This window comes from Streptomyces puniciscabiei (assembly GCF_006715785.1).
Lineage (GTDB): Bacteria > Actinomycetota > Actinomycetes > Streptomycetales > Streptomycetaceae > Streptomyces > Streptomyces puniciscabiei.
The window spans coordinates 286986-343357 of sequence record NZ_VFNX01000001.1; the positions used below are offsets into that span (position 1 = coordinate 286986).

The following is a 56372-nucleotide window of genomic DNA, read 5'->3' on the forward strand; positions in this document are numbered from 1 at the left end:
CGCTCCAGTCCCGCCTTCTCCCACGCCGCCCGCACCCTGGTGAGCGGTTCCAGGACCGGCTCCGCCGAGAGGATGAAGGTGCCCCAGTGCATGGGGGCCATGCGGCGCGCGCCCAGGTCCAGGGTGGCCTGTACGGCCTCCTCCGGGTCGCAGTGGACGTCGCTGAGCCACCAGCGGGGGTCGTAGGCGCCGATGGGCATGAGGGCGAGATCGATGCCGGGGTAGCGGCGGCCGATGCGGGAGAACCAGTGGCCGTAGCCGGTGTCGCCGGCGAAGTAGAGGCGCTGTCCGTCTGTGTCGGTGAGGATCCAGCCGCCCCACAGGCTGTGACAGGTGTCGGTGAGGGTGCGCTTGGACCAGTGGTGGGCGGGGACGAAGTCGAAGCGGACGTCGGACAGTTCGGCACCCTCCCACCAGTCCAGCTCGGTGACGCAGGTGAAGCGGCGCCGACGGAACCAGCGGCCGAGGCCGGCCGGTACGAACACCGGGGTGTCCCGCGGGAGTTGGCGCAGGGTGGGGGCGTCGAGGTGGTCGTAGTGGTTGTGGCTGATGACGACGGCGTCGACGCGGGGCAGGGTGTCCCAGGGAACGCCGACCGGGGTGACGCGGGCCGGGGTGCCGAGGATGCGGCGGGACCAGACGGGGTCGGTGAGCACGGTCAGGCCGCCGATCCGCACGACCCAGCTCGCGTGTCCGGCCCAGGTGACGGCGAGGGTGCGGGTGTCGACGCGGGGCAGCGGGGCGGGAGCGCAGGGGAGCCGGGGGACGTCCGCGAGGCCTTCGGAACCGGGGCGCACGGCCCCTTCGCGGGCGAAGCGGGCGAGGGCCTTGAGGCCGGGCAGGGGGGCGGTGAGCCGGTCGTGGAAGGTCCGTGGCCACACACGGTGTTCGCCGAGGGGACGGGGTTCGGCCAGCGGCGGGAACGGGGGTGCCAGGGGGGGTGGCGTGGCGGTGGCGCGAGTCGGTGGGGTCGGTGCGGTCGCCGTTGCCGTTGCGGTCGTGGTCGTGGTCGTGGTGGTGGTCGGCGCGGACGTAGTCGTGGTCGCCATGGTCGTCGCGGTCGTCGTGGTCGATCCGGGCTCATGCGTCTCGGGCTCGTGCGTCTCGGTCTCGTGCGTCTGCTGCGTCATCGAGGAGGCTCCCATCGCTGAGCGTCGTCGCGGAGATCGTCGAGGACCGACGTCAAGGAGATCAACGCGCGTTGCACATGTGGCAGTTCCAACGGCACGGGTGAGGTGAGGCATTCCGCGCGTTCCTCGTCGGTGCCGCCCAGCAGGGGGCCCGTGGCGAGGCGTACGCGCAGCGCTGCGAGGTCGTCGCCGAAACGGTGGCCGCCGGGCGCGGGCATGCCGAGCCGGGCGGTGAGGAGGTCCTCCAACTCCTGTGCGTCGCCGACGCCTTGTTCGGCGAGCGGTTCGCGCAGTGGGCCGAGGTCGGCGTACAGGTGGCGGCCGGCCTGCGGGGGTCGGGCGAGCGCGCCGGCGGCGACGACGGCGGCGTGCGCGGCGGCGGCCACGCGCGCGTGCAGCCGTACGGCGGCCTCGCGGCGCTCGGTGACGGGCGGGGGTTCGTCGAGGGCGTATCCGGCCGCGGCGGCGACGGGTGCGGCGATGCGCGCGCCGAGCCCGGTGAGGATGTCGAGCACGCGCGCGTGGAGGTGCTGTCCGGGTTCGGTCGCGGGAAACCGGGCGACGGCGGCGGGCCAGCCGGGCGGCAGCAGCGATCCGGCGAGGTCGGTGACGACGGTGACCCGTTCGGGCAGCATCTCGGCGGGGCTGAGCAGCACGGTGTCGTGGGGATGGTGCAGGGTGTCGCGCCAGGTCTCGTCGCTGACCAGGTGCAGTCCCTCGGCGGTGGCGGCCTCGACGGTCTCGTGCAGCAGTTCCGGCGGGGCGACGGTGGCGGTCGGGTCGTCGGCGACGGACAGCACGAGCAGCCGTGGGTCACCGCCCTCGGCCCTGACCCGGCGGACGGTCTCCAGAAAGGCGTAGGGGTCGGGCACACCGCCGCTCTCGGCGGGGGTGGGCACATGGTAGGCGGGCCGGCCGAGGACCCGGGCGTACGGCGCCCACCAGGCGGCGCAGGGGCGCGGTACGAGGACGTCGCCGCCGTCCGAGGCGAGCGCGGCGGTGAGGGCGAGGAGCAGCGCGGGGGCGCCGGGGCCGGCCGCCACCTGGTCGGGGACGGTGGGCAGTCCGCGCCGGGTCCAGTAGCCGCAGGCCGCTTCGAGGAGGGCGGGGGCGCCTCCGACGGGCTGGGCGTCGCCGCGGCTCGCCGCCGCAGCGAGTACGGCGGTGAGCTCCGGGAGTACGGGCAGTCCGTCGCCCGGCAGCGGCGGGCCGTAGCGGACGGGGCCGTGGCCCTCGGGGTCCGTCCGCCGCATGTCCGCCTCCGCGCGGTCCTGGTGCCGGGTGCCGCCGGTCCGGGCCGGGTGACCGGGACGGGCGGACTGTGTCGTCGTGGGCTGCTGTGGGGAGCGTGGGTGGGGGCTGTGGTGTCGGTCGGTGTCGTCCGTGGCCTGTGCCGTCCGTTGGTGTTGCGGTCTGCTGCCGGTGTCCTCGGGAGAGTGTGTACCCGCCGGGCGGCACTCCATGGGGGGACGGGCGCCGCCCGGGTCACAGGTCCGTGGACCGGCCTCCCGCGGGGCGGCAGCGGCCGTACAGGCGGTAGCCGGCTCCGCCGCAGGCCGCGGCGATGAAGGCGGCGCCGGCGGCGAGGGCCGGGACCGAGTCGCTGAAGCTGCCGCCCGCGCCGGCCTCGACTCCGTGCTGCACGGTGGGCGGGTCGCAGCCGCCGGTGCCGGGACCCTGCCGGCCGTCGGGGGCGCCGCAGTCGTGGCCGGCGCGGCAGGGCTCGTCGCGGGCCCGCGTGCACCGGTGGCCTTCGTCCGGGCAGGCCCCGGCGCCGGGGCAGTCCCGGCCGTCACCGCGGCACCGGCCGGCCTCCGGGCACGGCGTCCGCCCCGGGCACGCCTCCCACCGCTTGCAGTCCGTACCGCTCGAGCACGACTCCCCGGGCCTGCAACTCGCGCCGCCGGAGCACACCTCCCCCGGCTTGCAGCCCGTGCCGCCCGAGCACACCTCCCCCGGCTTACAGTCCACGCCGCCCGTGCACACCTCCCCCGGCCTGCAGCTCGCACCGCCCGTACAGGCCTCCCCCGGCTTACAACTGGCACCGGCCGAGCACGCCTGCCCCGGCCTGCAGCTCGCGCCGACGTCCTGGCAGGGCTCGCCGGCCCGGCAGGGGGCGGGGCTGTCGCGGGACTCGCCGCACTGCTGCGATGCGAGACAGGGGCCGGGGACGCGCCCGGGCGCGACGGTGCCGGCCGGAGACGGGGCGTCGACGGCGGAGGCGGCGGGGCCGGCCAGGGCGAGCACGGTACCGGCGACGAAGGCGACGGACAGGGCACGAGCGGTGCGGCGCATGGGACGGGCTCCTCGGCGGGCACGGCGGATCGGTCGGCGGTGGTACGCCGGACGCCGGTACGGCCGTACGGCGCCACCGGGGGCACCGGCAGGCCGGGGCGGGCCGCTGCCCCTACGGCGTCACGGGTACGGGGCACGGGGCGTGCCCTCGCTGCCATGACAGCCCGCACGGCGGCGCGGCGCGCGCGGCCGGACCCCATTCGCGGGACGGGCACGCCCGGCCGGGTGACAAACACCGGCGCGCGGTTTCCGGCCCCCCGCCCGGCCGCACGCACGCCACCGTGCCGCCCGTACCCGCGCCCGCCACCCACCCGTCCGTTTTCGCGCCCGCCGTCCGCCGCCCGCCCCGGACCATGACCGCGCCACGCCCAGTCCCAGGTCCCCGGTCCGGGCACGCCGAGGGCATCGCCTCCTCCCCCAGGGAGGTTTTCCGTCCCCCGTGCAGGTGACTCGGTATGCGCTGACCGGATCGTCCGCTTCGTCATCACCCCACCGGGGAGGTCCTTCATGAGTACCAAGGTCGCCGACCACATCCTCGAGCGCCTGCGCGCTTGGGGCGTGGAACAGGTCTTCGGCTATCCGGGCGACGGCATCAACGGGCTGCTCGCCGCATGGGGCCGGGCCGAGGACAGGCCGCGGTTCATCCAGTCCCGGCACGAGGAGATGTCCGCGTTCGAGGCGGTCGGGTACGCCAAGTTCAGCGGCCGTATCGGGGTGTGCGCGGCGACGTCGGGGCCGGGCGCCATCCATCTGCTCAACGGCCTGTACGACGCCAAGCTCGACCACGTGCCGGTGCTGGCGATCGTCGGCCAGACCAACCGGACCGCGATGGGCGGCTCCTACCAGCAGGAAGTCGATCTGCACACGCTCTACAAGGACGTCGCCTCGGACTTCGTGGAGACGGTGACGGTGCCCGAGCAGCTGCCGAACGTGCTGGACCGTGCGATCCGCACCGCCTACGCCCGGCGCTGCCCGACCGCCCTGATCATCCCCGGTGACGTGCAGGAGCTCGACTACTCGGCGCCGACGCACGAGTTCAAGATGGTGCCCTCCAGCATGGGCATGAGCGAGTACACCATGACCCCGACGGACGAGGCGCTGCGCCGCGCGGCGGACGTGCTGAACGCGGGCGACAAGGTCGCGATCCTCGTGGGCCAGGGCGCGGCCGGCGCGGTCGCGGAGGTGCAGGAGATCGCCGAGCTGCTCGGCGCGGGCGTCGCGAAGGCGCTGCTCGGCAAGGACGTGCTGAGCGACGAACTGCCCTACGTCACCGGGCCGATCGGGCTGCTGGGCAGCCGGCCGTCGTACGAGCTGATGCGGGACTGCGACACCCTGCTGACGATCGGGTCGTCGTTCCCGTACACGCAGTTCATGCCGGACTTCGGCAAGGCGCGCGGGGTGCAGATCGACATCGACGCGCACATGATCGGGATGCGCTACCCGTACGAGGTGAACCTGGTCGGAGACGCCCGGGCGACGCTGCGGCGGCTGGTTCCGCTGCTGAAGAGCGACCGCGGGCGCGAGTGGTACGACACGGTGTGCGCGAACGTGCGGCGCTGGCACGAGACGATGGAGCGGCGGGCCCACCTGTCGGCGGACCCGATCAACCCGGAGTACGTCGCCCGGGCGCTGGATCCACTGCTGCCGGAGAACGCGATCCTGACCTCCGACTCCGGGTCGGTCGCCAACTGGTACGCGCGGCACATCACGATGCGGCCGGGCATGCGCGGTTCGCTGTCCGGGACGCTGGCGACGATGGGGCCGGGTGTGCCGTACGCGATCGGCGCGAAGTTCGCGCATCCGGACCGGCCGGTGTTCGCGCTGGTCGGTGATGGCGCGATGCAGATGAACGGCCTGGCGGAGATGATCACGGCGGCGAAGTACCGGGACCGCTGGTCGGATCCGCGGCTGGTGGTGGGCGTGTGGAACAACCAGGACCTGAACCAGGTGACCTGGGAGATGCGCGCCATGGAAGGTGCGCCGTCCTTCCTGCCCTCGCAGGAGATCCCGGACGTGCAGTACGCGGCGTTCGCCCGCTCGCTGGGGCTGACCGGCGTCCGGGTGGAGAAGCCGGAGGACGTGGAGGCGGGCTGGCGTGCGGCTCTGGAGGCCGACGGGCCGAGCGTGATCGAGTTCCTCACCGATCCCGCCGTACCGCCGATCCCGCCGCACGCGACCTGGGAGCAGATGGAGGCGACGGCGGCGTCGATCCTGAAGGGGGACGCCGACCGGCGATCGATGGTCAAGCAGGGCCTGAAGGCGAAGGTGCAGGAGTTCCTGCCGGGCAGGGACAAGAGCTAACCCCCTGTGGAGGTTGACATGCAGCGAGGCAGTGACCGGCTGAACGTCCATAGGGACGACGAGATGAAACACGAGCTGAAGGGTCTGCTGAGGTCCGGGCATCCGACGCGGGTGGAGGAGTGGCACGATCCCGAGCCGGCCGCGGACGACGACCCGGAGGTGTGGAGCGGACCCGTGGGCGGCCTGGGCTCGCCGGCGTCGCTGGAGCGGGTGCGGTCGGAGCTGGCCCGCACCCTGAGCCGCGGCTCGTTCCCGGCGACCGCCCGTGACCTGGCCAGGACGCTGCGCCGGCACAACGCGCCGACCGCGCTGGCCGACGCCGTGGCCGCGCTGCCCCACTCGGCGCGCTACCAGAACGTGCAGCAGCTGGCCGAAGCACTGGCGGGCGGCGCATGAGGCGGAGCCAGGCGGTCGATATCGCGAGGGGGGCCGGCGTCGACGTCGAGGTGACGACCACCCGGTTCCTGCTGTACGGGCTGCTGCCCGGCTGGTTCGTCCCCGGGCTCGCCGACTGGCTGATGCACCGGCGCACCCGGATCGAGGACACCGCGGGGACGAAGGAGTCCCTGATCCATGCACTGATGATGGCCGAGGTCGGGGCGCCGATCGCGCTGACCCTGCGCTACCGGATCAACCCGCTGCTGCTGAGCGTGCAGCTCGGGGCGGCGGCGGTGCACGAGGCGACGGCGCTGTGGGACGTGCGGACGGCCGTCGACAGCGACCGGGAGGTCAAGCCGCTCGAGCAGCACATCCACAGCTTCCTTGGAGGCGCTGCCGTTCGGCGCGCTGGTCTCGCTGATGTGCCTGCACGCCGACCAGGTGCGGTCGTTGCTGCGGGGCGGCCGCGGGGATCCCCACGCCTGGCGGCTGCTGCCGCGCCGGCGCCCGCTGTCGCCCGGCTATCTGGCCGGGATCGGCCTCGGGATCGGGCTGAGCGTGGCACTGCCGTACGGCGAGGAGCTGCTGCGCTGCCGGCGGGCGGCCCGGGAACGGAAAGGAGACGGAGAATCATGCGGATCGCGTTTTTGGTGGCACCGCAGGGCGCGGAGCAGGTCGAGCTGACCGAGCCGTGGAAGGCGGCCTCCGACGCCGGGCACGAGCCGGTGCTGGTGTCGACGAAGCCCGGGAAGGTGCAGGCGTTCGACCATCTCGACAAGGGCGACACGTTCGAGGTGGACGAGGTGGTGGGCGAGACCTCGGTGAACCGGTTCGGCGCCCTGGTGCTGCCCGGCGGGGTGGCCAATCCCGACTTCCTGCGGATGGACGACAAGGCCGTGGCGTTCGTGAAGGACTTCTTCGAGCAGGGCAAGCCGGTCGCGGCGATCTGCCACGCTCCGTGGACGCTGGTGGAGGCGGACGTCGTACGGGGCCGGGTACTGACCTCCTGGCCGAGCCTGCGGACGGACATCCGCAACGCGGGCGGCACCTGGGTGGACGAGCAGGTGAAGATCTGCGACCACGGCTCCAACCAGCTGGTGACCAGCCGCAAGCCGGACGATCTGAAGGCGTTCTGCGATGCCTTCCTGCACGTGTTCGCGGGAGAGCCGGGCTGACACCGGGAGAGCCGGGCTGACACCGGGAGAGCCGGGCTGACCGGCTCTCCCCACTCGACCGGGGCCGATCCACGCGGGTCGGCCCCCTTTCCCGTCGCCATCAGGGCTCGGGCCGGGGCTCAGACGGACGCCTCCGCTCCGGCGGGGCTCAGGTGCCGGACGCCTCCGGAGTCGCCGCCTCGCCGCACCGCCGTTCGCGGGCACCCTCGCGGGTGCGGGCCGCGCTGACCAGGCGGCGCGGATTGCGGCGCAGATACTCGCCCTCCAGTTGCGCCATGCGCTCGTTGTGGGTCCGCAGCGCGTCGTTCGAGCCGTACAGGAGGGTGTCGTGACGCGTGCGGTGGATCGTTTCCAGCTCCTTCATGAGCTGCTGGTCGTCCAGTCGGCTGGGCTCGACTCCGGTCATGTGGTGCCCCGCTCGTCGTATCCGTGTCCCCGGGTACCGGCCCGGGTACCCGCCCGGCAGCCACTGCCCCGAGGACTTTCCGGGAGGAATCCATGCTGCTCTCGTTCCTGAACCCACTGTACGAACATCCGGGGTCCTGGGCCTCCGCATACGTGGACACCTCGATCCACACGGAGGACCAGCAGCAACGCCGTCATCTGAGCGCGGAGGCGGTCACCCGGGAGCTGGCCCGGCAGGGGGCGGACGAGCCCACCTGCCGTGCGGTGCACGATGCACTGGAGGGCCTGCGGCACGCGCCGGAACCGTACGGCCGGGCGGTGTTCGCCCGGGACGGCGAGGTGGTCCTGGAGGTGCCGCTGACGCGGGGGCCGCAGGACGGCGAGGCGTACTGGGGCGCGCTGCCCCGGGTGACACCGCTGCTGGACCTCGCCGGTGAGGACCCGCTGTCGCTGGTGGCCTACATCGACCGGACCGGAGCCCGCATCGAGCTGCGCAGCGCGCTGCTGCACGAGGAGGCCGGGCAGGTGACGGGCCGGCAGTGGCCGGTGCACAGGTCGAAGGCCTCCGACTGGTCCGAGCGGCACTTCCAGCTGAAGGTGGAGGACACCTGGGAGCACAACGCGCGCGAGGTCGCCGAGGCGCTCGCCGCGTGCCAGGAGGAGACCGGCGCCGACCTGCTGATCCTGTGCGGCGACGACCGGGAGCGCAGGTCGGTGCACGAGCAGCTGCCGAAGGCGCTGCAGGACCGTGTGATGGAGACGTCGCGCGGCAAGGACAGCAACCTGCTGCCGCAGGAAGTGGAGGAGCTGCGCGCCGAGCACGTACGGCAGCGGATCCTGGCGGAGGTGGACCGGTTCCGGGCGGCGCGCACGCCGGACCAGGAGCGTCGGGCCGCGGCCGTCGAAGGGGTGCCGCAGCTGATCGAGGCGGCGCGCGAGCACCGGCTCGCCGAGCTGCTGATCCGCCCCGACGCGCCCGACACGCACCGCGAGGTGTGGATCGGCGAGGACCCGGACCAGCTGGCGGCGCGCCGCGACGAGCTGAAGGACATCGGCGAACACCAGGCCTGGCCCGCCCGCGCCGACGACGCCCTGGTGCGGGCAGCCGTGGTCACCGACGCGCCGGTGGTGTCGCTGACGCCGGTGCTCCGGGAGACGGGCGAGGAGATCGCGCCGGAAGGCATGGGGGCACTGCTGCGCTGGAGGTGACCGATGGCGTCACATGCCTAGCGGGCGCGCTCCACTCGGCGTTCGTCCCACACCGGTTCCGCCGTCTCACGCACGCGGCCGTCGGCGCCGAAGACCAGGTAGCGGTCGAAGGAGCGGGCGAACCAGCGGTCGTGCGTGACGGCGAGGACCGTGCCGTCGAAGGCCTCCAGACCCTCCTGCAGGGCCTCGGCCGACTCCAGGTCGAGGTTGTCGGTCGGCTCGTCCAGCAGCAGCGCGGTCGCGCCCGCCAGCTCCAGCAGCAGGATCTGGAAGCGGGCCTGCTGGCCGCCGGAGAGCCGGTCGAAGGTCTGCTCGGCCTGCAGGGTCAGCTCGTAGCGGCGCAGCCGGGACATGGCGGCGCCGCGATCCTGGGAGTGCTCCTTCCACAGGATGTCGAGGAGGGTACGGCCCGCCAGCTCGGGGTGGGCGTGGGTCTGTGCGAAGTGGCCCGGGACGACGCGTGCGCCGAGTTTCCACTTCCCCGTGTGCGCGACGTCCTCGCCGGCCAGCAGGCGCAGGAAGTGGGACTTGCCGGAGCCGTTGGAGCCGAGGACGGCGACCCGTTCGCCGTAGAAGACCTCCAGGTCGAACGGCCGCATCAGGCCGGACAGTTCGAGTCCCTCGCAGGTGACGGCCCGTACGCCGGTGCGGCCGCCCTTCAGGCGCATGGTGATGTCCTGCTCGCGCGGCGGCTCCGGCGGGGGGCCGGCCTCCTCGAACTTGCGCAGCCGGGTCTGGGCGGCGGCGTACCGGGAGGCCAACTCGTGGCTGACGGAGGCGGCCTGACGGAGGTTCAGCACCAGCTTCTTCAGCTGGGCGTGCTTCTCGTCCCAGCGGCGTCGCAACTCCTCGAAGCGGGCGAAGCGTTCACGGCGGGCCTCGTGGTAAGTGGCGAAGCCGCCGCCGTGCACCCAGGCGTCGGCACCGGCCGGGCCGGGCTCCACGGAGACGATCTTCTCGGCGGCGCGGGCGAGGAGTTCACGGTCGTGGGAGACGAACAGGACCGTCTTGGGGGTCTCCTGGAGCTGCTGCTCGAGCCATCGTTTGCCGGGCACGTCGAGGTAGTTGTCCGGCTCGTCCAGCAGCAGGACCTCGTCGGTGCCGCGCAGCAGCGCCTCCAGCACGAGGCGTTTCTGCTCGCCGCCGGAGAGGGTGCGCACCTGGCGCCACTGGGCGCGCTCGTAGGGCATGCCGAGGGCCGCGGTGGTGCACATGTCCCACAGGGTCTCGGCCTCGTAGCCGCGTGCCTCGGCCCAGTCGGCGAGGGCCTGCGCGTAGGCCAGCTGGGCGGCCTCGTCGTCGACGGTCATGAGGGCGTGCTCGGCCTCGTCGACCGCCTTGGCCGCCTCGCGGATGCGGGGCGGGGCGACGGAGACGAGGAGGTCCCGTACGGTCGTCTCGTCCCGTACGGAGCCCACGAACTGGCGCATCACGCCGAGGCCGCCGCTGACGGTGACGGTGCCGCCGTGCGGCTTCAGCTCCCCGGAGATCAGCCGGAGCAGCGTCGTCTTGCCGGCGCCGTTCGGGCCGACCAGGGCGACGGCGGCGCCTTCCCCGACCCGGAAGGACACGTCTCCGAGCAGCGTCCTCCCGTCGGGGAGGTGGTACTCGAGGTGCGCGGCTTCCAGATGTCCCATGGGGAGGCATTCTCCGGGCCGCCCCCGCCTCCGGGCAACCGCTTATCGCCCGGCCCGCCCCAGGCCACCGGCCTCCTGACCTGCACCACCCCTCCACGAACACCGCTCGCCGGTCCCGGCCCGGCCTGCCCACGAGCCTCCGCGCCGCCTCCCGATCCCGCGGAGGCGGGCAGATGCACTCGGCCACGTTCAGCTCGGCCTGCGCGCCGGAATTCCCCATGTCCCGCGTTCCCGGTATGGAGCCCCTCCCCGCATGCGCCGCCCACCAGCCCTCAGCCCGTCCCCCACAGCGGCCCCGCAGCGTTCAGCCATCGCAAGCGCCGCCCAGGCCTCCCCCGGCGGCCACCCGGTACGCCCGATCCCCCGGCTCCCGCCGCCGCCCGGCCGCGCCGGCCACCGGCTTTTACTACCGACCGCCTGCCCCGCCGTAAGCCCACCGGCCCTCCGTACCCGGCCGCCTGCCCTGCCACAGCCACCGTCCCTCCCCGCCCAAGGCCGGCTACCGCGCCGTATCCACCCGCTCCCCCGTCGGACCGGCCTCTCCCGCCGGTTCCACCGTGGTCCCCTCCCAGGACACGGCCTTCCAGCCGTCGGAGGGGGAGCCCTCCAGGGCGATCACGCCGGTGTTGCCCAGGGGGCGGGCGGCGGCGAAGGGGACGTCGACGTTGTGGGCGCGGGCGGCGGCCCACAGGCGGATCGCGGCGCCGTGGCTGACCATGGCGACCGTGCCGGCGCCGCTCGCGGCGGCCTCGGCGATCACGGCGTCGTACCGGGCCAGGGCCTCCTCGCCGCTCTCTCCGCCGGGGATGCGCGGCGCGGTGTCGCCGGCCGCCCAGGCGAAGATCGTGCGCATGTACTCCCGGCCCTCGGCGGACTCGCCGGGCAGCATCTCCAGGTCGCCGGCGGACACCTCGCGGATTCCGTCCCGGACGATGACCTCGAGGCCCCGGGCGGCGGCCAGCGGGGCGGCGGTGAGCCGGGCGCGCAGCAGGGGCGAGGCGTACACGGCCTCGATGACCTCGCCGGCGAGCGCCTCGGGCAGTGCGGCGGCCTGTGCCTCGCCCAGCTCGGTCAGCGCAGGGCCCGGCACGGCGGTGTCCAGCAGATGGTGCACGTTGGACGGGGTTTCGCCGTGGCGGACGAGGAGCAGGCGCATGCGGGGGCTCCTTACGGCGCCGGCGGGTGTCCGGCGCGGACAGGCACAAGAAACGGGCACTTCAGGGTAACCGGACTCCATGAGCCCGGACCTGGACCTGACCCGCCTGGAGCCGGCCGCCCGTGCGGCCGGCCGGAGCCCGCTGTGTCGGCTGCTGGAACTGGACGGCCGCCTGTTCGAGGCGGCCGCCGCCTGGCACTGGCCCGGCGCCGAGCGGGTGCTGCCCCGCCTGAGTCACAGCGCGAACCACGGGGTGCTGTGGTTCGCGACGGCCGCCGCGATGGCGGCGAGCCGCACCCCGAGGGCCCGCCGGGCGGCCGCCCGGGGCCTGGCCTCCCTCAGCCTGGCCTCGCTGGCCATCAACACGATCGGCAAGCGCTCGGTGCGCCGCGCCCGCCCGGTACTGGACCCGGTGCCGCTGGCGCGGCAGCTCAGGCGGCAGCCGATCACCACGTCGTTCCCGTCGGGGCACTCCGCGTCGGCCGCCGCGTTCGCGACCGGGGTCGCGCTGGAGTCCCCGGCGTGGGGCGCGGCGCTGGCGCCGGTGGCGTTCTCGGTGGCGGCCTCCCGGGTGTACACGGGCGTTCACTTCCCGAGCGACGTGCTGGCCGGGGCGGCGCTCGGCGCGGGCGCGGCCTTCCTGGTACGCCGGCTGGTGCCGACCCGCGCCCAGGTGCGGCGGCGGTCCCGGCCCCGCGCCGAGGCTCCTGCGCTGCCCGAGGGCGACGGTCTGGTGGTGGTCGCCAACCGGGCCTCGGGGACGGCCGACCGGATCGGTGCGCTGCGCGGCGCGCTGCCGCGGGCGGAGATCGTCGAGTGCGCGCCGGAGGAGGTCGGCGACGAACTGGCGAAGGCGGCGGCCCGTGCCCGGGTGCTCGGCGTGTGCGGCGGCGACGGCACCGTGAACGCGGCCGCGAGGGTCGCGCTCGCCCACGGGCTGCCGCTCGCGGTGCTGCCGGGCGGCACCCTCAACCACTTCGCCCTCGACCTGGGCGTGGTGGACGAGCGCGATCTGGCCTGGGCGGTCCGGCACGGCGAGGCGGTGCGGGTGGACGCGGTCCGCTGGGCCACCGACGACGGCGAGGGCCTGTCCCTGAACACGCTGAGCCTGGGCGTCTATCCGGAGCTGGTGCGCGTGCGGGAGCGGTGGTCGCACCGGATCGGCGGCTGGCCGGCCGGCCTGCTGGGCGCCCTGCGGGTGCTGCGCGCGGACCGGCATCCGCTGGAGGTGGAGCTGGGCGGTGAACGGCGGCCGTTGTGGCTGCTGTTCGTCGGCAACGGCGTCTACCACCGCATGGGGCTCGCGCCCGGCCGCCGTACCGATCTCGCGGACGGTCTGCTGGATGTGCGGGTGGTGCACGGCAGCCGGCGGCCCGCGCTGCGGCTGCTGGCGGCGGCCGCCGCGGGTCCGCTGACCCGTTCTCCGGCCCACTCGGCGGTGCAGGTGACCCGGCTGCGGGTGACCGGTCTCGCGCCGGGCACCCCGATGGCGTACGACGGCGAGGTGACCACCGTGTCGGGCGAGGTGACCCTGGAGAAGCTGCCGGAGGCCTTGACGGTCTACCGCCCGCTGCGCACTGCTTCCTGACGCACCATCAGACAAGGATGACGTAGCGTCAGACCAGTATGTGAAATGGCGGTCTCATTATTCGGCATCCGCGCGTACGGTGATGCGTACCGGCCCGGGCGAGGGCGACGAAGGCCCGGACGAGGGTGACGAAGGGGAGCAGCCATGCCGAAAGCGCAGGAGACCGCCGTCTACACGCACGGGCACCACGAGTCGGTGCTGCGGTCGCACACCTGGCGGACCGCCGAGAACTCCGCGGCCTATCTGCTCGGCTCCCTGAAGCCCCACATGCGAATCCTGGACATCGGCTGCGGGCCGGGCACCATCACCGCCGATCTGGCGGCCCTGGTCCCGGACGGCCACGTCACCGGCGTCGACCACGCGCCGGGCATCCTGGAACAGGCCCGGGCCACCGCCGCCGGGCGCGGCCTGACCAACGTGGACTTCGCGGTAGCCGACGTGCACGCCCTGGACCACCCGGACGACACCTTCTGCGTGGTCCACGCCCACCAGGTGCTGCAGCACGTCGGCGACCCGGTACAGGCACTGCGCGAGATGCACCGGGTGACGAAGCCGGGCGGGTTCATCGCCGTACGCGACGCGGACTACGCGGCGATGACCTGGTACCCGGCGGTGGAGGGCCTCACCGACTGGCTGGACCTGTACGAGCGGGTGGCCCGGGCCAACGGCGGCGAGCCCGACGCCGGGCGCCGGCTGAAGGCATGGGCGCTGGCCGCCGGGCTGACCGACATCACCGCCACCTCCAGCACCTGGACCTTCGCCACGGCCGAGGAGCGGGCCTGGTGGAGCGGCCTGTGGGCCGACCGCACCCTGGCCTCCTCCTACGCGGAACGCGCCGCGCAAGGCGGTCACGCGACGGAGGCACAGCTGCGGGCCGTCGCCGGGGCGTGGCGGGAGTGGGGCCGACGGGAGGACGGCTGGTTCGCGGTACTGCACGCGGAAATTCTGTGCCGTAAGGCAGCCTGAATCCCGAGATTCAGGAAACCCGGAATGCAGGAGGTCATTATGGTTCCCATCCTGCTGGTATTGCTTTTGGCGCTCATTCTGTTCGGCGTCGGATTCGCGGTGAAGGTTCTCTGGTGGATTGCCCTGGCAGTGCTGGTGGTCTGGCTGCTGGGTTTCCTGGTCCGCAGCACGACCGCCGCCGGCGGCAGGAGCCGCTGGTACCGGTGGTGAGATGAGCTAGTCCCGGGGAAGCAGCGGTCCGAGCGGCCCGAGGTCCAGATTCAGGTCCTCGGGCCGCAGTCCGTAGCGCTCGCGCAGTTCGGCCATGCGCTCCTCCAGGAGCATCAACGTGAGCCCGATCCGCTCCTCCTGCTCCTCGGTCAGCTCGCCGGTGTCGAAGCGGCGCACGGCCTGCCGTTCCATCAGCTGCCGGAGCAGTTCCACCACCGTGAGCACCAGTTTCACCAAGTCGCGCTCGACCGTGTCGGGTTCCAGGTCGAGCCGGTTGCGCCGGGTCACATGAGCTCCTCTGGAGAGGGGGAAACCAGCTCGAAGGGCGAGGGGACCGACTCGTTCACCGAGCTGATCAGGGCGTTCAGGTCGATACGCACGAGGTCCACGTCCGCGATCCTGAGGGTGATGTCGCCCGTGATGACGACTCCACCGGCGAGCAGCCGGTCGAGCAGGTCGACAAGGGCGATCTCGCGCCGCTCCACGACGGTCACGTCTCCCCCTCCCCCGTAAATGAATAGGCGGCCCAGGGACCGGTGAGTTCCACCCGGATTCCGGGCGCCTCGTCCTTTGTGCGGTCCACCAGTTCCACGAATTCCTCGGAGTGCATTCGGGGCACCAGATAGGCCGCGTTGAGGACATTTCGGCCGGGCACTGCGGAAAGTGCGGAATTCTGCGGCGGGTGCATCCGGGAATCCTCGGCGTACTGGCACAGACGCTCGTGCAGCGACCGGGCGAACTCCTCGGCCCGCTGCCACTTCTCCTCCTGGGCATGACTGCTCTCGCGCCGCCGGCGCAGATAGTCCCGACCGCTCCCCGGCTTCGCTGCGGTGGCCGGCGCGGGCTCGGCGGGCTCGGCGGGCTCGGCCTCCAGGTACACCTTCACACCCCACTCGACGCGGCCTTCCAGCCGGTCGAGGATGCGCCTGAAGTCCTCCTCGCGGGCCTCGATCATCGAGCGCACCCCGCTGCAGTCCCTGAAGACGGTCCCGAGCCGGAGCGGCAGCGGGGTGGTGACCGTGGTGAGCGCGTCGATCACGCCCTGGTGGGCGCGGGCGGTCGCGGCCAGCCAGTCCAGGTCCTCCAGGTGGGCCTTGAGGGCCACCTCGCTGAAATCGGTTTCCGGGACCTGGCCGATGACCGCGACCAGGCCGTGGTGGTGCAGCAGCCCGGGCGGAACGCCCCCGATGCCCGTGAGCTGGGACTGCAGGGGCGTCCCGAAGGGGTGGCAGACGGCGTACACATAGCGCAGTCCGGTCATGGGGCCTCCTTCGGCACGTGGCCCGGCTCCAGCTCCTCCAGCCGGGCCAGCCGTTCCCTCAGCTCGGCGTTCTCCCGGGTCAGCTCGTCGCGGCGGGCCCGGGACGACAGGGCCGGGTCGCTCTCCCACCAGTCGATCCCCATCTCCTTGGCCTTGTCCACCGAGGCGACGATGAGCCTCAGCTTGACGGTCAGCAGTTCGATGTCGAGCAGGTTGATCCGGATGTCACCCGCGATCACGATGCCCTTGTCGAGCACACGCTCGAGGATGTCGGCGAGGTTGGCTCCACTGCTGTGGCCGTACGGCTCGGGGAACCGGCTGGACGTCGTCATCGACGGCTCCTGCCTCCGGCGTACTCGGGTTCCTCTTCTTCCTCGTACTCGCCCTCGGGTTCCTCACCCTCCTCGGCTTCGTCCTCATAGGGCTCCTCGTCCTCGGCCTCGTACTCCTCGGGCTCGCCCTCTGCTTCCTCCTCGTCCTCTGCTTCCTCCTCGTCCTCTGCTTCCTCCTCGCCCTCGTACTCCTCGGCCTCCCCCTCGGCGCCTTCGTCCTCCGTGTCCTCGTCCTCGGGCGCCTCGGCCTCCTGCTCCTGTTCCTCCTCGGCCACGGCGTCCTCGTGGCTTTGCACCACCTCGCCGTCGCGGATCTCGCCGCGCCAGCTGTCCTCCGCCTCGCCCTTGAGGGTGATGAAGCGGGCGAAGTTCTTCAGGTCCAGCCTGACCCGGCGGCCCTGGGCGCGCCAGATGTTGCCGGTCTTCTCGAACAGGCCGGTCGGGTAGTACTCGATGACCAGCAGGACGCGGGTGAGGTTCTCCTCCAGCCGGTGGAAGGAGACCACGCCCTTGGTGGTGCCCTTGGCACCCTCCGACGTCCACTGGATGCGGTAGTCGGGTATCTGTTCGGTGGTCTGCGCCTTCCAACTACGGCTGGACCAGAATATCTTCGCCTGCCAGTCGGAATGGGTGTCGTCGGCACGGTTCGCGCTTTTGACGCCCTTGGCGAAGCTGCTGAAGTCCTTGTACTGGGTCCACTGGTCGTAGGCGGTGCGCAGCGGTACGCCGACGTCGATGGACTCCATGATGACGGTGGGCTTCTTGCCCGCGCCGCCCTTCTTGCCCTTGCTGCCGCCGAGGCTTCTGACCGCGTTCATCACGTTGTCCTTCATGCGGGATCCGCCCAGCTCCAGCGCGGAGCGCAGAGGGCCCTTGCCCTCGGCGAGCTTGCGGCCGCCATCGAGCGCCAGCTTGGCGAAGCCAGGGCTGTTGCCTTCGGCTATGTCGTTGAGCTTGCCCGTGGTCTCGCCGAGCTTGCGGCCGAGGCCGGTGAGCATCTTCGTGGCCTGTGCGGCCAGAAAGTCCTGGGCCTCCGCCTTCAGCCGGTCGGCAGCCTCGCTGTGGGCCAGACCGGTCAGCGGGTTGTCCTTGGCCGCACCCGTGGCCTTGTCGGCCGCGGAGGTGGCCGATCCGAGGGTCTCGGTCATCGGTCGTCACCGCCCTTCCGCTGCCGGGACGCGGCGGCCGTCTTCTTGCCGGCCGTCCTGCGAGCCGCGTCCGTCCTTTTCGCGGCCGCCTTCTTCGCGGGGGCCGCCTTCTTCGCCGACGCCTTCTTCGCCGCGGTCTTGTTGGCGGGAGCCTTCTTCGGCGGGGCCTTCTTGACGGGCTTGCCGCCGCGCGGCTCCTCACCCCGGCCGCCCTTGTCTTCCTGGCCCTCTTCGTCCCGGCTCTCGGTCTCGTCCGGGCCGGACTCGTCCGCGGACTCCTCGTCGTCCCGGTCCTCGGCGGAGGCGGAACCGGCGGGCACCGCACCGGAGAGCTGGTCGCGAACCTGCTCGGTGCGGCCGTGCAGGCGGTCGGCGAGGGAGTTCATCTGCCTCTCGACCATGGCACCGGAGGCGGCCTTGCCGACCCCCCGCAGGTCCTGGCGCAGCTGGTCGCCGATCTCCTTGAACTGCGGGTTGTCCTTCAGCTGCCGGCTCACCAGGTCGGCGAGCGTCCTCGGGCCGAGGTTGAGCTTCTTCCCGGCGACCAGGGATCCCATCGCCAGCGCCATTTTCAGTTTCTTCGTGCGTCCCAGAAGGTATCCGGCCCCTACGGCGAGGCCGAGTGCGGTGCGGTTCATCTCACGTCCCGTTGCCTGTGGTGTCGCCGGAGCGCAGGGCGATCTCCAGCCGGTCGAGCAGTTCGTCCTCGCGCCGGTCGAACTCCTCCTCGGTGATCTCGCCCGCCTCCAGTTGCTCCTCGAGGCGGGCCAGCTCGGCCCTCACGGTGGCGGGGTCGTAGTAGATCCGTTCCGCCTCGCGGAGCACCTGTCGGATGGCCCACGCGCTGCCGCGCACGGGCGCGAAGGGCAGCATCAGCACTTCGCCGATCAGTCCCACGGTGTTCTCCTTCCGCTCGGGCCGGACGCGCTACTGCACGCCGGTGTCCGCACCCGCCGTGGTGCCCGCGGGCTGGGCGGGGCCGGGCTCGACGAAGCTGTACGGCGGCAGGGGGCCGTTGACGCGGAGGTCGAGGTGCGGGTTGTTCTCGCGGACCTGCTCGACCATGGCCAGGAAGTCCTCCGCCGTGTCCCGGGCGACCAGGAACGAGACGTTCACCAGCCAGCCCGTGGACTCGGGGCCGGTGCTGACCGCGGCGGCGGCCGGCGTGAGGAGACGCTGCACCTCGGCGGCGTCCTCGGCCTCCCGGGCCTTGACGGCGGCCGCGACCATCTCGCCGAGCCGGATCTTGTCGTCGTAACTCCCGCCCCCGGCGCGACGGTTGGCTTCGGCGAGTTCACGCATGTCCGCGTTCTCGGCCATCACCAGGTGCAGGACGGCGTCCTCGACGTGCGTGGCCTTGACGTTGTACTCGACCTTGCCGTCCAGCTCCCGCAGCCGCTCCAGGTAGTGGTCGGCCCGCTCGCCGAGCACCTGGGTGACCGCGTCGTCGTCGGCGGCGACGCTGCCGAAGCGCATGGGCAGGATGCAGCCGGCCGCGCCGGACTCGGCGAGCACGTTCTGGTGCGCGAGCAGGTCCCGGCGCTTGGGGCGCAGGTCCTCGGGGGCGTCGCTGACCACGGCGGCCAGCTCCCCGGCCGTGAGCACCCGTACCGGCCGGGGCGGCTCTCCCACGCCGGTCATGCCCTCGGGCAGGGCCGGATGCGCGCGGTTGGTGATCCCGTAGACGTACGTGCTCACTCCTGCTCCTCCTTACGGCGCGCCGGAGCCTTGCGGGGCCGCGGCCGGGACTCGCCCTCCGCTTCCTGACGTGCCTGGTTGAAGGCGTCGGAAATGGTCTGCGCGGCGCCGGACAGCGCACCCTTGGACTTGCCGCGGGCGCCGGACTCGGTGACCTCGCCGACCAGCTCGGGCAGTCCGGGGCTCTTGTGCGGACCGGCCTCCAGGTCGAGGCGGTTGCAGGCCTCGGCGAAGCGCAGATACGTGTCGACGCTGGCCACGACGACCCGCACGTCGATCTTCAGGATCTCGATCCCGACCAGGGAGACACGCACGAACGCGTCGATCACGAGTCCCCTGTCGAGGACCAGCTCAAGCACGTCGTAGAGGCCGCTGCTGCCGCCTCCGCCTCCGGTCTGCTGTGCCGGAACAACAGTCATGCCGGCGATTCCTCCTCCTGAGTAGTCGGTACGCGGTGCGGGCCCTGGACACGCGCGGTGCCTATCGGCCCCGCGGGTCGGCCCTTCCGCGTTCGTAGCGGCGGACACGCCGGTATCCGGCGAGCTGTCCGTCCTGGTCGAGGTCGACCTGGTAGCTCGCCATCAGGCTCATCGTGTCGGGTACCCGCGCCAGTTCCAGGACCTCGACCTCCAGCGACCAGCCGTCCTCCGTCTGCTCGAACGAGGACACCGACTCCGGCGAGAGGCCGGTCAGTTCGGCGAGCTGGGCGCGCGCCTGGCGCAGCACCTCCATGGGCGTCGGACGCTGGTCGTCCACCGTGTTTTCTGTGTTGCTGTGAGAGTCATGAGAATCATGTGACTCCCGTGAACTCTGTGACTGGGGCGTGTTCTTTGTGTTCGACATGGCCACCTCTCCCCTGCGTGTGGCCGCCACATCCTTGGCCAAACCTCTGGCAGCCCTCGCCTGTCGCGGTCCGGCCGTCAGGCCTGGCCGGAGGGGGTACGTGTATTAGCCATCCAGCGCCGCGAGACGACGGCGGGCGGACTCGAGGGACCGGCCGCGGCTCGGCAGACCGGCCCAGGGGTTCGTGTGCGCCTGGTCCACGGCGTCCGCGATCGTCCAGTGGCGGGCGTCGGTGCCGGGATCGTCCACCTGTTCCCAGGCTAGGGGCACCGCGACGGGCGCGCCCGGCAGGGCCCGGACGGCGTAGGGGGCGACAGCGGTCTGCGCGTAGGCGTTGCGCTGCACGTCGAGGTAGAGCCGGTCGCCACGGTCCCGCTTGCGGGAGGCGGTGGTGAGCCGGTCCGGATGCCGGCACTCGGCCAGCCGTGCCACGCCCTGGGCGAACTGGCGCACCTCGTCGAAGTCGTGGCGTCCGTCGAGCGGGACCACGAGATGGAGGCCGCGCGAGCCGGTGGTCATGGCCGCGGCGGGCAGCCCCAGCTCCTCCAGCAGCTCCCTGAGCCAACCTGCCGCCTCGCGCACCCGGGCGAAGTCGTCGCCGGGAGGATCGAGGTCGAGGACGAGCCGGTCGGGGTGGTCCGGGCCGCCGGCGCGGTCGGTGCGCGAGAGCCACCGGTGCATGGTGAGGCAGGCCTGGTCGGCGAGGTAGACGAGGGTGGCGGTGTCGTCGCACACGGCATGCGTGACCGTGCCGCCCTCCTTGGGGACCTCGACGCGGGTGATCCAGTCCGGATAGTGCTCAGGGACGTTCTTCTGCATGAAGCGCTGCCCGTCGAGCCCGTCCGGATACCGCTCCAGCATCAGCGGACGGCCTCTCAGGTGCGGCACCATGTACGGCGCCACGGACCGGTAGTAGTCGGCGAGGTCGCCCTTGGTGTACTCCTCGGCGCCGGCGCCGCCCGGGAAGAGCACCTTCCCGGGCCGCCGGACCTCCACCGTGCGGCGGCCCGCCCGTATGCTCCGGGCGTCCGCGTCGGTCATCGCACGACCGCCTCCTCCACCAGCAGCCTGGCGGCCGCCGCGATGCCCACGGCGTCGATGCCGGCCGCGTGCAGCTGCTCGTCCGGTGCGGCCGAGCCCGGCATGGTGCGCACCGCGAGCCGGACCAGCCGGGGCACGGGCCGGCCGTCGGCGAAGGCCTCCGCGACGGCGTCGCCGACGCCGCCCTCGGCACGGTGGTCCTCCACGGTGAGCAGACAGCCGGTCTCCTCCGCGGCCCGCTGCAGGGTCTCCGCGTCGGCGGGCTTGACGGAGTACAGGTCGATCACCCGCACCGGGATGCCGTCCGCGGCGAGCCGGTCCGCCGCGGCGAGCGCCTCGGGCACGGTGACCCCGGCCGCGACGACCGTCAGCCGGTCCTCCTCGCTGGAGCGCAGCGTCTTGCTGCCGCCCACCGGGAACTCCTCGTCGGGGCCGTAGATCACCGGGGTCTTGCCGCGCGAGGTGCGCAGGTAGCGGATGCCGTCGAGGCCGGCCATGGCCGCGACCAGCCGGGCGGTCTGGTTGGCGTCGCACGGGTACAGCACGGTCGAGCCGTACACGGACCGGAACATCGCCAGGTCCTCCAGGCCCATCTGGGAGGGCCCGTCCTGGCCGATCGCGACACCGGCGTGCGAGCCGACCAGGTTGATGCCGGAGCCGCTGATGGACGCCATCCGCACGAAGTCGTGGGCGCGGGTGAGGAACGCGGCGAACGTCGAGGCGTACGGCAGCCAGCCCCGCACCGCCATGCCGACGGCCGCCGCGACCAGCTGCTGTTCGGCGATGTAGCACTCGAAGAACCGGTCGGGATGGGCCTTGGCGAACTCCTCGGTGCGGGTGGAGTCGCCGACCTCGCCGTCCAGGGCGACGACATCGCCGCGCGCGCTGCCGAGCGCAGTGAGGGCCGCGCCGAAGGCGTCCCGGGTGGCGACCTCGTCACCCTTGTCGTAGCGCGGCAGTTGCAGCACCTCGGTGGTCAGGTCGCGCAGCGCGGCGGCGGCCGGCGGCTCGTGGACCCGGACGTGCAGCCGGCGCGGTCCGCCGAGCTCGGCGACGGCCTCCTCGGCGTCCGGGAGCGGCTTGCCGTGATGGCCCTCCAGGTCCTCGACGGCGGCGACGCCCTTGCCCTTGAGGGTGCGGGCGAGGATCACCACGGGCTGCCCGGCGGTGGACAGCGCCTCGCCGTAGGCCCGGTCGATCTTGTCGACGTCGTGGCCGTCGATCTCGACGGTGTGCCAGCCGAAGGCCTGGAAGCGGCGGGCGTAGGCGTCCAGGTCGTGACCGTGCCGGGTGGGGCCGCGCTGGCCGAGCCGGTTGACGTCCACGATCGCGATCAGGTTGTCCAGGTGCTCGTGTCCGGCGTGTTCGGCGGCCTCCCACACCGAGCCTTCCGCCAGCTCGCTGTCGCCGCACAGCACCCAGACCCGGTACCCGGTGCGCTCCAGGCGCTTGCCGGCGAGGGCGATGCCGACCCCGACCGGCAGGCCCTGCCCGAGGGATCCGGTGGCCGTCTCCACCCAGGGCAGCCGCCGGGGCGTCGGATGTCCCTCGAGCCGGCTGCCGAGCTTGCGGAAGGTGAGCAGCTCGCCGTCCTCGATGGCCCCGGCCGCCTTGTACGCGGCGTACAGCAGGGGTGTGGCGTGTCCCTTGGACAGCACGAAGCGGTCGTTGGCGGGATGTTCGGGGCGTTCGAAGTCGTAGCGCAGATGGTGGGCGAGCAGCACGGCCACCAGATCGGCGGCGGACATCGAGGACGTGGGGTGCCCGGATCCCGCGGCGGCGGACGCCCGCACGCTGTCCACGCGCAACTGCTGTCCCAGCTCGGCGAGTTCGGCGGTGTTCATGAGTCTCCTTGCGGTGAGTCGAGGGGTACGGCCCGCGGGTCACCCGGCGGCGGGGTCCGGGGGGTCGGTGCGCTTGACCGGGCCGGGGGCGGGGTGGTCCGGGGAGTCCGTGCGCCGGACGGGACCGGGGGCGGGGTGGTCTCCCCGCCCGGCGGCCGGCGGTTCGCCGTCAGGTCCCGCGTCGTCGGCCCGCGCCGCTTCTTCGGCCCGCTCCGGTCCCACCGCCCGCCCCGGCTCTTCCGCGCGCTCCGGCTCCTGCGCATGCTTCGGCTCCTGCCCCTGTTCCCGGCCGTCCGGCGGTTTCGGTCCGCCCGCCCCCTCCGGCCCGCCCGGGACGCGGGCCAGCTCCGGGGAGGCCGTGTCCAGGGGAACCGACCAGGACCGTACGAGGCCCAACTGGACGCCCTGGCGCGGCAGTACGGCGTCCAGCAGCCAGTCGGCGGCCACCCGGACACGGTTGCCGGGCAGCGCGGCCAGGTGGTAGCCGCGGGTGACCGCACCGGCCGCGGGTCCGGACAGCGGGACGCCGAACGGGTTGGCGGCGGCCCGCACCCCGCCGAGGTCGACCGCGAACCCCAGGTCGCGATGGCGGTACGCCCGCCGGCGACGGCCGAGACCGAGCGAGGCGGCCACGTTCTCCCCGGCCACCCGGCCCTGCCGCCACGCGTGCTGGGCCGTCATCGGCGTGAAGGACCCCGGCCGCTCCAGGTCCGGTACGGCGGCCGCGTCGCCACAGCCGAAAACGTCCGGCCGGCCCGGCGCCTGAAGGTACGGGTCGACGAGCAGCCGGCCCCGCTCCAGCGGCTGCCCGACCCCCTCCACCAGCGGATCGGGCCGCACCCCGACACACCACACCAGCGTCCGGGTGGCCACGAACTCGCCGTCGGTGAGCAGCACTCCGTCGTGCGTGGCCTCCTTCACCGACGTGCCCATCCGGACGTCCACACCGCGGGCGCGCAGCACCCGGTCGGCCGTGCGGGACAGCCGCCGGTCCAGCTCGGGCAGCACACGCTCCGCCACGTCCAGCAGGATCCAGCGGGGCCGTACCCCGCCGGGCAGCGTGTGCCGGCGGGCCAGCCGGTCGGTGAGCAGCTGCATCTGCGCGGCCACCTCGGTACCGGTGTAGCCGGCACCGACCACGACGAAGGTGCAGCGGGCCGCGCCGGCCTTCGGGTCGTCCTCGGTGGCGGCCAGCTCCACCTGCCGGGTCACGTGGTCGCGCAGGTACAGCGCCTCGGGCAGCCCGCGGAAACCGTGCGCGTGCTCGGCGACCCCGGGGATGGGCAGCAGCTTGTTGACGCTGCCGACGCTCAGCACCAGCCGGTCGTAGTCCAGGGTGCCGATGCGGCCCTCCGGGTCGGAGTAGTGCACCGTACGCCCGTCGAGGTCGACGTGGTCCGCCTCGCCGAGCACCATCCGCACCCCGTGCAGGGTGCCCGGCAGCGACACGGTGACCCTGCGGGCCTCCAGGATGCCGGCGGCGACCTGGGGCAGCAGCGGCAGATACAGGAAGTAGTCGGTCGGGTTCAGCAAGGTGACGTCGGCCCGGTGCCGGGTCAGCCGGGCCACTGTGCGGGCAGCCCGGTACCCGGCGAAACCGGCGCCGACGATCACTACGTGAGGTCGGCTCACGGTGCGCCTCCGGCGGTGTGGCTCGTCCGAGGTTTTCCGCGTAACCGGGGCCGGGGCACCCAAACGCCGGACGGGTCACCCGTACGCCGGTCGGAGCACCCGAACGCCGCGCCGCACCCGCGGCGTTTCGCCCGACCGGCACCGGTTACCCGGCCCGGAACCGGATCACACGGCAGCACCGGATCACACGGCAACGGCGTCGCCCGCGCGGAGGTTCTCCCATGCCCGAGTACGGCTATTTCCTGGCGAGCGAGGAGCACGACCCCGCAGCGCTCGTCGAGCAGGCCCGGATGGCCGAGCAGGCCGGCTTCCGGGCGCTGTGGATCTCCGACCACTTCCACCCGTGGAACGACGCGCAGGGGCAGAGCCCGTTCGTGTGGTCGGTGATCGGCGCCCTGTCGGAGGCGGTGTCGCTGCCCATCGAGACGGCGGTGACCTGTCCGACCGTGCGGATGCACCCGGCGGTGACGGCGCAGGCCGCGGCCACCAGCGCGGTGCTGACCGAGGGCCGTTTCCGGCTGGGCGTCGGCACGGGCGAGGCGCTCAACGAGCACATCCTCGGCGACCGCTGGCCCCCGCTGCACGTCCGCCTGGAGATGCTGGAGGAGGCCATCCAGGTCATGCGCCGGCTGTTCACCGGGGAGGAGGTCAACCACCACGGCACGCACTACACCGTGGAGAACGCCCGCCTCTACACCGTCCCCGAGGAGCCCGTCCCGATCGACATCTCCGGCTTCGGGCCGAAGGCGACGTCGCTCGCCGCCCGGGTGGGCGACGGGTACATCACGATGACGCCTCAGGAGGAGATGGTCACGCAGTTCCGCAAGGGCGGGGGCGGGGCGAAGCCGGTCAGCGGCGGCACGAAGGTCTGTTACGGCACCGATCGCGAGGAGTGCGTCCGCACGGTGCGCTCCCTCTGGTACAACGAGCTGCTGCCCGGGGAGATGGGTCAGGTGCTGCCGTCGCCGCGGCACTTCGAGCAGCTGCGGGAGCTGGTCACCGAGGACATGGTCCGTGAGAACGTCGTGTGCGGGGACGATGCCGACCAGCATGTGTCCGCGCTGCGGGCCTTCGCCGACGCCGGGTTCGACCGGGTGTACGTGAACCAGATCGGGGCGGATCAGAGGGGGTTCTTCGACTTCTACCGGGCGAAGGTGCTGCCGCAGCTCGGGTGACTTCAGGCCCTGTGTTCCGGGTGTTCCGGCGTGCCGGGCGGCTCCTTCGGTATCGGCGGGTACGGCACCCCGAGGCCGCTCGGCGGCCCTGCCGGTGGGCTGCCGCCGATGACGCGGCCCGGAGGCGAGGGGTGGCTGTGCTTCGGGTGGGCCGCGCCCCGCAGGACGTAGGCCAGCGCTGCCATGACCGCCGCGGTGATCAGGGCGGCACCCCAGTCGGGCAGGGCGGTCGCCAGAGCCAGGCCCACCGCGACGGTGAGCGCGGCGCCCGCGTACAGGGCGGCGGCGCCGGAAGCGGCGTAGAGCGTGGCGGTGCGGCGCTGCTTGCGGGTCTGCTCGCGCAGTTCGTCGCGCACCGTCTCGCGTGCCACCTGTGCCAGCTCGTCGACCAGCTGCTTGTCCAGATGTTCCAGGTGATCCAAACGGTCCATACCCTGCGGGTACCCGGCGGACACGGCGGGTAACGCGGGCGCCCTGCACGGCCCGGGCCGCCCCAACTAGGCTCGGGCGCATGGAGATTCTGGGCGCCTCGCTGCGCATCTGCGTAGACGACCTCGACACCGCGATCCCCTTCTACGAGCGGCTGGCGGGCGGCAGAGCCCTGCGCTTCGAGCGCGGCGGGGTCCAAGTCGCCGCGATCGGCTCCTTTCTGCTGATGAGCGGACCGGAGGCGGAACTGGAGGTGCTGCGCAAGGTGGCGGCCACCATCGCCGTGGAGGACGTGGACGAGGCGCACCGGCTGCTGACCGGCCTCGGCGCCCGGATCATCGCGGGCCCGGTGCCGACCCCGGTGGGCCGGAACCTGCTCGCGATGCATCCGGACGGGTCGGTGTTCGAGTACGTCGACCAGCGGGGCTGAGCCGGTCAGCCGGTGTCGGGCCGCATCCTGAAGTCGTACCGGGCCGGGAGGGGTTCGTCGGTGAGCCGGGACCACAGCCGGCCGAGCGCCTCCTCCCCCTCCCGCAGGTCGGCGACCTCGAAGCCCGCGTCGAAGACCGCCCGCGCCTGTTCGGGCCGTCCCTCGGCGAGCAGCAGCTCGGCCTCCAGCAGCCGGAACCGGCCGCGCCCGCGGACGGCGGGCAGCAGCCGGTCCCAGACGGCGCGGGCGTCCGCCGTGCGTCCTGCCCGGAGCAGTGCCGGCAGGGCCTCCCGGCCGAGCGCGGCCACGGCGGCGGTCCAGGTCTCGCCGTCGTCGCGCCGCTCGCGGCACAGGTCGTCGAAGGCGTCCGCGTACCGTTCGGCGGCCCGTTCGTGGTGACCGGACTCCTGGTCGGCGACGGCCAGGCAGCGCAGCAACGGCCACAGGGACGGGGCGAGTTCGAGGGCGCGTTCCCAGCTGCGGACGGCCTGGGCCCGGTCACCGGCGTGCCACTGGGCGACGCCGAGGTGGTACTCGGTGTGCGGGGTGGCGGGCGCGGTCTCCAGCATGTCCCGCCAGTGCGGGGCGACGAGGGTCTCGCCGGGCGGCCGTACCCGGCGCGGCTCGGGCAGGGAGCCGGTGCGCAGCAGTTCCCGCCAGGGCGCCTGTGCCGCGCCGAGGGTGGACTCGGGGAACGGGGTGCCGGGCAGTTTCCAGTCGGAGCGCAGCACTTCGAGCGCGCCCCAGCCGGAACCGGCGGCCAGGATCTCGCCGGGTTCGGTGTCGGCGCAGGGCAGCCAGGCCGCGTACGCCTCCGCCACCCGGGCGCGTGGCAGGGCGGACTCCAGCCGTTCCTCGGCGCCCTGGACGGCACGGGCCCACTCCCCCTCGGGCGGTGCGTCGAGCGGGCCGTACGCCTCCAGCCAGGACACCTCGCTCTCGGCCTCCAGCCGGACGTGTTCCAGCTGGGTGCGGGCGAGCCCGGCCTGGATCTCGCAGTAGCCGCCGGTGCCGGGTTCGGTCAGCCACTCCTGCCAGCGCCGGCCGCCGGGCAGATGGCCCCAGACGAAGAGCTTGCGGCCGCGCAGGGTGTCGGTGGAGGTCTGCACCAGGCCGTGGCCGTCGGCGTCCAGCGCGGCGATCCAGCGGCGCCGGCCGTCCGGCACCTCGTAGAAGTAGTCGGCGGCATAGGGGCTGTTGAGGGGGTGGGTGCGGTCGATGCCGTCGTACGACGGGACGGGCACCCGGCGCAGCCGGCGCTCGTAGCCGATGGGGGCACCTCCCACGAAGTGGGGGAGCCAGGCCTCCTCGGCGGGGGCGAGGACCCGCCACTCCTCGGGCACCGCGATGTTGGACCACCAGTACGCCGGCACCGGCCGCTCGTGCGGGTTGCGGACGCGGACGCCGACGTAGAGGAAGTCGGAGCCGTCGGGGAGCCACAGGTCGACCTGGAAGGGCAGGTCGCGCAGCCGCTCCCACTCCCACAGGCGCAGCATCTCCCCGCCGTCCGGGGCCGGGACGCGGGCGGCGTGCAGGGGTGCGCAGGAGAGGGTGGTGTGGCCGGTGGCGCCGATGTTCCATTCGATGCCGCCGGAGTACCAGGCGCCGTTGAGGGCGAAGTTGGCGGGCTGGAACACCGGGTTGCGGTAGAGGAGTTCGCGTCCGGTCGGCAGGTGACGGAGGGAGGCGATACGGCCGCCCAGGCCGGGCAGGACGGTGGCGCGCAGCCGGTCGTTCTCGATCACCAGGGCGTCGAGGGCGCGGGGCTCGCGGGTTCTGTCGTAGCCGTCGCGGACGCGGACCGGCAGCAGGCTGCGCAGCGGCTCGTACCCGAGCTGGCGGGCCATGTCCCGGGGCAGGCCGTCCCGGCCGCGGTCGTCGATGCGGTGGACCTCGTCATGGGGGTCCCCCCGCTCGAGCGAAGCCGAGAGTGGGGGAGGGCGCAGTGGGGGCAACGGGTTGTCCGGCCCCAACTGCGCGGCGGGCAGCGTCAGTACCTCATGTCGGATCCTCGTCACGATCACCATGGAACCCGGCGTGGGGCCGGTCGGCCAGGGGACGTGCCGGTCAGGATTGCGCAAAGCCGCGGGAATCGGGACCTGTTGCCGACCGGTCTCAGTCGCGCATCTCGGCGGTGAGCGCCCAGCGTTCGTGATCGCGCCAGGCACCGTCGATGTACAGCATGGCCGGGGAGAACCCCTCCAGCCGGAAGCCGGCGCCGCGTGCCAGCGCGACCGAGGCGGTGTTGTCGGGCTGCACGTTGATCTCCAGCCGGTGCAGCCCGAGCGGGCCGAAGGCGTACCCGATGACCAGGTCGAGGCCCTCGCGCATCAGACCGCGCCCGGCGGCGTGCGCGAAGGCCCCGTAGCCGAGGGCACCGCATTGGAAGCCGCCGCGCACGATGTTGTTGATGTTGATGAACCCGGCGATGTTCCCGCTGTCCTTCTCGCACACCAGGAAGCCGGCCTTGGTCGGGTCCTCGATCAGCGCGCCCGCGTAGGCGGCGTAGGCCTCGTCGCTGTCCGGCGGGAACAGCCACGGCCGGTGCAGGTCCTTGCTCTCGCGGGCCCGCGCGGTGAACTCGGGCCCGTCTTCGAGGGTGAAGTGACGGATGGCCACGCGGGGGCCCTCGGCGAGGTAGTGGGGTGCGGTGTGCGGCATCCGGCCAGCGTACGGCGTGTCCGCCCGCGCCGGCGCCGGAAGAGCCCTCCGAGTGTCCGCCCGGGCGGGCTCCCGGGATCCGTCCGGGCCGGCTCAGCCGCCCGCGACCGGCAGCCGCAGCACGCCCGTGTCCCCGGGCGCGCTGACCACGGTCACCGGCTTGATCCCCCGGTTGCCGAAGTAGGCGTCGTCGCTCGCCGCGATCACGAACCGCAGCCGGTGCCCGGTCGCGTACCGGTGCACGATGCCCGGCAGGGTCACGGTGAAGCGCTTGGTGACGTCCGGCACCCGGACAGGTGCGACCAGCCGGTGGACGAGTGTCTGCGTGCCGTCGGGCGCGACGTCGTACAGCTTGGCGAACAGCACCAGTTCGTCGGCGGCGTCACCGGAGTCCTGGGTGCGTTCGGCCTTCGGGGAGACGACCTTCAGGGTGATCTGCGGGGCGCCGACCACGTCGAGGTTCCTGGTGAGCGGCGCGCCCGTCCAGGCGAGGCAGGTGCCCTTGGTGTCGTACGGCGCCGGGTCGGACAGGCCGATGACACCGGCCAGGGAGCTCTCCGAGTGGCTCGTCGGGACGAGCGCGTTGGTGTAGCCGCGGCTGCCGCCGGCCACCTCGGCGCGACTGTTCACCAGTGTGCCGTCCCCGGAGAGGTACAGGGTGCGGCGGAGGGCGGGCACCCGGTCGGCGGTGGCGTAGGTGTGGCCGGGGTCGGTGATCCAGTCCCGGTAGTAGGCGAAGGCGGGGCCCGTGCCGGTGCTCCTGTCCTTCTTCAGATAGCGGTCGAACCAGGCGAGGATGCGCCGACCGACGTAGCTGGTCTCCAGGTTGCCCCGGATCAGGTCGAGTTCACCGGCTGCGGGGTCGCTCATGCCGCCGCTGTGGCCCCAGGACTGCCAGATCAGCGCGGTGGGGGTGCCCTGGGCGTGGAGCGCGCGGTAACTGGCCGTCGCCTCGTTGAGGTTGAACAGGGTGTCGGCCTGCCCCTGGATCAGCAGGGTGGGCGCCTGCACGCGGGAGAGGTAGCTCGCCGGGGAGACGCTGCGGGCGTAGGCGAGCAGCCGGGCGGTGCGGTCGCGCGGATAGCTGCCCGAGTCGAGGGTGCGCACGGTGTCGCAGGCGTCGGAGACGAAGTGCAGACAGGCCAGCGAGTTGATCCGGGACGGGTCGAGGCTCGGGGTGGTCAGCGGCTGGCTCTCGCCGATGAGGTAGAAGCCGTTGGTCCACTGCCACTTGAAGGCGCCGGGCACGCCATGGGCGCCGACGGCGTTGTTCGGGTCGAGGGAGTAGGCGAGGTCGTTCCAGGTGATGAGCGGGACGAGGGCGTCGACGCGGTGGTCGACGGAGGCGGTGGCGAGCTGGATCGCGCCGCCGTAGGAGCCGCCGATCATGCCGACGCGCGGGTCGCCCGGGGCGTCGAGGGTGACGTAGTCGGCACGGGTTCCGTCGTCGGCGGCCCGCTTCCCGCCGAGGAAGTCGACCAGCCCGGAGGCGGCCCGGGCGTCGATGCCGGGGTCGTCGAGGGAGATCAGGCAGCCGCTGTGGCCGAAGCCCAGGCCGGAGTAGACGAGGGAGACGTAACCGCGTTCGGCGAAGGCCTTGCCGATGGCGTCGGTGGAGCCGTCGGACTTGCTGCCGCCGAAGCCGTTGGTGGCGAGCACGGCGGGCGCGGGGTGCGCGGGGTCCACTCCGGCGGGCCGGTACAGGTCGGCGTCGACGGCGCACCTGCGGTCGCCCGCGCGCACGGTGAAGGTCAGCGGGGTGACGGTGTAGCGGCCGCTCGCGTGAGCCGGGCCGGCGGTGAGCGCGAGGGGCGCGGTGAGGGCCGCGCCGAGGAGGGCGGTGAGGGCGGTACGGGATCGGGACGCGCGGCGGGGCGCCGGTCGGGGCACACGTCGGGGCACGGGATCCTCCACACTGAGGCACGCGGAAACCGGCCAGGAGATACTGGCCGGTAGCATGCTGTGACACGTGTCAGATCCTGGTCAATCCGTGTGCGCGTGCATTCTTGACGGAGATTCAGTGCGCGCCGTCAACGCAGCGCGGGCTCGTCCACCGTAAGGGTGCCCGTCTGCGCGTCGAGTTCGGCCGTCATCCCGAACGGGACGGTCACCGCGTCGTCGCAGTGCCCGAATCCCAGCTCCTCCACCACCGGTACCCCGAGTCCGCCGAGCCGGTCGGCGAGGACCGGGCGCAGCTCCTCGTAACGGCCGCAGTCGCGCCAGGAGCCGAGCCCGACCCCGGCGACACCGTCGAGCCAGCCGGAGCGCGCCAACTGCGTCAGCAACCGGTCGACGCGGTACGGCACTTCGCCCACGTCCTCCAGGAGCAGCAGCCCGCCCCGCGCACCCGGCCGGGCGAACGCGGTGCCGAGGTCGGTGGCCAGCAGGCTGAGACAGCCGCCCAGCGTGACTCCCCGGGCCCGGCCGGGCGCCAGCGCGGTCCCGGCCGAGGTCAGGGTCCGGACACGCTCCGGAGCGAAGAGCGTGGCACGCAGATGCTCCTGTGCGCGGGCGCTCTTGATGAAGTCGACCCCGGCGGCGGCCGGTCCGTACAGGCTGACCAGGCCCAGCCGGGTGGCGAACGCCTGGTGCAGCACGGTGACGTCGCTGAAGCCGACGAACACCTTGGGACCGGCCGCGCGCATCGCCTCCCAGTCGAGCAGGTCGACCATGCGCTGCGCCCCGTAGCCGCCACGGGCGCACAGCACCGCCGCCACGGACGGGTCGCACCAGGCCCGCTGCAGGTCGGCCGCGCGGTCGGCGTCACCGCCCGCGAGATACCCCAGCTCACCGTCCCTGTCGAGCACATGGGGCGCCACGACCGGATCCAGGTCCCAGCCGCGCAGCACGTCGAGCCCCGCCTGGAGCCGTTCCTCGGGCACCGGCCCGCTGGGGGCGACGACGGCCACGCGGGCGCCCGGGGCCAGCCGCTCAGGGCGCGTGAGCGGGTTCACGCGTGCAGCTCCAGTCTCGGGACGTCCGGCACGTCCAGCTTGAACACCTGGGCGTACAGGGACAGTTCGGCCTCCAGGGCGCGCACCATGGTCTCCGCCCGCCGGAAACCGTGCCCCTCTCCCTCGAAGGTGAGGTAGGCGTGCGGCACGTCCCGGCCGGCGATCCGGGCGAGGAAGCGTTCGCACTGGGCGGGCGGGCAGATCACGTCGTCCAGGCCCTGCAGCAGCAGGAACGGCACGGTGAGCCGGTCGGCGTGGGTGCTCGGCGAGCGCTCGGTGTACCGGGCGGGCACCTCGGCGAGCGGGCCGATGAGCGACTCCAGATAGCGGGACTCGAAGTCGTGGGTCTCCCCCGGTCCCCAGGTGGCCAGGTCCAGCACCGGGTAGAGGATGGTGCCGCAGGCGTAGACGTCGGTGGTGGTCAGGGAGGCGGCGGTGGTCCAGCCGCCCGCGCTGCCGCCCCGGATCGCGAGCCGGGCCGGATCGGCGGTGCCCTCGTCGGCGAGGGCGCGGGCGACGGCCGCGCAGTCCTCGACATCGACCACGCCCCACTGCTCGCGCAGCCGCTCGCGGTAGGCCCGGCCGTATCCGGTGGAGCCGCCGTAGTTCACCTCCGCGACGCCGATGCCCCGCGAGGTGAAGTAGGCGATCTCCAGGTCCAGCACGAGCGGCACGCGGCTGGTGGGGCCACCGTGCGCCCAGATGACGTACGGCGGCAACTCGCCGTCGCAGGCGGTGCGTTCGGGGTGGTGCGGCGGGTAGAGGTGGGCGTGCACCTCGCGGCCGTCCGGGCCGGTGAAGACGCGGATCTGCGGCTCCGGATAGTAAGCGGGGTCGACTGCGTCCCGGTGCCGGGCACCGATCACGCGGGCCCGGCCGGTGACGGTGTCCAGCTCGACCACCTCGTACGCGGTGCGCGGGCCGGCGCCGACCGCGACCACCCGGGCGCCGTGGGCCGCGAGGGTGGCGCCGAACTCGGTCCACGGCCCCGCAACGTCGACGATCTCCCCGGATTTCGGGTCCAGTATCCCGAGCACGGTCGACCCGCGACCGTGCACGACCGCCACCAGGCCGTTGTCCAGCGGCGCGAACCAGCGCAGACCCGGCTTCCACAACGGGCCCGCGAACTCCTCCTCGCGCGGGCACAGCGGGGCGCCGTCCCGGTACAGGTTCCACCAGCCGCTGCGGTCGCTCGCATGAAGAAGACGGTTGTCCGCGGACCAGTCGGCCTGTGCGATCGCCTCGCCGGGCCCACCGGCCACCGTGCGGACGGCATGCAGGATGCCGTCGTCACCGATCTCGCCGACCAGCAGTTCCGTGCCGTCCCAGGGCATGCGCGGATGGTCCCAGGCGAGCCAGGCCGCGCGCCGGCCGTCCGGGGAGACGCGGGGACCGGTGACGAACCGATGCCGGGCGTCGGTGAGTTCGCGTACGGCCGAGCGGTCCTTGGCGGCGGATCCGTCCAGCGGTACGGCCGCCAGGACCCGGCGCACGTCCGAGGGGCCGTCCCCGGTGAACTCCTCCAGCACACACCACACCTCGCCGCGCGCGAGGTCCAGGTGCGGGTCGGCCCAGCGCAGTCCGGCGCCCACCGGGGACACGGGGGTCAGCGGGCGCGGCTCGCCGCCGGGCTCGTACCGGTACAGCCGCTGGTCGGCGAAGTGCGTGAACACGACGACCGGTGTGCCGTCCTGCGGCACACCGGCCCAGGGCCGGCCGCCGTACTCCACCACCCGGTTGCGCACGTTCCAGGGCGCGGGCAGCACCTCCTGCTCCGTGCCCTCGGCCGTGCGCCGTACCAGCGCCCGGCGGCCGCCCTCGGCCGGCCGCGGCTCGGTCCACCACACCTCGTCCCCGACGAAACCCACCCACTCCGGCTGCCCGTCGTGCGCGGCGGCCAGGGCCGCGTGGATGGGGGACGGCCAGGATCCGTACGGCGTCTTGAGCACCCTCTCCCCCATCCCCTAGGCCGTCCGCAGGAAGCGGTCGAGCACCCGGACGCCGAAGTGCAGTGCCTCGATGGGCACCCGCTCGTCCACTCCGTGGAACAGCGCCTGGTAGTCGAGGCCCTCGGGCAGCTTCAGCGGGGCGAACCCGTAGCCGGTGACGCCGAGCCGGGAGAACTGCTTGGCGTCCGTGCCACCGGACATGCAGTACGGCACCACATGGCCTTCGGGCGCGAACTCCTCGACGGCGGCACGCATCCGCGCGAAGGTCGGCGAGTCCACCGGCGCCTGCAGGGCCACCTCCCGGTGCGCGAACTCCCAGCTCACGTCGGGGCCGGTCAGGCGGTCGAGGGTCGCGGTGAACTCCTCCTCGGTGCCCGGCAGACAGCGCCCGTCGACGTAGGCGACCGCTTCCCCGGGGATGACGTTCAGCTTGTAACCGGCCTCCAGCATGGTCGGGTTGGTGCTGTTGCGGACGGTCGCCTCGACCAGCCCGGCCGCCGGCCCGAGCTTCTCCAGCAGCCGGTCCACGTCCCGGAAGTCGGGCTCGATGCCGTACACGGCGGCGAGTTCGGTGAGCGCGGCCCGCACGGTCGGGGTGAGCCTCAGCGGCCACTCGTGCTCGCCGATGCGGGTGACCGCGGCGGCGAGCCGGGTCACCGCGTTCTCCTGGTTCACCTTGGAGCCGTGCCCGGCCCGGCCGCGCGCGGTGAGCTTCAGCCAGCCGGTGCCGCGCTCCCCCGCCGCGATGGGGTAGAGCTGCCGGCCGGCGCCGTCGTGGAAGGTGAAGGCGCCGGACTCGCTGATGCCCTCGGTGCAGCCCTCGAACAGCTCGGGGTGCTCGTCGGCGAGGAATCCGGAGCCGTCCTCGGCGCTGGCCTCCTCGTCGGCGGTGAACGCGAGGACGATGTCCCGGCGCGGCCGTACGCCCTCGCGGGCCCAGGCGCGGACGACCGCGAGGATCATCGCGTCCATGTTCTTCATGTCGACGGCGCCCCTCCCCCACACCACCCCGTCGCGGATCTCGCCGGAGAACGGGTGCACGCTCCAGTCGGCGGCCTGAGCGGGCACCACGTCGAGATGACCGTGGACCAGCAGCGCGTCGGCGGACGGGTCGGTGCCCTCGATCCGCGCGACGACGTTGGTGCGTTCCGGTGTCCGCTCCAGCAGCACCGGTTCCACTCCGGCCCCGGCCAGCCGTTCGGCGGCGTACTCCGCGGCGGGCCGCTCCCGGCAGTCCCCGCCGCCCCGGTTGGTGGTGTCGATGCGGATCAGCCCGGAGGTGAACTCCACCACTTCGTCGAGTGCCTGCTGGTCAGCCATACTGCTCCTCCACGGCGGCGGAGACGATCGTGGTGACCGCCTTGAACGTCCTGATCCCCTCGTACATCGTGGCGCTGGTGTACGCCACCTTCCGCTCCCCGATCCGCGCGACCCCGGGCACGACGGTCGCGGCCATCGCCAGGTGCTCGGCGTCGAACTCCACGGCGACCGTGAAGGGCCCGGCCTCCACGGGCTGGTGGCGCACCGCCAGCCGGGCGGCCTCCTTCGCGGCGGCACGGATGTCGGCGGCCGTGCGCGCAGGGGTCCGGCACACCGCCGCATACCGGGACACATGGTCTTTCACCGCGACCTTCAGCGCCTCCGGCGCGTAGCCGAGCGCGTCCTCGCAGGCCACGTCGTCGCCGGTGACGAGGACGACGGGGACGCCGTACTCGGCGACGACATGCGCGTTGAGCAGACCCTCGCTGGCGCGCACGTCGTTCAGCCACACCCCGGTGATCTGGTTGGCGAGGTAGGTGTGGGCGAGGACGCCCTCCATGCCGGCGCCCGCGTGGTAGCCGACGAAGGCGATGCCGTCGACGTCACCGTGCTGCACGCCCTCGACCATCGACAGCGCCTTGTGGCGTCCGGTGAGCATCTCGGCCCGCTCGTCGAGCCGCTCCAGCAGCAGGTTGCGCATGGTCCAGTGGGCCTCGTTGACCAGGACCTGCTCCGCACCGCCGTCGAAGAAGCCCTCCACGGCGGCGTTCACGTCCGAGGTGAACATCGACCGGCACCGCTCCCACTGCGGCGTCCCCGGCAGCACATCGGCCGGCCAGGTGACGCCGGTGGCCCCCTCCATGTCGGCACTGATGAGGATCTTCATGCCGAGTCACGTTACGCGGCGAGCGGGCACCGGGCTACGGTCCGCGCCGCCAGTCCCACTGCGGTTCCCGCTGGAACCGCGGCAGGACCTCCTCGTATTCGATGAGTTCGCCGTAATTCGTGTCCAGCAGGCCTGACAGGCCCTGGAACACTTGGCCCAGGAGATCGCGAATGCAGGAAACTCCGGCAACATGCTCGCCTCCGGGCAGACGCATACGGTGCCGGGCGGCGGTGTGGTGAACACCGGTGACGCCGTGGTCTTCCTCGCCTTCGCCACCGGCGGCGCGACCAAGGGCGCCACGGGCACCATCACCTACGGCAGGAACGACTGCCTGGATCCCGACGGTTACCAGGACGGCACCCTGATGGGAACGGCGGAGAACCTCAGCCCCCAGTACGACTCGTCCCTGCCCCTGACCGTCGGCGGCTGCGTCAATAGCGCCTCCGCCCCGAGTCCGTACCTGGGGTTCCCCAACGCCAGGGGCCCCCGGCCGCTCCCGGAAGGAGCGGCCGGGGGCCCGCCCGTTCCCGCGGGCGTGCGGGCTACGCGCCGGCGAGGACGAACCAGCGGGCCGGCAGGTCGATGCGGGTGCCGTCGGCCAGGTCCTCGGTCTGCGGCAGGACCGTCTCGCCCTCGGCGAGGATCTTCAGACCGGCCTCGCCGAGCAGCCGCGGGATCTCCGTGTCGTCGGCGTCGGCCGGCTTGAGCCCGTGGTGGAAGACGCGCTGCAGCTTGGGCCCCGGACCGCCCGCCTGGGTGGCGGCGCGCCGCAGCACGTCCCGCGAGCCGGAGGTCAGCTCGACGACGAAGGCGCGGCCCTCGGTGCCGATGAGTGCCGAGACGGCGGCGGCCACCGCGGGCCGCGCCTCGGGTTCACTCTGGTGGATGACGGCACGCATGTAGACATTGACGTCGCCGAGGCGCTCGTGCAGGGCGCGTACGGCATCGGAGTCGGTGAGGTCGAGCTGCTGGAACTCCACGGTGCCGTCCTGCGTGGCTCGGCGGGCGTGCTCGACGGCGGCATGCGAGAGGTCGACTCCGACTGCGCGCGCGAACCGGGTGGCGAGGTAGCGGGTCTGAGTGCCGTTGCCGCAGCCGAGGTCGACGATGGTGCGCGCCGGGTCCGCGTGGGGCAGGAGGAGAGCGGTGTGCGGTTCGGCGGACAGGGCGGGATCGCAGTCCCAGATCGCCTCCCCCGCGTCGTCGGAGGTCTCGCTCCAGTAACTCTCCCAGTTGCTGCGGTACTTGTCCGAGACGTTCATGCGAATCTCCCCACGGTTCGGTTCCGTGATCGGGATATCGCGAGGGCCCGGAGCGGGGCAAGGGGCTGAAGGCCACCTTCACCGGATGTACGGACCCCGTTCCACCTGCGGGGGCGCGCAAGAACGGCCCGCAAGCCCCCTCGTCATCTCCTTCCGGCGAGAGCCTGTTCGAACCAGACGGTCTTGCGGTGCCCGCTGGCACTGGCGCCCCACTCCCGGGCCAGCCGGCTGACCACCCGCAGACCGCGGCCCGCCTCGTCGTAGGGGTCGGCGCCGAGCATCTCGGGCAGCCCCGGTTCGTCGTCGGTGACCTCGAAGAGCAGGGCGTCGGTGCGGACCACGCGCAGTCCGACCGGCTCGCTCACGGCGTGCCGTACGGCGTTGGTGACCACCTCGCTGACCAGCAGCTCGGCCGTCTCCACGGCCTGCGGCAGACCCCATGCCAGCAGCCGCTCCCGGACCAGGCGGCGGGCCCGGCCCACCTCGCGCGGGTCGGCCTCGAGCCGCCACTCGGCGACCTGTTCGGCGGGGACGCCGTTGAGGCGGGCCATCAGCAGGGCGACGTCGTCCTTGCGGCCGCCGCGCGTGTTCAGGGCGCGGATGATGGTGTCGCAGGCGTCGTCCATGGAGGCGGCGGGGTGGGCGGCGGACTCGCAGAGCGCGGCGAGGCCCTCGCCGATGTCGGAGCCGCGCACCTCGACCAGGCCGTCGGTGCACAGCACCAGCCGGTCGCCGGGCGAGACCTTGACCCGGGTCGCCTCGAAGGGCACGCCGCCGACGCCTATGGGGGCGCCGGTGGGCAGGTCGAGGAGTTCGCTGCTGCCGTCCTCGGCGCGGACCAGCACGGGCGGGATGTGTCCGGCGTTGGCCAGGTGCAGTTCACCGCGGATCGGGTCGTAGACGGCGTACAGACAGGTGGCGAGGTAGTTGTCGCCGAGCCGGCGGGCCAGGTCGTCGAGGTTGCGCAGCAGCTGGGCGGGCGGGGTCTCCATGGTGGCCATGGTCTGTACGGCGGTGCGCAACTGGCCCATCATCGCGGCCGAGTTGAGGCCGTGGCCCATGACGTCGCCGACCACGAGGGCGGTGCGCGAGCCGGGCAGTTTGATGGTGTCGAACCAGTCGCCGCCGATCCGCCCGAGCCGGGTGCCCGGCAGATAGCGGGTGGCGATGTCGCAGCCGGCCATCCGCGGCGTCACCTGCGGGAGCATGCTGTCCTGCAGGGTGTCGGCGACGTTCTCCTGGTAGGTGTACATGCGGGCGTTGTCGAGCACGAGGCCCGCGCGTGCGGCGAGTTCGGCGCCGGTGGTGCGGTCCATGTCGTCGAAGCCCGGCCGGTCGGGGCGGCGCATCAGCACCATGAAGCCGAGGACGACGTTGCGCGCCTTGAGCGGGACGATCAGCAGGGAGCGGCCGCCGATGAGCGGCCTGAGGTCGCGCTTCTCGAACTCGCCGGAGATCCGCTCGGACAGCTCCTCGGTGACCCTCGGGATGAGCACCGGTTCCCCGGTGACCATGCACTTGTAGAACGGCGTGTGTTCCGGGAACGCGAAGGACTCGCCGACCGGCACGGTGTCGTCCCAGCGGCCCGGTTCGTCGTTGTGCTCGACCCACACGCGGAACATCACGGTCTGCGCGTCCGGCGGGCCGTCCGGGAAGCCCTCGCCCGCGAGGACGGCCGCGCGCAGATGGGTACCGGCGAAGTCGGCGAACCGGGGTACGGCGGCGCTGGTGACCTCGCGGATGGTCTCGCCGAGGTCGAGGGAGGAGCCGATGGCGGAACTGACCTCGTTCAGGAACTCCAGCCGCTCGCGCACGGCGGCGTACTCGAGCTCCTGCTCGGCACCGGCCGGGACGACGACCGGGATCGTGCGCTGCTGGGGCAGGACGGCCTCGGCGCGCTGACGCCCGGCCCGCCGGGGCACGCCCCAGTACGGGGTCACGGGCACCCGGTCGAACTGGCTGAACTCCAGAACCGGATAGCCCAGTTCCAGCACCTGGGAGACGATACGGCCGCTCAGGCCCGGTCCCATGTTGGGCAGGATCTCGGGCAGCCGGCGTTCGAGTTCCTCGGAGGCGGGCAGCTCGGTGTGGCGGGCGAAGCCCGGCGAGATGCGTTCGGCGGTCTCGTCGTCGTAGCCGCGTTCGTCGCGCAGCCGGGTGGCGTCGGCGGCGAGCACCAGCAGCCGGGACGGGCCGGGGCCGACCAGCGGATAGGCCCACCAGAGGACGTCGAGCCGCTCGCCGTCGGGCTCCTGGCCGTGCGGGACGAGGCGGGCGCGGCCCGCGGTGGCGTAGGCGGTGCGGCCGTCGAGGGAGGACTCGAGGTCGGGGCCGAGCCCGTCGTACTCCTCGTAGGCGTCCGGCATCGCGCCGCCGTGCAGGTCCTCGGGGAGGGCGCCCGAGACGGGCAGCAGGTCGGCCGCGGCACGGCCGACGGCTTCCTGCCTGCCCACGCCGAACAAACGGCGTGCGCCGCTGCTCCAGTGGGACACCAGGCCGTCGCGGTCGACGACGACCACGGCCAGCGGAATCCGGCCCGCCGCCGCGTCGCCGACGCCGCGCCCGGGAGGTGTGTCCCGCTCGCTGCCACGGTCCATGGCCCAGGCCCTCTCTCCCCACGGCTGTACGCAAACGATCTGTGCCGCCCGCCACTACGGTACGGCGACGGCTGGTCGCGATGTGTGGCAATCCTGGAATTGGTTTCACCGGATCGCACCGGCGCGCAGCTCAGCGCCCCGCGGGCGCCGCCCCGTCCCCGCCCTGTCAGTCCTCGTGCCCCAACTGCAGGTCCCGTTCGGTGCGGCCGCCGCCGGCGACCTGCAGCACGGTGGCGACCGGCGGGTAACCGGCGGCGATGACGGTGTACTCGCCGGAGGAGAGGTCGACGAACCGGAACGTTCCGTCGGCGGTGGTGGTGAGGGTGTCGACGACGTTGCCGGCGGCGTCGAGGAGCGTCACGCGCGCGTCCTCCACGGGCCGGCCGCCGCTCGCCCGGACCGTGCCCCGCAGCACGGCGCCGCCCGCGAGTTCGACGTCCTGGCGGGTCTCCCGGGCGGCCTGCACGCTGACCGGGAGCGCGGCGGGGCGGAAGGCGGGGGCGCTGGCGGCGAGGGTGTACTCGCCGGCGACCAGTTCGGTGATGACGTACCCGCCCTCGCGGCCGCTGCGGGTGGCGGCGACGACCTCCCCGTGCACATTGGTGAGGGTGACGGTGGCGTCGCGCACGGGGCTGCCGTCGGCGGTGAGCACGCTGCCGGCGAGGCGTCCGGCGCCGCCGAGGACCACGTCGAGTTCGACGGGCCGTTCGCCGACGGTGACGGAGACGGCCTGCGGCTGGTGGCCGCCGGCGGCGGCGATCAGCACGTACGACCCCGAGCCCGGCGTGCTGAGCGCGTACCGTCCGTCCTCGCCGCTCGCGCCGCGCCCGATCTGCTGCCCGGCGACGTCGATGAGGGTGAGCGCCGCGCGGGGCACCACGGTGCCGTCGGGGTGCTGGACCGTGCCGCAGACGGGGATTCCGGCGGTGTGGGGCGAGCGAAGCGAGATGGGGGTCCCCCCGGCCGAAGGCTGGGGGCGGGCCTGCGGGATCGGGGAGTTCATGGTCTCGGGCTCGGTTTCGGTGGTGTGGTGGGACACCAGGGGTTTCTCCTTGAGGAAGAAGGCGATGAGCAGGCCGAGGGCGAGCACCGGGACGAGGTAGAGGAAGATCCGGGGCATCGCGTCGGCGTAGGCGCGGATGTAGGCGTCGCGCAGGGCCGGGGGCAGCGCGTGGACGAGCTGCGGGGTGATGGAGTCGGCTTCGGGCAGTCGGACGCCCGCGCTCGGGGGCAGTTCCCTGCGCAGGGAGTGGGCGAGCCGGTTCGCGAAGAGGGTGCCGAAGACCGCGGCGCCGACGCTGCCGCCGATCTGCCGGAAGTAGTTGTTGGCGCTGGTGGCGGTGCCGAGGTCGGCGGGGCGCACGGAGTTCTGCACGGCGAGGACGAGGACCGGCATCACCAGGCCGATACCGACGCCCAGGACGGCCATCCAGATGCTGTAGTGCAGCCGGGGGGTGTCCACTTCGAGCCGGGACAGCAGCCACATGCCGACGGCGGAGACGGCGCCGCCGAGCACGGGGAAGAGCTTGTAGCGGCCGGTGTGGCTGATGAGCTGTCCGCCGATGACGGAGGCGCCGACGATCCCCGCCATCATGGGCAGCATCAGCAGCCCGGACTCGGTGGCGCTGGCCCCGTCGACCATCTGCAGGAAGGTCGGCAGATAGCTGGCGGCGCCGAACAGGGCGACGCCGATCACGAGGCCCACCAGGGCGCTGACGTCGAAGACGGAGTCGCGGAACAGCCGCAGCGGGATGAGGGGTTCGACGGCGAACCGCTCGGCGACGAGGAAGAGGACGGCGGCGGCCAGCGCGCCGGCGCCGAGGCCGAGGATCTGCCGGGAGCCCCAGGCGTACTCGGTGCCGCCCCAGCTGGTCAGCAGGACCAGGCAGGTGGAGGCGGCCGCGAGCAGCAGCGCGCCGACGACGTCGAAACGCCCGCGGCCGACGGGTTTGGGCAGCTTCAGAACGACCGTGACGACGGCGAGGGTGACCAGCCCGAAGGGGACGTTGATGTAGAAGCACCAGCGCCACGAGAGGTGGTCGGTGAAGTAGCCGCCGAGCAGCGGCCCGGCGACCGAGGCGAGGCCGAAGGCGGCGCCGATCAGACCCATGTAGCGGCCGCGCTGCCGGGGCGGCACGATGTCGGCGATGATCGCCTGCACGCCGATCATGAGCCCGCCGGCGCCGACGCCCTGGAGCGCGCGGAAGGCGATCAGCTGGTCCATGGTCTGCGCCCGGCCGGCGAGCGCGGAGCCGAGGACGAAGACGGCGATGGCGAACTGGAAGACGCCCTTGCGGCCGACGAGGTCGCCGAGCTTGCCGTAGAGCGGCAGGCCGATGGTGGAGGTGAGCAGATAGGCGGTGATCGCCCAGGACATCCGGTCCAGGCCGTGCAGTTCACCGACGACCTTGGGCAGTGCGGTCGCGACGATCATCTGGTCGAGCGCCGCGAGCAGCAGGGCGAGCATCAGCCCGAGGAACACCAGCCGCACGCGGCGCGTGCCGGGTCCGGCGCTCCCGGCCGGTGGGACCGCGGGTGCCCCGGGGGGCGCCGTGAGCGGCTCGTCCCGCACCAGAGTCGTCCCGCCCACGTCCCGCTCCCCTCGTCGCACCTGTCACATTTCCCGCGTTAAGCGTCAACTGTGAACAACTGCGGTGAGTTACGGCATCGTTCCGGACGAGAGGGGGATCCACTCGAACCGGTGAAGGGGGGCAGCCGGGGGCAACCCCCCTTCACCGGCGGGCCCTTGGCCTACTTCTCGACCTCGGCGGCGAGCCTGGCGAGCACCGCGTCGTAGATCCGGCCGAGACCCTTGGGGGCGAAGGTCTTCTCGAAGAAGCCGCCGATGCCGCCGGCACCCTTCCAGGTGGTGGTGACGACGACCCGGGCCTTCCCCTCGCCGGCCGGGGTGACGCGCCAGGTGGTGACCATGGAGGAGTTGCGGTCCTTCTCGACCAGCTCGCCGTCGGTGGGCTCGCTGACCTCCAGGAGGCAGTCGCGCACCCGCTTGCTGGTGGCCTGGAGCTTCCAGTGCACGAGGGTGCCCTCGCCGTCGCCGCCCTCGCGGACCTCGTACTCGCTGAAGTGCTCGGGCAGGAGCTTCTGCCGCGTGCCGCGGTAGTCGGCGAGGGCGTCGAACACCTTCTCCGCGTCCGCCGCGACGACCCGCTCCGTAGTGGCCTCGACCTGCGCCATTGCGTTCCTCCAGGACCGTGTTTCTCGGGGTTGGGGAAAGCCAACCACCCCGGTGCCCGGCCAACAAATCCGGGGTCGCCGTCGAGGCTCCTCACCAGGGCTCGCACGATCATGGGAACACATGTTCTATTGTGTGGCGCAGTGCTACCGAGGAGGCGTCATGCGCTGGGAGAACCTCACGGGCGAGAGCGAACACGGCCGGGCCGCGGAGGCGGCGCTGTTCGGCGCCGACGCCGTCGTCACCCGTACCATCGACACGCCGGAGTTCAGGGGTGTCACCTTCCACGAGGTGCGGGCGCGCTCGGTGCTCAACCGGGTGCCGGGCGCCTCGCGCATGCCGTTCGAGTGGACCGTCAACCCCTACCGGGGCTGCACGCACGCGTGCGTGTACTGCTTCGCCAGGAAGACGCACAGCTATCTGGACCTCGACACCGGCATCGGATTCGACACCCAGATCGTCGTCAAGGTGAACGCGCCCGAGGTGCTGCGCCGCCAGCTCGCCTCCCGCCGCTGGCAGGGGGATCACGTGGCGATGGGCACGAACGTCGACTGCTACCAGCGCGCGGAGGGCCGCTACCGGCTGATGCCGGGCATCATCTCCGCCCTCACCGAGCACGCCAACCCGTTCTCGATCCTCACCAAGGGCACCCTGATCCTGCGCGACCTGGACCTGCTGGTCCGGGCGGCCGAGGTGACGGACATCGGCATCTCCGTCTCCGTCGGCTTCCTCGACACCGAGCTGTGGCGCACGGTCGAGCCGGGCACGCCCGCGCCGGAACGCCGCCTGGACGTGGTGCGCGCCCTGGGCGAGCACGGCATCGGCTGCGGGGTGCTGATGGCGCCGGTCATCCCGTTCCTGAGCGACCATCCGGACCGGTTGCGGGCCACGGTGCGGGCGATCGCGGCGGCCGGGGCCACCTCGGTCACGCCGTTGGTGCTGCATCTGCGGCCCGGCGCGCGGGAGTGGTTCATGGCCTGGCTCGCCCGGCACCATCCGTACCTCGTGCGGCGCTACGAGCGGCTGTACGCCGAGGGTGCCTACGCGCCCAAGTGGTACCAGCGCCGGATCACCCGTCAGGTGCACGAGCTGGCAGAGGAGTTCGGCATCGGGCCGACCCGCCCGGGCCTGGCCCGCCGCATCCGTCCGGCGCAACCCGACGAGCCGCCGGCCGTGGCCGAACCGACCCAGCTCACCCTCATGTGAGAATCCAAATGGGTCAACTCTGCCTATAACACGTTCTTCAGGGCGCCGATTCCGGGACCATCCGGCGGAAGATGTGACCCTCGCGGTCCGCCGACACCGCCGTCCCGGGAGGACGCATGAGAACACGCGCAGCCGTGCTGTGCGCAACCGCCGCCGTGCTGGCGGGCTCGGTCACCGCCGTTCCCGCAGCAGCCGCCCCGTCGGCACACCTCAGCTGGAAGAAGTGCGGCACCAGCGACTATCCGACCCTCCAATGCGCCTCGCTGGAGGTGCCGTTGGACCACGCGCACCCGTCGGGCCGGCGGATCACGCTCGCCCTCTCCCGCGTCCCGCACACCGCGAAGACCTCCCAGGGGCCGCTGCTGGTCAACCCCGGCGGGCCCGGCGGCAGCGGACTGACGCTCGCCGGGTTCGTCGCCTCGGCACTGCCCCGGAACGTGGCCGCGCAGTACGACGTCATCGGCTTCGACCCGCGCGGGGTGGGCCGGAGCAGCCCGGCCCTGAACTGCGTGCCGGGCCACTTCGGGACGGTGCGCCCGGACACCGTGCCCGCCACGGCCGCGCTGGAGCGGACCAACCTCGCACGCGCCAGGTCCTTCGCCGCCGCCTGCGGCCGCCGTTACGCCGACGTGCTGCCGTACCTCGACACCGTCAGCGCCGTACGCGACATGGACGCCATCCGCCGGTCGCTCGGCGCCCCGAGGATCAGCTACTTCGGATACTCGTACGGCACCTACCTCGGCGCGGTCTACGCGAAGCTGTATCCGCAGCGGGTGCGCCGCCTGGTGCTGGACTCGGTCGTCGACCCGACCGGGGTCTGGTACCGGGACAACCTCGGCCAGGAGTACGCCTTCAACGCCCGCCATCGCGCGCTGATGGCCTGGATCGCCCGGTACGACTCCACGTACCACCTCGGCACGGACCCCGAGAAGGTCGAGGCCGAGTGGTACGCGATGCGGGCGGCACTGGCGAAGAAGCCGGCCGAAGGAAAGGTGGGCGCCTCCGAGTTGGAGGACACCTTCATCCCCGGCGGCTACTACGACGGTTACTGGCCCTACCTCGCCGACGCGTTCGCGGCCTACGTGCGCGACGGCAGGACCGGGCCGCTGGTGGAGGCGTACCAGAACTACGGTGCCGTGAGCGGCCCGGGGGACAACGGCTACAGCGTCTACACGGCGGTGCAGTGCCGTGACAGCTCCTGGCCCGGCAGCTGGAGCCGGTGGCGCGCCGACGCCTGGCGCGTCTACGCCAAGGCACCCTTCATGGCCTGGAACAACGCCTGGTACAACGCGCCGTGCGCGTTCTGGCCGGCCGCGAGACGCCGGCCGGTGAACATCGCCAACACCGAGCTGCCGCCGGTGCTGCTCTTCCAGGCGACGGACGACGCGGCCACGCCGTACACCGGCGGTGCAACGGCGCACAGGCTGCTCGCCCGGTCCAGCCTGGTGGTCGAGGAGGGCGGCGGCAACCACGGCGTCACGCTGAGCGGCAACGCGTGTCTGGACAAGTACCTGGTCGCGTATCTGACGGACGGCAGGGTGCCCCGGGGCACGGGTTCGGGTGCGGCCGACGCGGTCTGCGCGAAGTCGCCCGAGCCGAAACCGCTGGCGACGAAGGCCGCGTCCACGTCGTCGCGCGGCTCAGCGCTGCACGGGTTGCTCGGTTTCCGCAGGTAGACGCGCCAACGGTGCCTGCCACGAGGCGTTGTCAGTGGTGTGCCGCACCATGGAGCCATGACCGAACCGACCCGCATCCCCGCCCCTGACGGCGTGGCCCCCGCGACCCAGTACAGCCACGTCGTCTCGGCGACCGGCCGTCTCGTCGCCGTCTCCGGCCAGCTCGCCCTGGACGAGCACGGCAAGCCGGTCGGCGAGGGCGACCCCGCGGCCCAGGCCCGCCAGGTCTTCGAGAACCTCAGGCGCTGCCTGGCCGCGGCCGGCGCCGGCTTCGAACACGTGGTGAAACTGACCTACTTCGTCACGGACACGGCCCACCTCCCGGCCATCCGCGCGGCCCGCGCCGCCCACATACCCGACGACCGCCTCCCGGCGTCCTCCGCGGTCCAGGTGGCCGCGCTGGTGGCACCGGAGTTCCTGATGGAGGTCGAGGCGCTCGCGGTGGTGGGCGACGAGCGGCGAGCGGGCCGTGGACCGGGTTCCAGGCGGGCAGGGGCTGCACCGTCAGGTGGTAGTCCTCGCTGATCCGGCCGTCGTCGTCGAGGACGAGGAAGACCCGCGCCGCCCAGGCCACGTTCCGTGTTCGCCGACGAGCTGTTCACCAGGCACCGGGGACGGGTGACCGTCTTCGTGCCCTGCGACGCCCCGGTCCGGCCGGTCGGCCGCGTCCGGCCGCCGGCGGTTCCGGCGGTCGAACTCGCCGTCGTCGAACACTGCGGGCCACCGTCCGAGGTCGACCGCGCGTACGGCGCGCTGGCCGCCTACGTCGCACGCCACGCGCTGACCGTCGACGGCCCGATCCGCGAGTACTACCTCGTCGGCCTGCGCGACACCTCCGACAGCTCGCGGTGGCGGACGGAGATCTGCTGGCCGGTGTTCCACACCGGTACGACGCCCGGCAGGGCCCGGTGAAGCGGGGCGTCCGGCTCAGAGGGGCTGCAGACGGGTGCGCAGGAGGCAGAACTCGTTGCCCTCCGGGTCGGCCAGCACGTGCCAGCTTTCGGTGCCGGTCTGGCCGACTTCGGCGGGCCTCGCGCCGAGAGCGAGCAGCCGCTCCAGCTCGGCGTCCTGGTCGCGGTCGGTGGCGTTGACGTCGATGTGCAGTCGGAGCTTTGCGGGGCGCGGGTCGCTGGTGGGGCCGATGACGAGAATCGGCTGCGGTCCGCCGAAGCCGGTGTCCGGCGGCCCGATCGCGATGCTGCCGTCGTCCTCCCGGTCGAGTTCGACATAGCCGAGGACCTCGCTCCAGAACGCGGCGAGCCGTTCGGGGTCGGCGGCGTCGATGACCAGCTCACTGATGCGGCATGCCATGCCCGCCAGTGTAGGCGGACGGCCCGGAACGCCCGGCGGAACGCCCTGGCCCACCGGTCCCGCGCTCGCCCAGCTGCCACACTAGGGTGCACATATGCGCGAACAGCCGCCATGTGTCCGCCCGATGAGCCTTGCCGACTGCGACCGCGTCTCCGAGATCCGTATCCGCGGCTGGCAGCACGCCTATCGGGGGCTGATGCCACAGTCGTACCTCGACGGACTCAGCGTCGCGGCGGACGCCGAGCGGCGGCGGACCTGGTTCGCGCAGGGGGACGGCTCCGTGGTGAACCTGGTCGCCGAGCATGCGGGGAAGGTCGTCGGCTGGGCGGCCTTCGGGCCGTACCGGGACGGTGAATTGCGCACGGTGGACGCGGAGTTGTACGCCCTGTACGTGGATCCGGCGTACATCGGCCGCGGGTTCGGACGGGCGCTGCTGTCGGCGTCGGTCGAGCGGTGCGCGTCGTACCCCCGCGTCTTCCTGTGGGTCCTGAAGGAGAACGCCGCCGCCCGCCGCTTCTACGAGCGCGCCGGATTCCGTGCAGACGGCGCCGAGGAGCCGTTCGAGGTGGACGGCGTACCCGTGCCCGAGGTGCGCTGTGTCAGGGAATCGATCAGCTGAACCCCCGTCAGGTCGCCTCCTTCTGTTGCGGGATCCGCGCCAGCGCCCGCACCGCCGCCTCAGCGAGGGACGGGTGGGCCAGGGCCTCGTTCAGCACCCGGCGGGCACGGGGGTCGCCGAGAGTACCGAGGCCTTCCACGCAGGCGAGGGCGACGCGGCGATAGGGGTCGCGCGGGCTCAGCCGGCGCTCCAGGGTGGTGATCAGGGCGGGCACGGACTCCGGGGCACGCAGGTCGGTCAGGAGCCGTACGGGGTGCAGGGCGTAGGCGACACGGAGTTCGTTGGTGGCGAGGGCCGCCGCGGCGCGGGCCGTGCGGGGGTCGCCCAGGCGGGCCAGGGCATGGGCGGCGGAGGCGCAGCGCGGGGGGTCGCGGTGGTTGAGGAGGAGCACCAGGGACTCGAAGGCCCGCCGGTCGCCGGCCAGGCCGAGCCGGAACGCGGCCAGTTCCCTGGCCCACAGGGGCTGTCCGGGCGCGGTGAGCACCTCCGCGAGTTCGTCGTGGTCCTCGGTCGCCAGCAGCCGGTCGAACGCCGCCGAGCCGCGCGACTCCTGCCGTAAGCGCTCCGTGAGCGATCGCAACTCTTCGTCCACGAAGTCCAGCGTAGGCGGCCGGCGAGGTGTGAGGGACCTACATCACAAAGTCCGGCCGGACTCAGGTCTGGCGCGCTCGTTACTGGCGGGTTAAGCTCAGACGAGCGAGTTACCCACTCGCACTTCCGCTGGCGACGGTTTGGTGACGCGGCCGTCGCGAGCGTCTGGTCGGTTCGGTACGACGTACCGCAGTACGACCCGGCTCCGGGACAGGGCCGGTCGGATTCCCTGCCGATTGCCGATCACGGGCGTGTGCAACACCCGTGGCATCCGGCAGCACCGGGCGTGTGCGCTCAGCAGCCCGACAACACCCGCACTCCTTCCGCTCCGCGGTGCGCCCCTCGGCGCACCCGGCGCGTTCCTCGTCGTCACCCTCATTCCTGGAGTCCCGCGATGGCCACTCCCCTTTCCGACTCAAGCCTGTCCCCGCTCAAGACGATCGCCGTCGTCGGCCTCGGCACCATGGGCACCGGCATCACCGAGGTCCTCGCCAAGGCGGGCCGCGAGGTGATCGGCATCGACATCAGCGAGGCCCAGGCCGCGAAGTGCGTCGCCGCCCTGGAAGCCCGCACCGCCCACTGCGTGGAGCGCGGCCGGCTCACCGAGCAGGAGCGCGCCGACACCCTCGCCCGGGTCCGCACCGCCACCGACCTCGCGGCGGCCGCCGACGCCGACCTCGTCATCGAGGTGGCCCCGGAGTCGTACGAGATCAAGCACCGGATCTTCCGCGAGCTGGACGGCGTCGTCCGCCCGGAGACGATCCTCGCGACCGGGACCAACGCCCTGTCCGTGACCCGCCTCGCCGCCGACTCGGCCCGCCCCGAGCGGGTGCTCGGCCTGCACTTCTTCAACCCGGCGCCGGCGATGAAGCTGGTCGAGGTCGTCTCCTCGGTGCTGACCGCGCCCGGCGCCGTCGCCTCGGTCACGGACCTCGCGATCGAGCTGGGCAAGGAGCCGGTCGCGGTCGGCGACCGCCCCGGGTTCGTCGCGGACGGCCTGCTCTTCGGCTACCTCAACCAGGCGGCCGCGATGTACGAGGCCCGGTACGCCTCCCGCGAGGACATCGACGCGGCGATGCGGCTCGGCTGCGGCCTGCCGATGGGCCCGCTCGCGCTGCTGGACCTGATCGGCATCGACACCGCGCGCACGGTCCTTGAGGCCATGTACGCCGAGTCCCACGACCGGCTGCACGCCCCGGCGCCGATCCTGAAGCAGCTCAGCGAGGCGGGCCTGACCGGCCGCAAGTCCGGGCGCGGCTTCTACACCTACGAGGCGCCGGGCAGCGCCACGGTCGTGCCGGACGCGCTGACCCCGGCCACCGGGGACACCCGGGCCGCCGGACGCCCCGTGAGCTCCGTCGGTGTCGCCGGCTCCGGCACGATGGCCTCCGGCATCGCCGAGGTCTTCGCCAAGGCGGGCTACGACGTGGTGCTGGCCGCCCGCAGCGCGGAGAAGGCACAGGCCGCCAAGGCCCGTATCGGCAAGTCGCTTTCGCGCTCTGTCGACAAGGGGCGGCTGACCGCCGAGGCCGCCGCGCAGATCCTGGACCGGATCACCCCGGCCGGCTCCTACGACGCCTTCGCCGAGGTCGACCTGGCCGTCGAGGCGATCGCCGAGGACCTGGAGGTCAAGCGGCAGCTGTTCGCCACGCTGGACAAGGTCTGCAAGCCCGGCGCGGTGCTCGCCACCACCACCTCCTCGCTGCCCGTCGTGGCCTGCGCCCGCGCCACCTCGCGCCCGCAGGACGTCATCGGCATGCACTTCTTCAACCCGGCCCCCGCCATGAAGCTGGTCGAGGTCGTGCGGACCGTGCTGACCGCCGACGACGTCCACGCGACCGTCCGCGAGGTCTGCGCGAAGATCAAGAAGCACGCGGTGGACTGCGGCGACCGGGCCGGCTTCATCGTGAACGCGCTGCTGTTCCCGTACCTGAACAACGCGATCAAGATGGTCCAGGAGCACTACGCGTCCCTGGACGACATCGACGCGGCGATGAAGCTCGGCGGCGGCTACCCCATGGGCCCCTTCGAGCTGCTGGACGTGGTCGGCCTGGACGTCTCGCTGGCCATCGAGAAGGTCCTGCACCGCGAGTTCCGCGACCCCGGCCTCGCCCCGGCCCCGCTGCTGGAGCACCTGGTGGCCGCGGGCTGCCTCGGCCGCAAGACCGGCCGCGGCTTCCGCGAGTATGCCCGCCGCTGAGGGCGGCGGCGACTGGTCCCACGCGGAGACGGACTGGGGCGGACTGCTCGACCCGGTGGACGCTCCCCCGCCCCTGTGGGGCGGGGGCGGCCCCGGGGGCGGGAGAAACCCCTCACCCGCGCACCGAACTGCGCACATGCAGTACGTTCGGGTCATGTCCCAGCCCGCCAAGTCCTCCCGTACACCAGCTACGCCCGACGCGCCGGAAAGTGCCGCAGGCAGCCGCGCCGCCGCCCAGCGGCTCAAGATGCGCCGAGAACTGGCGGCCGCAGCCATGGAGCTGTTCGCGACCAAGGGGTACGAGGCGACCACCGTCGACGAGATCGCGGCCGCCGCCGGAGTCGCCCGCCGCACTTTCTTCCGCCACTTCCGCTCCAAGGAAGAGGCGATCTTCCCCGACCACGACGACACCCTGATCCGCGCCGAGGCGGTCCTCAACGCCGCCCCCGCGCACGAGCACCCGCTCGACACCGTGTGCCGCGGGATCAAGGAAGTCATGAAGATGTACGCGGCCCGCCCGGAGATCTCGGTCGCCCGCTACAAGCTCACGCGCGAGGTGCCCACCCTGCGCGAGGCCGAGATCGCCTCGGTGGCCCGCTACGAGCGCCTGTTCACCCGCTACCTCCTGGGCCACTTCGACGAGCACGCGCACGCCGACGACGCCAACGACGACCCGCTGCTGGCCGAGGTCGCCGCCTCCGCGGTCGTCACCGCCCACAACCATGTGCTGCGGCGCTGGCTGCGGGCGGGGGGCCAGGGCGACGTCGAGGCGCAGCTCGACCACGCCTTCGCGATCGTCCGCAAGACCTTCGGCACGGGCATCGGCGCCGGACGCGGTCCGGCGGCCAAGCCGGCCACCACCGCTCCGGCGGCGGTCTCGGCGCACGGCGAGGTGCTGGTCACGGTCGCCCGTACCGACGCCCCGCTGGACGAGGTCATGCGGACCATCGAGGAGGCGCTCAAGGAGCGCTGAGCCCCTCCCGTACCGCTGCCGGCCGCTGTTCCGGCTGTGACGACGGCCACCCGACGGGGTGGCCGTTTTGCCATGTCAGGGGCCGTTTTCGAGCGGATTTCAAGCGCCGTTCGATCGATCATCGCTCATTTGTTACGTAAAGATTTCACCTGAGCCAAACTTCTGGCACTCAGTGCCTTGTCACCTGACACGCGGTGTCATACGTTGAAGGTGTCCGGGCGGCCGGCGAGCAGAGACCGTTCGCTCGCCGGCTGTCCCCAAGGGCCATGGCCCCCACGCCCGGACGCCTGCGTCACAGGCAACCTCCCGCGCCACAAAGCGCTGCCGAAGCACCACCGAGCCGAACCGACGGCACTTCCAAAACCCTCAGCAGCACTCCCAAGCAGCAGCACCGACGAACCCCCAGCGCCCCTCCCTCAGGGCGCTCACCGCCGGAGGCAACAGTGACCGTGAAGGACATCCTGGACGCGATCCAGTCGAAGGAGGCCACGTCCGCCGACTTCGCCAACCTGCAGATCCCCGAGTCGTACCGCGCGATCACCGTGCACAAGGACGAGACGGAGATGTTCGCGGGCCTGGAGAGCCGCGACAAGGACCCGCGCAAGTCCATCCACCTCGACGAGGTGCCCGTGCCCGAGCTGGGCCCGGGCGAAGCCCTGGTGGCCGTCATGGCCTCCTCGGTCAACTACAACTCGGTGTGGACCTCGATCTTCGAGCCGCTGTCCACCTTCGGGTTCCTGGAGCGCTACGGCCGCACCAACGAGCTGGCCAAGCGCCACGACCTGCCGTACCACATCATCGGCTCCGACCTCGCGGGCGTCGTCCTGCGCACCGGCCCGGGCGTCAACGCCTGGAAGCCCGGTGACGAGGTCGTCGCGCACTGCCTGTCCGTCGAGCTGGAGTCCTCCGACGGCCACAACGACACCATGCTCGACCCCGAGCAGCGCATCTGGGGCTTCGAGACCAACTTCGGCGGGCTCGCCGAGATCGCGCTGGTGAAGTCCAACCAGCTGATGCCGAAGCCGGGCCACCTCAGCTGGGAGGAGGCCGCGGCTCCGGGCCTGGTGAACTCCACCGCCTACCGCCAGCTGGTCTCCCGCAACGGCGCCGCCATGAAGCAGGGCGACAACGTGCTCATCTGGGGCGCGAGCGGCGGCCTCGGCTCGTACGCGACGCAGTTCGCGCTCGCGGGCGGCGCCAACCCGATCTGTGTCGTCTCCTCGCCCCAGAAGGCGGAGATCTGCCGCTCGATGGGCGCCGAGTCGATCATCGACCGCAACGCCGAGGGCTACAAGTTCTGGAAGGACGAGCAGACCCAGGACCCGAAGGAGTGGAAGCGCTTCGGCAAGCGCATCCGCGAACTCACCGGCGGCGAGGACATCGACATCGTCTTCGAGCACCCCGGCCGCGAGACCTTCGGCGCGAGCGTCTACGTCACCCGCAAGGGCGGCACCATCACCACCTGCGCCTCCACCTCGGGCTACATGCACGAGTACGACAACCGCTACCTGTGGATGTCGCTGAAGCGCATCATCGGCTCCCACTTCGCCAACTACCGCGAGGCCTGGGAGGCCAACCGCCTCATCGCCAAGGGCAAGATCCACCCCACCCTGTCGAAGGTGTACTCCCTCCAGGACACCGGCCAGGCGGCCTACGACGTCCACCGCAACCTGCACCAGGGCAAGGTCGGCGTGCTGTGCCTCGCGCCCGAGGAAGGCCTCGGCGTGCGCGACGAGGAGATGCGCGCCAAGCACATCGACGCCATCAACCGCTTCCGGAACGTCTGAGGTCACAGATGACAGAGCGTCAGAAGGACCGGCCGTGGCTCATGCGGACGTACGCCGGTCACTCCACGGCCGAGGCGTCCAACGAGCTGTACCGGCGCAACCTCGCCAAGGGCCAGACAGGTCTGTCGGTGGCGTTCGACCTGCCGACGCAGACCGGCTACGACCCCGACCACATCCTCGCCCGCGGCGAGGTCGGCCGGGTGGGCGTGCCCGTCGCGCACCTCGGTGACATGCGCCGGCTGTTCCAGGACATCCCCCTGGAGCAGATGAACACCTCGATGACGATCAACGCCACCGCCATGTGGCTGCTGGCGCTCTACCAGGTCGTCGCCGAGGAGCAGGGCGCGGACATCACCAAGCTCCAGGGCACGACCCAGAACGACATCGTCAAGGAGTACCTGTCCCGCGGAACCCATGTGTTCCCGCCGGGGCCGAGCCTCCGTCTGACGACGGACATGATCGCGTACACGGTCTCCCACATCCCGAAGTGGAACCCGATCAACATCTGCAGCTACCACCTGCAGGAGGCCGGGGCCACGCCGGTGCAGGAGATCGCGTACGCGATGTCCACCGCCATCGCAGTGCTGGACGCCGTGCGCGACTCCGGCCAGGTGCCGCAGGAGCGCATGGGCGACGTGGTCGCCCGCATCTCCTTCTTCGTGAACGCGGGCGTCCGGTTCATCGAGGAGATGTGCAAGATGCGGGCGTTCGGCCGCATCTGGGACAAGGTCACCCGCGAGCGGTACGGCATCGAGGACCCCAAGCAGCGCCGCTTCCGGTACGGCGTCCAGGTCAACTCCCTCGGCCTGACCGAGGCGCAGCCGGAGAACAACGTCCAGCGGATCGTGCTGGAGATGCTGGCGGTCACCCTCTCCAAGGACGCACGCGCGCGTGCCGTGCAGCTGCCGGCCTGGAACGAGGCCCTGGGCCTCCCCCGGCCGTGGGACCAGCAGTGGAGCCTGCGCATCCAGCAGGTGCTGGCGTACGAGAGCGACCTGCTGGAGTACGACGACATCTTCGAGGGCTCGAAGGTGATCGAGGCAAAGGTGGAGCAGCTGGTCGCCGACTCCCTCGCGGAGATCGACCGCATCCAGGAGATGGGCGGCGCGATGGCCGCCGTCGAGTCCGGCTACCTGAAGTCCCAGCTGGTCTCCTCGCACGCCGAGCGCCGGGCCCGGATCGAGTCCGGCGAGGAGAAGATCATCGGTGTCAACGCCTTCGAGAGCACCGAGCCGAACCCGCTCACGGCCGACCTGGACACCGCGATCATGACGGTCGACCCGGCGGTCGAGGCCCGGGTCATCGAGTCACTCCAGAAGTGGCGCGACACCCGCTACCAGCCGCCCTTCAACCACCCTCGCCCCTGCAAGGCGCTGGAGCGGCTGAAGGAGGCCGCCAAGGGAACCGACAACCTGATGGAGGCCACGCTGGAGTGCGCCCGCGCCGGGGTCACGACCGGCGAGTGGGCGGGCGCGCTGCGCGAGGTGTTCGGCGAGTACCGGGCGCCCACCGGGGTCTCCTCCGCGCCGGTCGCCGTCGCCGCCGAGCCGGGCTCCGCGCTCGCCGAGGTCCGGGCCAAGGTCGACGCCACCGCCCGTGACCTGGGCGTCGGCAAGCTGCGCTTCCTGGTCGGCAAGCCGGGCCTGGACGGGCATTCCAACGGCGCCGAGCAGATCGCCGTACGCGCGCGCGACGCCGGCTTCGAGGTGGTCTACCAGGGCATCCGGCTGACGCCCGAGCAGATCGTGGACGCGGCACTCGCCGAGGACGTGCACGCGGTGGGCCTGTCGATCCTGTCCGGCTCGCACGCCCAGCTGGTCCCGGACGTGCTCCAGCGCCTCCGTGTGGCCGGTGCCACAGATATACCGGTGATCGCCGGTGGCATCATCCCGAATGGTGACGCCGAGCAGCTGAAGGAAGCCGGAGTGGCCGCCGTCTTCACCCCGAAGGACTTCGACATCACCGGGATCATCGGCCGCATCGTCGACGAGATCCGGAAAGCGAACAAGCTCGACCCTCTGGAGGTCCCCGCATGACGACCGTCAACCGCCTTCGCCCGCGGCGCTCCTGCCTGGCCGTGCCGGGCTCGAACCCGCGCTTCCTGGAGAAGGCGCAGGGCCTCCCGGCGGACCAGGTCTTCCTGGACCTGGAGGACGCCTGCGCGCCGCTCGCCAAGCCCGAGGCGCGGCACACCATCGTCAAGTTCCTCAACGAGGGCGACTGGACGGGCAAGACGCGCGTGGTGCGTGTCAACGACTGGACGACCGAGTGGACGTACCGCGACGTCGTCACGGTGGTCGAGGGCGCCGGCCAGAACCTCGACTGCATCATGCTGCCGAAGGTCCAGAACGCCGAGCAGATCGTGGCCCTGGACCTGCTGCTGACGCAGATCGAGAAGACCATGGGCTTCGAGGTCGGCAAGATCGGCATCGAGGCGCAGATCGAGAACGCGCAGGGTCTGAACAACGTCAACGCGATCGCGCAGGCCTCCCCGCGGATCGAGACGATCATCTTCGGCCCGGCCGACTTCATGGCCTCCATCAACATGAAGTCGCTGGTCGTGGGCGAGCAGCCGCCCGGCTACCCGGCGGACGCCTACCACTACATCCTGATGAAGATCCTGATGGCCGCCCGCGCCAACAACCTCCAGGCGATCGACGGCCCCTACCTGCAGATCCGCAATGTGGAGGGCTACCGCGAGGTCGCCCAGCGCGCCGCCGCGCTCGGCTTCGACGGCAAGTGGGTGCTGCACCCGGGCCAGGTCGAGGCGTCCAACGAGATCTTCTCGCCGTCGCAGGAGGACTACGACCACGCCGAGCTGATCCTGGACGCGTACGACTACTACACCTCCGAGGCGGGCGGCAAGAAGGGCTCCGCGATGCTCGGCGACGAGATGATCGACGAGGCCAGCCGCAAGATGGCCCTGGTCATCGCGGGCAAGGGACGCGCCGCCGGCATGCAGCG

52 protein-coding genes (2 of these 52 cut by a window edge) are annotated in these 56372 nt (G+C 72.4%); 19 read left to right on the forward strand and 33 right to left on the reverse strand.

The features are described from left to right. From FB563_RS01195 to FB563_RS01205, 3 genes are all read right to left on the reverse strand, one after another. Nucleotides 1–1130, reverse strand: the 5' portion of a protein-coding gene (locus tag FB563_RS01195) for an MBL fold metallo-hydrolase (RefSeq protein ID WP_244328988.1). 49 nt of this gene lie to the left of the window's left edge; only the first 1130 of its 1179 coding nucleotides appear in the window; it begins with the start codon at nt 1128–1130; its stop codon lies beyond the left edge, outside the window. Then, on the reverse strand, nt 1127–2383 hold the full coding sequence (locus tag FB563_RS01200; RefSeq protein ID WP_055710671.1) for an aminotransferase class I/II-fold pyridoxal phosphate-dependent enzyme: 1257 nt from the start codon (nt 2381–2383) through the stop codon (nt 1127–1129). The genes FB563_RS01195 and FB563_RS01200 overlap by 4 nt, the downstream gene beginning before the upstream one ends. A gap of 232 nt (nt 2384–2615) precedes the next feature. Beyond that, a complete protein-coding gene (locus FB563_RS01205) occupies nt 2616–3425 on the reverse strand; it encodes a hypothetical protein (RefSeq protein WP_142218403.1) in 810 nt (269 codons plus the stop codon). A 507-nt stretch (nt 3426–3932) separates the two neighbouring features. Here FB563_RS01205 and FB563_RS01210 point away from each other — a divergent pair. From FB563_RS01210 to FB563_RS01225, 3 genes are all read left to right on the forward strand, one after another. After that, complete coding sequence (locus tag FB563_RS01210; RefSeq protein WP_055709991.1) at nt 3933–5726, forward strand: thiamine pyrophosphate-requiring protein; 1794 nt, start codon at nt 3933–3935, stop codon at nt 5724–5726. An 18-nt stretch (nt 5727–5744) separates the two neighbouring features. Next, nucleotides 5745–6122 carry a DUF2795 domain-containing protein gene (locus FB563_RS01215; RefSeq protein ID WP_055709996.1) on the forward strand — a complete coding sequence of 126 codons (378 nt, stop codon included), beginning with the start codon at nt 5745–5747 and terminating at the stop codon, nt 6120–6122. A 614-nt stretch (nt 6123–6736) separates the two neighbouring features. Next, complete coding sequence (locus FB563_RS01225; RefSeq protein ID WP_055709992.1) at nt 6737–7279, forward strand: type 1 glutamine amidotransferase domain-containing protein; 543 nt, start codon at nt 6737–6739, stop codon at nt 7277–7279. Between the two features lie 148 nt (nt 7280–7427). Here FB563_RS01225 and FB563_RS01230 read toward each other — a convergent pair whose 3' ends face one another. Beyond that, nucleotides 7428–7685, reverse strand: coding sequence for a DUF6158 family protein (locus FB563_RS01230; RefSeq protein WP_055709993.1), 258 nt, complete (start codon nt 7683–7685; stop codon nt 7428–7430). 92 nt (nt 7686–7777) lie between these two features. Between FB563_RS01230 and FB563_RS01235 the strand changes: the two genes are divergently transcribed. Then, entirely contained in the window at nt 7778–8893 is a 1116-nt protein-coding gene (locus tag FB563_RS01235) for a baeRF2 domain-containing protein (protein ID WP_055709994.1), read from the forward strand. A 17-nt stretch (nt 8894–8910) separates the two neighbouring features. Here the strand turns inward: FB563_RS01235 and FB563_RS01240 are convergent, their stop codons facing one another. Beyond that, a complete protein-coding gene (locus FB563_RS01240; protein WP_142218404.1) occupies nt 8911–10530 on the reverse strand; it encodes an ABC-F family ATP-binding cassette domain-containing protein in 1620 nt (539 codons plus the stop codon). A 499-nt stretch (nt 10531–11029) separates the two neighbouring features. Further along, the gene (locus FB563_RS01245; RefSeq protein WP_142218405.1) at nt 11030–11686 is read right to left on the reverse strand and encodes a histidine phosphatase family protein; all 657 of its coding nucleotides are present in this window, start codon (nt 11684–11686) and stop codon (nt 11030–11032) included. 79 nt (nt 11687–11765) lie between these two features. Here FB563_RS01245 and FB563_RS01250 point away from each other — a divergent pair, with 79 nt between their 5' ends. The 3 genes from FB563_RS01250 to FB563_RS01260 all read left to right on the forward strand — a co-directional run bounded on the left by FB563_RS01250 (nt 11766) and on the right by FB563_RS01260 (nt 14450). Further along, a complete protein-coding gene (locus FB563_RS01250) occupies nt 11766–13274 on the forward strand; it encodes a bifunctional phosphatase PAP2/diacylglycerol kinase family protein (RefSeq protein WP_055705981.1) in 1509 nt (502 codons plus the stop codon). Nucleotides 13275–13418: 144 nt separating this feature from the next. Beyond that, nucleotides 13419–14240, forward strand: coding sequence for a class I SAM-dependent methyltransferase (locus FB563_RS01255; protein ID WP_055705980.1), 822 nt, complete (start codon nt 13419–13421; stop codon nt 14238–14240). A 39-nt stretch (nt 14241–14279) separates the two neighbouring features. Further along, on the forward strand, nt 14280–14450 hold the full coding sequence (locus FB563_RS01260; RefSeq protein ID WP_055705982.1) for a hypothetical protein: 171 nt from the start codon (nt 14280–14282) through the stop codon (nt 14448–14450). Nucleotides 14451–14456: 6 nt separating this feature from the next. On the opposite strand, the gene FB563_RS01265 is transcribed toward FB563_RS01260, so the two are convergent. From FB563_RS01265 to FB563_RS01325, 13 genes are all read right to left on the reverse strand, one after another. After that, the gene (locus tag FB563_RS01265) at nt 14457–14738 is read right to left on the reverse strand and encodes a gas vesicle protein K (RefSeq protein ID WP_055705979.1); all 282 of its coding nucleotides are present in this window, start codon (nt 14736–14738) and stop codon (nt 14457–14459) included. Further along, complete coding sequence (locus tag FB563_RS01270) at nt 14735–14944, reverse strand: gas vesicle protein (RefSeq protein ID WP_055705978.1); 210 nt, start codon at nt 14942–14944, stop codon at nt 14735–14737. Before FB563_RS01270 ends, FB563_RS01265 begins: the two co-directional genes overlap by 4 nt. Then, nucleotides 14941–15711, reverse strand: coding sequence for a GvpL/GvpF family gas vesicle protein (locus FB563_RS01275; protein ID WP_055705977.1), 771 nt, complete (start codon nt 15709–15711; stop codon nt 14941–14943). Before FB563_RS01275 ends, FB563_RS01270 begins: the two co-directional genes overlap by 4 nt. Beyond that, nucleotides 15708–16043 (reverse strand): gas vesicle protein, encoded by a 336-nt coding sequence (locus FB563_RS01280; RefSeq protein ID WP_055705976.1) that lies wholly within the window; start codon nt 16041–16043, stop codon nt 15708–15710. Before FB563_RS01280 ends, FB563_RS01275 begins: the two co-directional genes overlap by 4 nt. Next, nucleotides 16040–17191, reverse strand: coding sequence for an SRPBCC family protein (locus FB563_RS01285; RefSeq protein WP_055705975.1), 1152 nt, complete (start codon nt 17189–17191; stop codon nt 16040–16042). Before FB563_RS01285 ends, FB563_RS01280 begins: the two co-directional genes overlap by 4 nt. Then, the gene (locus FB563_RS01290) at nt 17188–17829 is read right to left on the reverse strand and encodes a hypothetical protein (RefSeq protein WP_055705974.1); all 642 of its coding nucleotides are present in this window, start codon (nt 17827–17829) and stop codon (nt 17188–17190) included. The genes FB563_RS01285 and FB563_RS01290 overlap by 4 nt, the downstream gene beginning before the upstream one ends. A gap of 1 nt (nt 17830) precedes the next feature. Continuing rightward, entirely contained in the window at nt 17831–18088 is a 258-nt protein-coding gene (locus FB563_RS01295; protein WP_055705973.1) for a gas vesicle protein GvpG, read from the reverse strand. Nucleotides 18089–18118: 30 nt separating this feature from the next. After that, a complete protein-coding gene (locus FB563_RS01300) occupies nt 18119–18889 on the reverse strand; it encodes a GvpL/GvpF family gas vesicle protein (RefSeq protein WP_055705972.1) in 771 nt (256 codons plus the stop codon). Beyond that, the gene (locus FB563_RS01305; protein ID WP_055705971.1) at nt 18886–19308 is read right to left on the reverse strand and encodes a gas vesicle structural protein GvpA; all 423 of its coding nucleotides are present in this window, start codon (nt 19306–19308) and stop codon (nt 18886–18888) included. Before FB563_RS01305 ends, FB563_RS01300 begins: the two co-directional genes overlap by 4 nt. Nucleotides 19309–19369: 61 nt before the next feature. After that, nucleotides 19370–19732 carry a gas vesicle protein GvpO gene (locus FB563_RS01310; RefSeq protein ID WP_079048744.1) on the reverse strand — a complete coding sequence of 121 codons (363 nt, stop codon included), beginning with the start codon at nt 19730–19732 and terminating at the stop codon, nt 19370–19372. A gap of 105 nt (nt 19733–19837) precedes the next feature. Continuing rightward, nucleotides 19838–20773: a non-homologous end-joining DNA ligase gene (ligD, locus tag FB563_RS01315; RefSeq protein WP_055705969.1), complete on the reverse strand. Its 936-nt coding sequence runs from the start codon at nt 20771–20773 to the stop codon at nt 19838–19840. Continuing rightward, a complete protein-coding gene (locus tag FB563_RS01320; protein ID WP_142218406.1) occupies nt 20770–22617 on the reverse strand; it encodes a transketolase in 1848 nt (615 codons plus the stop codon). Before FB563_RS01320 ends, ligD begins: the two co-directional genes overlap by 4 nt. A gap of 39 nt (nt 22618–22656) precedes the next feature. Next, nucleotides 22657–24249, reverse strand: coding sequence for an NAD(P)/FAD-dependent oxidoreductase (locus FB563_RS01325; RefSeq protein ID WP_341874384.1), 1593 nt, complete (start codon nt 24247–24249; stop codon nt 22657–22659). Between the two features lie 221 nt (nt 24250–24470). On the opposite strand from FB563_RS01325, the gene FB563_RS01330 reads away from it, so the two are divergent. Next, the gene (locus FB563_RS01330; protein WP_055708453.1) at nt 24471–25424 is read left to right on the forward strand and encodes an LLM class F420-dependent oxidoreductase; all 954 of its coding nucleotides are present in this window, start codon (nt 24471–24473) and stop codon (nt 25422–25424) included. Nucleotides 25425–25426: 2 nt separating this feature from the next. On the opposite strand, the gene FB563_RS01335 is transcribed toward FB563_RS01330, so the two are convergent. Then, nucleotides 25427–25855 carry a phage holin family protein gene (locus tag FB563_RS01335; RefSeq protein WP_055708452.1) on the reverse strand — a complete coding sequence of 143 codons (429 nt, stop codon included), beginning with the start codon at nt 25853–25855 and terminating at the stop codon, nt 25427–25429. An 80-nt stretch (nt 25856–25935) separates the two neighbouring features. Here FB563_RS01335 and FB563_RS01340 point away from each other — a divergent pair, with 80 nt between their 5' ends. Next, on the forward strand, nt 25936–26283 hold the full coding sequence (locus FB563_RS01340) for a VOC family protein (protein ID WP_055708451.1): 348 nt from the start codon (nt 25936–25938) through the stop codon (nt 26281–26283). 5 nt (nt 26284–26288) lie between these two features. Here FB563_RS01340 and FB563_RS01345 read toward each other — a convergent pair whose 3' ends face one another. From FB563_RS01345 to FB563_RS01395, 11 genes are all read right to left on the reverse strand, one after another. Continuing rightward, on the reverse strand, nt 26289–28310 hold the full coding sequence (locus FB563_RS01345) for a DUF5107 domain-containing protein (RefSeq protein WP_055708450.1): 2022 nt from the start codon (nt 28308–28310) through the stop codon (nt 26289–26291). 88 nt (nt 28311–28398) lie between these two features. Continuing rightward, on the reverse strand, nt 28399–28944 hold the full coding sequence (locus FB563_RS01350) for a GNAT family N-acetyltransferase (RefSeq protein WP_055708449.1): 546 nt from the start codon (nt 28942–28944) through the stop codon (nt 28399–28401). A 93-nt stretch (nt 28945–29037) separates the two neighbouring features. After that, a complete protein-coding gene (locus tag FB563_RS01355; protein ID WP_055708448.1) occupies nt 29038–30846 on the reverse strand; it encodes a CocE/NonD family hydrolase in 1809 nt (602 codons plus the stop codon). Nucleotides 30847–30974: 128 nt separating this feature from the next. Beyond that, on the reverse strand, nt 30975–31898 hold the full coding sequence (locus tag FB563_RS01360) for a S66 peptidase family protein (protein WP_055708447.1): 924 nt from the start codon (nt 31896–31898) through the stop codon (nt 30975–30977). Then, entirely contained in the window at nt 31895–33859 is a 1965-nt protein-coding gene (locus FB563_RS01365; protein ID WP_055708446.1) for a prolyl oligopeptidase family serine peptidase, read from the reverse strand. Before FB563_RS01365 ends, FB563_RS01360 begins: the two co-directional genes overlap by 4 nt. 3 nt (nt 33860–33862) lie before the next feature. Next, nucleotides 33863–35167 (reverse strand): M20/M25/M40 family metallo-hydrolase, encoded by a 1305-nt coding sequence (locus FB563_RS01370; protein WP_055708445.1) that lies wholly within the window; start codon nt 35165–35167, stop codon nt 33863–33865. Next, entirely contained in the window at nt 35160–35993 is an 834-nt protein-coding gene (locus tag FB563_RS01375) for a M55 family metallopeptidase (protein WP_055708444.1), read from the reverse strand. Before FB563_RS01375 ends, FB563_RS01370 begins: the two co-directional genes overlap by 8 nt. Nucleotides 35994–36535: 542 nt before the next feature. Next, a complete protein-coding gene (locus FB563_RS01380) occupies nt 36536–37255 on the reverse strand; it encodes a class I SAM-dependent methyltransferase (RefSeq protein ID WP_055708443.1) in 720 nt (239 codons plus the stop codon). A gap of 143 nt (nt 37256–37398) precedes the next feature. Continuing rightward, nucleotides 37399–39852, reverse strand: coding sequence for an ATP-binding SpoIIE family protein phosphatase (locus FB563_RS01385; RefSeq protein WP_142218407.1), 2454 nt, complete (start codon nt 39850–39852; stop codon nt 37399–37401). A gap of 166 nt (nt 39853–40018) precedes the next feature. Beyond that, a complete protein-coding gene (locus FB563_RS01390; RefSeq protein WP_055708690.1) occupies nt 40019–42442 on the reverse strand; it encodes an MFS transporter in 2424 nt (807 codons plus the stop codon). A gap of 161 nt (nt 42443–42603) precedes the next feature. Beyond that, nucleotides 42604–43047 carry an SRPBCC family protein gene (locus FB563_RS01395; protein ID WP_055708689.1) on the reverse strand — a complete coding sequence of 148 codons (444 nt, stop codon included), beginning with the start codon at nt 43045–43047 and terminating at the stop codon, nt 42604–42606. A gap of 160 nt (nt 43048–43207) precedes the next feature. Here FB563_RS01395 and FB563_RS01400 point away from each other — a divergent pair, with 160 nt between their 5' ends. From FB563_RS01400 to FB563_RS01415, 4 genes are all read left to right on the forward strand, one after another. Beyond that, a complete protein-coding gene (locus FB563_RS01400; protein ID WP_055708688.1) occupies nt 43208–44251 on the forward strand; it encodes an Rv2578c family radical SAM protein in 1044 nt (347 codons plus the stop codon). A 116-nt stretch (nt 44252–44367) separates the two neighbouring features. Next, nucleotides 44368–45927: an alpha/beta hydrolase gene (locus FB563_RS01405; RefSeq protein ID WP_055708687.1), complete on the forward strand. Its 1560-nt coding sequence runs from the start codon at nt 44368–44370 to the stop codon at nt 45925–45927. 57 nt (nt 45928–45984) lie between these two features. Next, a complete protein-coding gene (locus FB563_RS01410; protein ID WP_079048981.1) occupies nt 45985–46452 on the forward strand; it encodes a RidA family protein in 468 nt (155 codons plus the stop codon). Between the two features lie 54 nt (nt 46453–46506). Continuing rightward, nucleotides 46507–46839, forward strand: coding sequence for a GyrI-like domain-containing protein (locus tag FB563_RS01415; RefSeq protein ID WP_079048980.1), 333 nt, complete (start codon nt 46507–46509; stop codon nt 46837–46839). Between the two features lie 15 nt (nt 46840–46854). Here the strand turns inward: FB563_RS01415 and FB563_RS01420 are convergent, their stop codons facing one another. Beyond that, nucleotides 46855–47238 (reverse strand): VOC family protein, encoded by a 384-nt coding sequence (locus tag FB563_RS01420; RefSeq protein ID WP_055708686.1) that lies wholly within the window; start codon nt 47236–47238, stop codon nt 46855–46857. A gap of 94 nt (nt 47239–47332) precedes the next feature. Between FB563_RS01420 and FB563_RS01425 the strand changes: the two genes are divergently transcribed. After that, nucleotides 47333–47857: a GNAT family N-acetyltransferase gene (locus FB563_RS01425; protein ID WP_055708685.1), complete on the forward strand. Its 525-nt coding sequence runs from the start codon at nt 47333–47335 to the stop codon at nt 47855–47857. Between the two features lie 7 nt (nt 47858–47864). On the opposite strand, the gene FB563_RS01430 is transcribed toward FB563_RS01425, so the two are convergent. Beyond that, on the reverse strand, nt 47865–48449 hold the full coding sequence (locus FB563_RS01430; RefSeq protein ID WP_055708684.1) for an adenylosuccinate lyase: 585 nt from the start codon (nt 48447–48449) through the stop codon (nt 47865–47867). Nucleotides 48450–48842: 393 nt separating this feature from the next. Here FB563_RS01430 and FB563_RS01435 point away from each other — a divergent pair, with 393 nt between their 5' ends. The 5 genes from FB563_RS01435 to FB563_RS01455 form a co-directional block, all read left to right on the forward strand. After that, on the forward strand, nt 48843–50648 hold the full coding sequence (locus FB563_RS01435; protein ID WP_055708683.1) for a 3-hydroxyacyl-CoA dehydrogenase family protein: 1806 nt from the start codon (nt 48843–48845) through the stop codon (nt 50646–50648). Between the two features lie 154 nt (nt 50649–50802). Beyond that, nucleotides 50803–51621, forward strand: a complete 819-nt coding sequence (locus FB563_RS01440) for a TetR family transcriptional regulator (RefSeq protein ID WP_234357903.1) — start codon at nt 50803–50805, stop codon at nt 51619–51621. A gap of 449 nt (nt 51622–52070) precedes the next feature. Next, nucleotides 52071–53408 carry a crotonyl-CoA carboxylase/reductase gene (gene ccrA / locus FB563_RS01445; RefSeq protein WP_199832945.1) on the forward strand — a complete coding sequence of 446 codons (1338 nt, stop codon included), beginning with the start codon at nt 52071–52073 and terminating at the stop codon, nt 53406–53408. Between the two features lie 8 nt (nt 53409–53416). After that, a complete protein-coding gene (locus FB563_RS01450) occupies nt 53417–55444 on the forward strand; it encodes a protein meaA (protein WP_055708681.1) in 2028 nt (675 codons plus the stop codon). Further along, a protein-coding gene (locus tag FB563_RS01455) for an HpcH/HpaI aldolase/citrate lyase family protein (protein WP_055708680.1) crosses the window boundary here: on the forward strand, nt 55441–56372 show its 5' portion. Its footprint extends 31 nt past the window's final position; 932 of the gene's 963 nt are visible here — the first part of the coding sequence; the start codon lies at nt 55441–55443; its stop codon lies beyond the right edge, outside the window. Before FB563_RS01450 ends, FB563_RS01455 begins: the two co-directional genes overlap by 4 nt.

Bases quoted from the DNA above. Each gene is read 5' to 3' on its own strand.
- FB563_RS01200 (WP_055710671.1), bottom strand. From the start codon at position 2,383: ATGCGGCGGACGGACCCCGAGGGCCACGGCCCCGTCCGCTACGGCCCG.
- FB563_RS01205 (WP_142218403.1), bottom strand. From the start codon at position 3,425: ATGCGCCGCACCGCTCGTGCCCTGTCCGTCGCCTTCGTCGCCGGTACC.
- FB563_RS01210 (WP_055709991.1), top strand. From the start codon at position 3,933: ATGAGTACCAAGGTCGCCGACCACATCCTCGAGCGCCTGCGCGCTTGG.
- FB563_RS01215 (WP_055709996.1), top strand. From the start codon at position 5,745: ATGCAGCGAGGCAGTGACCGGCTGAACGTCCATAGGGACGACGAGATG.
- FB563_RS01225 (WP_055709992.1), top strand. From the start codon at position 6,737: ATGCGGATCGCGTTTTTGGTGGCACCGCAGGGCGCGGAGCAGGTCGAG.
- FB563_RS01230 (WP_055709993.1), bottom strand. From the start codon at position 7,685: ATGACCGGAGTCGAGCCCAGCCGACTGGACGACCAGCAGCTCATGAAG.
- FB563_RS01235 (WP_055709994.1), top strand. From the start codon at position 7,778: ATGCTGCTCTCGTTCCTGAACCCACTGTACGAACATCCGGGGTCCTGG.
- FB563_RS01240 (WP_142218404.1), bottom strand. From the start codon at position 10,530: ATGGGACATCTGGAAGCCGCGCACCTCGAGTACCACCTCCCCGACGGG.
- FB563_RS01245 (WP_142218405.1), bottom strand. From the start codon at position 11,686: ATGCGCCTGCTCCTCGTCCGCCACGGCGAAACCCCGTCCAACGTGCAC.
- FB563_RS01250 (WP_055705981.1), top strand. From the start codon at position 11,766: ATGAGCCCGGACCTGGACCTGACCCGCCTGGAGCCGGCCGCCCGTGCG.
- FB563_RS01255 (WP_055705980.1), top strand. From the start codon at position 13,419: ATGCCGAAAGCGCAGGAGACCGCCGTCTACACGCACGGGCACCACGAG.
- FB563_RS01260 (WP_055705982.1), top strand. From the start codon at position 14,280: ATGGTTCCCATCCTGCTGGTATTGCTTTTGGCGCTCATTCTGTTCGGC.
- FB563_RS01275 (WP_055705977.1), bottom strand. From the start codon at position 15,711: ATGACCGGACTGCGCTATGTGTACGCCGTCTGCCACCCCTTCGGGACG.
- FB563_RS01280 (WP_055705976.1), bottom strand. From the start codon at position 16,043: ATGACGACGTCCAGCCGGTTCCCCGAGCCGTACGGCCACAGCAGTGGA.
- FB563_RS01285 (WP_055705975.1), bottom strand. From the start codon at position 17,191: ATGACCGAGACCCTCGGATCGGCCACCTCCGCGGCCGACAAGGCCACG.
- FB563_RS01290 (WP_055705974.1), bottom strand. From the start codon at position 17,829: ATGAACCGCACCGCACTCGGCCTCGCCGTAGGGGCCGGATACCTTCTG.
- FB563_RS01305 (WP_055705971.1), bottom strand. From the start codon at position 19,308: ATGACTGTTGTTCCGGCACAGCAGACCGGAGGCGGAGGCGGCAGCAGC.
- FB563_RS01310 (WP_079048744.1), bottom strand. From the start codon at position 19,732: ATGTCGAACACAAAGAACACGCCCCAGTCACAGAGTTCACGGGAGTCA.
- ligD (WP_055705969.1), bottom strand. From the start codon at position 20,773: ATGACCGACGCGGACGCCCGGAGCATACGGGCGGGCCGCCGCACGGTG.
- FB563_RS01320 (WP_142218406.1), bottom strand. From the start codon at position 22,617: ATGAACACCGCCGAACTCGCCGAGCTGGGACAGCAGTTGCGCGTGGAC.
- FB563_RS01330 (WP_055708453.1), top strand. From the start codon at position 24,471: ATGCCCGAGTACGGCTATTTCCTGGCGAGCGAGGAGCACGACCCCGCA.
- FB563_RS01335 (WP_055708452.1), bottom strand. From the start codon at position 25,855: ATGGACCGTTTGGATCACCTGGAACATCTGGACAAGCAGCTGGTCGAC.
- FB563_RS01340 (WP_055708451.1), top strand. From the start codon at position 25,936: ATGGAGATTCTGGGCGCCTCGCTGCGCATCTGCGTAGACGACCTCGAC.
- FB563_RS01345 (WP_055708450.1), bottom strand. From the start codon at position 28,310: ATGGTGATCGTGACGAGGATCCGACATGAGGTACTGACGCTGCCCGCC.
- FB563_RS01350 (WP_055708449.1), bottom strand. From the start codon at position 28,944: ATGCCGCACACCGCACCCCACTACCTCGCCGAGGGCCCCCGCGTGGCC.
- FB563_RS01365 (WP_055708446.1), bottom strand. From the start codon at position 33,859: ATGGGGGAGAGGGTGCTCAAGACGCCGTACGGATCCTGGCCGTCCCCC.
- FB563_RS01370 (WP_055708445.1), bottom strand. From the start codon at position 35,167: ATGGCTGACCAGCAGGCACTCGACGAAGTGGTGGAGTTCACCTCCGGG.
- FB563_RS01375 (WP_055708444.1), bottom strand. From the start codon at position 35,993: ATGAAGATCCTCATCAGTGCCGACATGGAGGGGGCCACCGGCGTCACC.
- FB563_RS01380 (WP_055708443.1), bottom strand. From the start codon at position 37,255: ATGAACGTCTCGGACAAGTACCGCAGCAACTGGGAGAGTTACTGGAGC.
- FB563_RS01385 (WP_142218407.1), bottom strand. From the start codon at position 39,852: ATGGACCGTGGCAGCGAGCGGGACACACCTCCCGGGCGCGGCGTCGGC.
- FB563_RS01395 (WP_055708689.1), bottom strand. From the start codon at position 43,047: ATGGCGCAGGTCGAGGCCACTACGGAGCGGGTCGTCGCGGCGGACGCG.
- FB563_RS01400 (WP_055708688.1), top strand. From the start codon at position 43,208: ATGCGCTGGGAGAACCTCACGGGCGAGAGCGAACACGGCCGGGCCGCG.
- FB563_RS01405 (WP_055708687.1), top strand. From the start codon at position 44,368: ATGAGAACACGCGCAGCCGTGCTGTGCGCAACCGCCGCCGTGCTGGCG.
- FB563_RS01410 (WP_079048981.1), top strand. From the start codon at position 45,985: ATGACCGAACCGACCCGCATCCCCGCCCCTGACGGCGTGGCCCCCGCG.
- FB563_RS01420 (WP_055708686.1), bottom strand. From the start codon at position 47,238: ATGGCATGCCGCATCAGTGAGCTGGTCATCGACGCCGCCGACCCCGAA.
- FB563_RS01425 (WP_055708685.1), top strand. From the start codon at position 47,333: ATGCGCGAACAGCCGCCATGTGTCCGCCCGATGAGCCTTGCCGACTGC.
- FB563_RS01435 (WP_055708683.1), top strand. From the start codon at position 48,843: ATGGCCACTCCCCTTTCCGACTCAAGCCTGTCCCCGCTCAAGACGATC.
- FB563_RS01440 (WP_234357903.1), top strand. From the start codon at position 50,803: ATGTCCCAGCCCGCCAAGTCCTCCCGTACACCAGCTACGCCCGACGCG.
- FB563_RS01450 (WP_055708681.1), top strand. From the start codon at position 53,417: ATGACAGAGCGTCAGAAGGACCGGCCGTGGCTCATGCGGACGTACGCC.